Source organism: Arthrobacter alpinus, from assembly GCF_900105965.1.
GTDB classification, from domain to species: domain Bacteria; phylum Actinomycetota; class Actinomycetes; order Actinomycetales; family Micrococcaceae; genus Specibacter; species Specibacter alpinus.
The window spans coordinates 115,344-169,542 of sequence record NZ_FNTV01000002.1 but is presented as its reverse complement, the minus strand read 5'-3'; the positions used below and the strand labels follow the sequence as shown (position 1 = coordinate 169,542).

The 54,199-nt window shown below is 56.9% G+C and carries 62 protein-coding genes and 1 pseudogene (2 of these 63 only partly in view); 23 read left to right on the top strand and 40 right to left on the bottom strand.

Annotated features, from left to right (window positions below; genetic code table 11):
- From BLV41_RS20275 to BLV41_RS20265, 3 genes are all read left to right on the top strand, one after another.
- A protein-coding gene (locus BLV41_RS20275; RefSeq protein ID WP_074713597.1) for a vWA domain-containing protein crosses the window boundary here: on the top strand, positions 1-1,306 show its 3' portion. It extends 917 nt beyond the left edge of the window; only the last 1,306 of its 2,223 coding nucleotides appear in the window; the start codon falls outside the window, past its left edge; it ends in the stop codon at positions 1,304-1,306.
- Between the two features lie 598 nt (positions 1,307-1,904).
- Entirely contained in the window at positions 1,905-2,189 is a 285-nt protein-coding gene (locus tag BLV41_RS21830) for a hypothetical protein (protein ID WP_139244519.1), read from the top strand.
- A 74-nt stretch (positions 2,190-2,263) separates the two neighbouring features.
- Positions 2,264-2,866, top strand: coding sequence for a class F sortase (locus BLV41_RS20265; protein WP_074713595.1), 603 nt, complete (start codon positions 2,264-2,266; stop codon positions 2,864-2,866).
- A 625-nt stretch (positions 2,867-3,491) separates the two neighbouring features.
- Here BLV41_RS20265 and BLV41_RS20260 read toward each other — a convergent pair.
- The 7 genes from BLV41_RS20260 to BLV41_RS20230 form a co-directional block, all read right to left on the bottom strand.
- Complete coding sequence (locus tag BLV41_RS20260) at positions 3,492-3,800, bottom strand: hypothetical protein (RefSeq protein WP_074713594.1); 309 nt, start codon at positions 3,798-3,800, stop codon at positions 3,492-3,494.
- A 35-nt stretch (positions 3,801-3,835) separates the two neighbouring features.
- On the bottom strand, positions 3,836-4,477 hold the full coding sequence (locus BLV41_RS20255) for a hypothetical protein (protein WP_074713593.1): 642 nt from the start codon (positions 4,475-4,477) through the stop codon (positions 3,836-3,838).
- 231 nt (positions 4,478-4,708) lie between these two features.
- Positions 4,709-4,945: a hypothetical protein gene (locus BLV41_RS20250; RefSeq protein WP_074713592.1), complete on the bottom strand. Its 237-nt coding sequence runs from the start codon at positions 4,943-4,945 to the stop codon at positions 4,709-4,711.
- 752 nt (positions 4,946-5,697) lie between these two features.
- A complete protein-coding gene (locus BLV41_RS20245) occupies positions 5,698-7,179 on the bottom strand; it encodes an SGNH/GDSL hydrolase family protein (RefSeq protein ID WP_074713591.1) in 1,482 nt (493 codons plus the stop codon).
- A complete protein-coding gene (locus tag BLV41_RS20240; RefSeq protein WP_074713590.1) occupies positions 7,176-7,469 on the bottom strand; it encodes a glutaredoxin domain-containing protein in 294 nt (97 codons plus the stop codon). Before BLV41_RS20240 ends, BLV41_RS20245 begins: the two co-directional genes overlap by 4 nt.
- Positions 7,457-7,705 carry a hypothetical protein gene (locus tag BLV41_RS20235; protein WP_074713589.1) on the bottom strand — a complete coding sequence of 83 codons (249 nt, stop codon included), beginning with the start codon at positions 7,703-7,705 and terminating at the stop codon, positions 7,457-7,459. Before BLV41_RS20235 ends, BLV41_RS20240 begins: the two co-directional genes overlap by 13 nt.
- A 285-nt stretch (positions 7,706-7,990) precedes the next feature.
- A complete protein-coding gene (locus tag BLV41_RS20230; RefSeq protein WP_074713588.1) occupies positions 7,991-8,470 on the bottom strand; it encodes a hypothetical protein in 480 nt (159 codons plus the stop codon).
- A 227-nt stretch (positions 8,471-8,697) separates the two neighbouring features.
- On the opposite strand from BLV41_RS20230, the gene BLV41_RS20225 reads away from it, so the two are divergent.
- Entirely contained in the window at positions 8,698-9,087 is a 390-nt protein-coding gene (locus tag BLV41_RS20225; protein ID WP_139244518.1) for a hypothetical protein, read from the top strand.
- A gap of 73 nt (positions 9,088-9,160) precedes the next feature.
- Here the strand turns inward: BLV41_RS20225 and BLV41_RS20220 are convergent, their stop codons facing one another.
- The 3 genes from BLV41_RS20220 to BLV41_RS20210 all read right to left on the bottom strand — a co-directional run bounded on the left by BLV41_RS20220 (position 9,161) and on the right by BLV41_RS20210 (position 11,761).
- Positions 9,161-9,844 (bottom strand): hypothetical protein, encoded by a 684-nt coding sequence (locus BLV41_RS20220; RefSeq protein WP_074713586.1) that lies wholly within the window; start codon positions 9,842-9,844, stop codon positions 9,161-9,163.
- A 44-nt stretch (positions 9,845-9,888) separates the two neighbouring features.
- A complete protein-coding gene (locus BLV41_RS20215) occupies positions 9,889-10,173 on the bottom strand; it encodes a hypothetical protein (RefSeq protein ID WP_074713585.1) in 285 nt (94 codons plus the stop codon).
- Positions 10,174-10,453: 280 nt separating this feature from the next.
- Positions 10,454-11,761: a ParB/RepB/Spo0J family partition protein gene (locus BLV41_RS20210; protein WP_074713584.1), complete on the bottom strand. Its 1,308-nt coding sequence runs from the start codon at positions 11,759-11,761 to the stop codon at positions 10,454-10,456.
- A gap of 586 nt (positions 11,762-12,347) precedes the next feature.
- Between BLV41_RS20210 and BLV41_RS21825 the strand changes: the two genes are divergently transcribed.
- Positions 12,348-12,707 (top strand): hypothetical protein, encoded by a 360-nt coding sequence (locus BLV41_RS21825; RefSeq protein ID WP_139244517.1) that lies wholly within the window; start codon positions 12,348-12,350, stop codon positions 12,705-12,707.
- A gap of 279 nt (positions 12,708-12,986) precedes the next feature.
- Here BLV41_RS21825 and BLV41_RS20205 read toward each other — a convergent pair whose 3' ends face one another.
- From BLV41_RS20205 to BLV41_RS20185, 6 genes are all read right to left on the bottom strand, one after another.
- On the bottom strand, positions 12,987-13,316 hold the full coding sequence (locus BLV41_RS20205; RefSeq protein WP_074713583.1) for a hypothetical protein: 330 nt from the start codon (positions 13,314-13,316) through the stop codon (positions 12,987-12,989).
- Positions 13,317-13,552: 236 nt separating this feature from the next.
- Positions 13,553-16,798, bottom strand: coding sequence for a DEAD/DEAH box helicase (locus tag BLV41_RS20200; RefSeq protein WP_083361021.1), 3,246 nt, complete (start codon positions 16,796-16,798; stop codon positions 13,553-13,555).
- A 31-nt stretch (positions 16,799-16,829) separates the two neighbouring features.
- Positions 16,830-17,051, bottom strand: coding sequence for a hypothetical protein (locus BLV41_RS21820; protein ID WP_139244516.1), 222 nt, complete (start codon positions 17,049-17,051; stop codon positions 16,830-16,832).
- A gap of 60 nt (positions 17,052-17,111) precedes the next feature.
- Entirely contained in the window at positions 17,112-17,330 is a 219-nt protein-coding gene (locus BLV41_RS20195) for a hypothetical protein (protein ID WP_074713581.1), read from the bottom strand.
- 49 nt (positions 17,331-17,379) lie between these two features.
- On the bottom strand, positions 17,380-17,640 hold the full coding sequence (locus tag BLV41_RS20190; protein ID WP_074713580.1) for a type II toxin-antitoxin system RelE family toxin: 261 nt from the start codon (positions 17,638-17,640) through the stop codon (positions 17,380-17,382).
- Positions 17,637-17,900, bottom strand: a complete 264-nt coding sequence (locus BLV41_RS20185; protein WP_074713579.1) for a type II toxin-antitoxin system Phd/YefM family antitoxin — start codon at positions 17,898-17,900, stop codon at positions 17,637-17,639. The genes BLV41_RS20190 and BLV41_RS20185 overlap by 4 nt, the downstream gene beginning before the upstream one ends.
- Positions 17,901-18,030: 130 nt before the next feature.
- Here BLV41_RS20185 and BLV41_RS20180 point away from each other — a divergent pair, with 130 nt between their 5' ends.
- A complete protein-coding gene (locus BLV41_RS20180; protein WP_074713578.1) occupies positions 18,031-18,420 on the top strand; it encodes a hypothetical protein in 390 nt (129 codons plus the stop codon).
- A 321-nt stretch (positions 18,421-18,741) separates the two neighbouring features.
- Here BLV41_RS20180 and BLV41_RS20175 read toward each other — a convergent pair whose 3' ends face one another.
- Together BLV41_RS20175 and BLV41_RS21815 are read right to left on the bottom strand one after the other, a co-directional pair.
- Entirely contained in the window at positions 18,742-21,216 is a 2,475-nt protein-coding gene (locus BLV41_RS20175; RefSeq protein ID WP_074713577.1) for a GH25 family lysozyme, read from the bottom strand.
- A gap of 72 nt (positions 21,217-21,288) precedes the next feature.
- Positions 21,289-21,798: a hypothetical protein gene (locus BLV41_RS21815; RefSeq protein WP_139244515.1), complete on the bottom strand. Its 510-nt coding sequence runs from the start codon at positions 21,796-21,798 to the stop codon at positions 21,289-21,291.
- A 306-nt stretch (positions 21,799-22,104) separates the two neighbouring features.
- Here BLV41_RS21815 and BLV41_RS22205 point away from each other — a divergent pair, with 306 nt between their 5' ends.
- From BLV41_RS22205 to BLV41_RS22200, 4 genes are all read left to right on the top strand, one after another.
- Positions 22,105-26,004, top strand: coding sequence for a putative toxin (locus BLV41_RS22205; RefSeq protein WP_074713575.1), 3,900 nt, complete (start codon positions 22,105-22,107; stop codon positions 26,002-26,004).
- 30 nt (positions 26,005-26,034) lie between these two features.
- Positions 26,035-27,207, top strand: a complete 1,173-nt coding sequence (locus BLV41_RS20160; RefSeq protein ID WP_074713574.1) for a hypothetical protein — start codon at positions 26,035-26,037, stop codon at positions 27,205-27,207.
- 110 nt (positions 27,208-27,317) lie between these two features.
- Positions 27,318-27,704: a hypothetical protein gene (locus BLV41_RS20155; RefSeq protein ID WP_074713573.1), complete on the top strand. Its 387-nt coding sequence runs from the start codon at positions 27,318-27,320 to the stop codon at positions 27,702-27,704.
- A 140-nt stretch (positions 27,705-27,844) separates the two neighbouring features.
- The gene (locus BLV41_RS22200; protein ID WP_170835540.1) at positions 27,845-28,006 is read left to right on the top strand and encodes a hypothetical protein; all 162 of its coding nucleotides are present in this window, start codon (positions 27,845-27,847) and stop codon (positions 28,004-28,006) included.
- Positions 28,007-28,240: 234 nt separating this feature from the next.
- Here the strand turns inward: BLV41_RS22200 and BLV41_RS20150 are convergent, their stop codons facing one another.
- The 3 genes from BLV41_RS20150 to BLV41_RS20140 all read right to left on the bottom strand — a co-directional run bounded on the left by BLV41_RS20150 (position 28,241) and on the right by BLV41_RS20140 (position 31,506).
- Positions 28,241-29,833 (bottom strand): glycosyltransferase family 39 protein, encoded by a 1,593-nt coding sequence (locus BLV41_RS20150; protein ID WP_139244514.1) that lies wholly within the window; start codon positions 29,831-29,833, stop codon positions 28,241-28,243.
- A 484-nt stretch (positions 29,834-30,317) separates the two neighbouring features.
- Positions 30,318-30,929 (bottom strand): recombinase family protein, encoded by a 612-nt coding sequence (locus tag BLV41_RS20145; RefSeq protein ID WP_244517052.1) that lies wholly within the window; start codon positions 30,927-30,929, stop codon positions 30,318-30,320.
- Positions 30,904-31,506, bottom strand: coding sequence for a hypothetical protein (locus tag BLV41_RS20140; RefSeq protein WP_074713571.1), 603 nt, complete (start codon positions 31,504-31,506; stop codon positions 30,904-30,906). Before BLV41_RS20140 ends, BLV41_RS20145 begins: the two co-directional genes overlap by 26 nt.
- 178 nt (positions 31,507-31,684) lie before the next feature.
- Between BLV41_RS20140 and BLV41_RS20135 the strand changes: the two genes are divergently transcribed.
- Positions 31,685-32,326, top strand: a complete 642-nt coding sequence (locus BLV41_RS20135; RefSeq protein WP_074713570.1) for a hypothetical protein — start codon at positions 31,685-31,687, stop codon at positions 32,324-32,326.
- Between the two features lie 257 nt (positions 32,327-32,583).
- Here BLV41_RS20135 and BLV41_RS20130 read toward each other — a convergent pair whose 3' ends face one another.
- The 5 genes from BLV41_RS20130 to BLV41_RS22685 form a co-directional block, all read right to left on the bottom strand.
- Positions 32,584-32,862, bottom strand: a complete 279-nt coding sequence (locus BLV41_RS20130) for a hypothetical protein (RefSeq protein WP_074713569.1) — start codon at positions 32,860-32,862, stop codon at positions 32,584-32,586.
- 45 nt (positions 32,863-32,907) lie between these two features.
- Complete coding sequence (locus BLV41_RS20125; RefSeq protein ID WP_074713568.1) at positions 32,908-33,168, bottom strand: ParB family protein; 261 nt, start codon at positions 33,166-33,168, stop codon at positions 32,908-32,910.
- Entirely contained in the window at positions 33,158-33,709 is a 552-nt protein-coding gene (locus BLV41_RS20120) for a hypothetical protein (RefSeq protein WP_244517051.1), read from the bottom strand. The genes BLV41_RS20125 and BLV41_RS20120 overlap by 11 nt, the downstream gene beginning before the upstream one ends.
- Positions 33,710-33,795: 86 nt before the next feature.
- Positions 33,796-34,413 (bottom strand): single-stranded DNA-binding protein, encoded by a 618-nt coding sequence (locus tag BLV41_RS20115; protein WP_083361019.1) that lies wholly within the window; start codon positions 34,411-34,413, stop codon positions 33,796-33,798.
- A gap of 118 nt (positions 34,414-34,531) precedes the next feature.
- A complete protein-coding gene (locus tag BLV41_RS22685; RefSeq protein WP_244517050.1) occupies positions 34,532-34,744 on the bottom strand; it encodes a hypothetical protein in 213 nt (70 codons plus the stop codon).
- Between the two features lie 176 nt (positions 34,745-34,920).
- Between BLV41_RS22685 and BLV41_RS22680 the strand changes: the two genes are divergently transcribed.
- The 3 genes from BLV41_RS22680 (at position 34,921) to BLV41_RS21475 (ending at position 37,539) form a co-directional block, all read left to right on the top strand.
- Positions 34,921-35,559: a tyrosine-type recombinase/integrase gene (locus BLV41_RS22680; RefSeq protein ID WP_342028224.1), complete on the top strand. Its 639-nt coding sequence runs from the start codon at positions 34,921-34,923 to the stop codon at positions 35,557-35,559.
- Complete coding sequence (locus BLV41_RS20105; RefSeq protein WP_342028223.1) at positions 35,477-35,881, top strand: helix-turn-helix domain-containing protein; 405 nt, start codon at positions 35,477-35,479, stop codon at positions 35,879-35,881. Before BLV41_RS22680 ends, BLV41_RS20105 begins: the two co-directional genes overlap by 83 nt.
- A 398-nt stretch (positions 35,882-36,279) precedes the next feature.
- Entirely contained in the window at positions 36,280-37,539 is a 1,260-nt protein-coding gene (locus tag BLV41_RS21475; RefSeq protein ID WP_139244513.1) for a site-specific integrase, read from the top strand.
- A gap of 126 nt (positions 37,540-37,665) precedes the next feature.
- On the opposite strand, the gene BLV41_RS20095 is transcribed toward BLV41_RS21475, so the two are convergent.
- The 11 genes from BLV41_RS20095 to BLV41_RS20045 all read right to left on the bottom strand — a co-directional run bounded on the left by BLV41_RS20095 (position 37,666) and on the right by BLV41_RS20045 (position 45,642).
- Positions 37,666-38,565: a DNA adenine methylase gene (locus BLV41_RS20095; RefSeq protein ID WP_074713565.1), complete on the bottom strand. Its 900-nt coding sequence runs from the start codon at positions 38,563-38,565 to the stop codon at positions 37,666-37,668.
- On the bottom strand, positions 38,562-40,058 hold the full coding sequence (locus BLV41_RS20090; RefSeq protein ID WP_074713564.1) for a hypothetical protein: 1,497 nt from the start codon (positions 40,056-40,058) through the stop codon (positions 38,562-38,564). Before BLV41_RS20090 ends, BLV41_RS20095 begins: the two co-directional genes overlap by 4 nt.
- Positions 40,055-40,252 (bottom strand): helix-turn-helix domain-containing protein, encoded by a 198-nt coding sequence (locus BLV41_RS20085; RefSeq protein WP_074713563.1) that lies wholly within the window; start codon positions 40,250-40,252, stop codon positions 40,055-40,057. Before BLV41_RS20085 ends, BLV41_RS20090 begins: the two co-directional genes overlap by 4 nt.
- A 211-nt stretch (positions 40,253-40,463) precedes the next feature.
- On the bottom strand, positions 40,464-40,760 hold the full coding sequence (locus BLV41_RS20080; protein ID WP_074713854.1) for a ParB family protein: 297 nt from the start codon (positions 40,758-40,760) through the stop codon (positions 40,464-40,466).
- Between the two features lie 39 nt (positions 40,761-40,799).
- Positions 40,800-41,168, bottom strand: coding sequence for a single stranded DNA-binding domain-containing protein (locus BLV41_RS20075; protein ID WP_074713562.1), 369 nt, complete (start codon positions 41,166-41,168; stop codon positions 40,800-40,802).
- A 13-nt stretch (positions 41,169-41,181) separates the two neighbouring features.
- Positions 41,182-41,514, bottom strand: coding sequence for a hypothetical protein (locus BLV41_RS20070; protein ID WP_074713561.1), 333 nt, complete (start codon positions 41,512-41,514; stop codon positions 41,182-41,184).
- A 12-nt stretch (positions 41,515-41,526) separates the two neighbouring features.
- Positions 41,527-41,790, bottom strand: a complete 264-nt coding sequence (locus BLV41_RS20065; RefSeq protein ID WP_074713560.1) for a glutaredoxin family protein — start codon at positions 41,788-41,790, stop codon at positions 41,527-41,529.
- Between the two features lie 497 nt (positions 41,791-42,287).
- A complete protein-coding gene (locus BLV41_RS20060; RefSeq protein WP_139244512.1) occupies positions 42,288-42,956 on the bottom strand; it encodes a hypothetical protein in 669 nt (222 codons plus the stop codon).
- A gap of 617 nt (positions 42,957-43,573) precedes the next feature.
- Positions 43,574-44,569, bottom strand: coding sequence for an arsenic resistance protein (locus tag BLV41_RS20055; protein ID WP_074713558.1), 996 nt, complete (start codon positions 44,567-44,569; stop codon positions 43,574-43,576).
- Positions 44,570-44,779: 210 nt separating this feature from the next.
- A complete protein-coding gene (locus BLV41_RS20050) occupies positions 44,780-45,295 on the bottom strand; it encodes a GNAT family N-acetyltransferase (protein WP_244517048.1) in 516 nt (171 codons plus the stop codon).
- The gene (locus BLV41_RS20045) at positions 45,292-45,642 is read right to left on the bottom strand and encodes an ArsR/SmtB family transcription factor (RefSeq protein ID WP_074713557.1); all 351 of its coding nucleotides are present in this window, start codon (positions 45,640-45,642) and stop codon (positions 45,292-45,294) included. Before BLV41_RS20045 ends, BLV41_RS20050 begins: the two co-directional genes overlap by 4 nt.
- A 145-nt stretch (positions 45,643-45,787) precedes the next feature.
- Between BLV41_RS20045 and arsB the strand changes: the two genes are divergently transcribed.
- The 7 genes from arsB to BLV41_RS20010 all read left to right on the top strand — a co-directional run bounded on the left by arsB (position 45,788) and on the right by BLV41_RS20010 (position 51,626).
- Positions 45,788-46,834: an ACR3 family arsenite efflux transporter gene (arsB, locus tag BLV41_RS20040; RefSeq protein WP_074713852.1), complete on the top strand. Its 1,047-nt coding sequence runs from the start codon at positions 45,788-45,790 to the stop codon at positions 46,832-46,834.
- 40 nt (positions 46,835-46,874) lie between these two features.
- A complete protein-coding gene (locus BLV41_RS20035) occupies positions 46,875-47,297 on the top strand; it encodes an arsenate reductase ArsC (protein ID WP_074713556.1) in 423 nt (140 codons plus the stop codon).
- 14 nt (positions 47,298-47,311) lie between these two features.
- Positions 47,312-48,286, top strand: coding sequence for a thioredoxin-disulfide reductase (gene trxB, locus BLV41_RS20030; protein ID WP_074713555.1), 975 nt, complete (start codon positions 47,312-47,314; stop codon positions 48,284-48,286).
- Positions 48,287-48,473: 187 nt separating this feature from the next.
- Positions 48,474-49,982, top strand: a complete 1,509-nt coding sequence (locus BLV41_RS20025; RefSeq protein WP_074713554.1) for an FAD-dependent oxidoreductase — start codon at positions 48,474-48,476, stop codon at positions 49,980-49,982.
- Between the two features lie 17 nt (positions 49,983-49,999).
- Complete coding sequence (locus BLV41_RS20020) at positions 50,000-50,659, top strand: arsenate reductase ArsC (protein ID WP_074713553.1); 660 nt, start codon at positions 50,000-50,002, stop codon at positions 50,657-50,659.
- A 13-nt stretch (positions 50,660-50,672) separates the two neighbouring features.
- Positions 50,673-51,194 (top strand): universal stress protein, encoded by a 522-nt coding sequence (locus BLV41_RS20015; RefSeq protein WP_074713552.1) that lies wholly within the window; start codon positions 50,673-50,675, stop codon positions 51,192-51,194.
- Between the two features lie 15 nt (positions 51,195-51,209).
- Positions 51,210-51,626 (top strand): arsenate-mycothiol transferase ArsC, encoded by a 417-nt coding sequence (locus BLV41_RS20010; protein WP_074713551.1) that lies wholly within the window; start codon positions 51,210-51,212, stop codon positions 51,624-51,626.
- Positions 51,627-51,637: 11 nt separating this feature from the next.
- Here BLV41_RS20010 and BLV41_RS20005 read toward each other — a convergent pair whose 3' ends face one another.
- Positions 51,638-51,964, bottom strand: coding sequence for an ArsR/SmtB family transcription factor (locus BLV41_RS20005; RefSeq protein ID WP_074713550.1), 327 nt, complete (start codon positions 51,962-51,964; stop codon positions 51,638-51,640).
- A 53-nt stretch (positions 51,965-52,017) separates the two neighbouring features.
- Between BLV41_RS20005 and BLV41_RS20000 the strand changes: the two genes are divergently transcribed.
- Complete coding sequence (locus tag BLV41_RS20000; RefSeq protein WP_074713549.1) at positions 52,018-53,061, top strand: flavin-containing monooxygenase; 1,044 nt, start codon at positions 52,018-52,020, stop codon at positions 53,059-53,061.
- Positions 53,062-53,218: 157 nt separating this feature from the next.
- On the opposite strand, the gene BLV41_RS19995 is transcribed toward BLV41_RS20000, so the two are convergent.
- Positions 53,219-53,710: a hypothetical protein gene (locus BLV41_RS19995; RefSeq protein WP_139244511.1), complete on the bottom strand. Its 492-nt coding sequence runs from the start codon at positions 53,708-53,710 to the stop codon at positions 53,219-53,221.
- Between the two features lie 92 nt (positions 53,711-53,802).
- Here BLV41_RS19995 and BLV41_RS21775 point away from each other — a divergent pair.
- A pseudogene (locus tag BLV41_RS21775) lies at positions 53,803-53,928 on the top strand (arsenate-mycothiol transferase ArsC); the annotation flags it as partial.
- Between the two features lie 89 nt (positions 53,929-54,017).
- On the opposite strand, the gene BLV41_RS19990 reads toward BLV41_RS21775, so the two are convergent.
- Positions 54,018-54,199, bottom strand: partial view of a hypothetical protein gene (locus tag BLV41_RS19990; RefSeq protein WP_074713547.1) — the 3' portion only. 145 nt of this gene lie beyond the right edge of the window; the window shows 182 of its 327 coding nt (coding positions 146-327); its start codon lies beyond the right edge, outside the window; it ends in the stop codon at positions 54,018-54,020.

Genomic DNA, 54,199 nt, shown 5'->3' with positions numbered 1-54,199 from the left:
GTCCCACAGCTACGACGACACCAACAAGGACGGCAAGCCGAACGCTGGCGACACCCTGGTGTACAAGTTCGAGGTCACCAACACCGGCTCCACCCCCTTGAACACCCTGGAGTTGGTCGATGAGAAGCTTTCTTCACTGGGTATCACATGGGCTTACCCGGCAGGATTCTCTGGCACCTTGGCACCGGGTGAGTCAGTGACCGCGACAGCAGCTCCTTACATCATCACCGCAGCCGATGAGTGGGCCGGCGAAATTCACAACGTCGCCACCGTGACCGGCAAGAACCCGTGGAATCCCGACAAGAACCCTCCGAAGCAGACTGATACTGACGATCAGCCGGTCGTTAGCCCGCCTCCGGCCATTGACTTGGTGAAGTCCATCAAGGAAGTCAAGGACGTCAACGAGAACGGGATCACCGATAAGGGTGACACCGTTGTTTACGGCTTCAAGGGAACGAACACCGGCACAGTTCCACTGACAGACGTTGTACTCACTGATGACATGCTCTCCAAGGTTTCACCCACACCAGTGGCAGTGCTCACCCAGGAGGACTTCAAGGGAACTCTCGCCCCCGGCGCGTCAACTACCTGGACTTCAGGGGAATACACGATCACACAGGCTGATGTTGATCTGGGCCTGATCCACAACACCGCCGTTCTCGATGGCATTGGCGTTGATAAGGACAAGACTCCGGTCAAAGACACCGACGAGGCCAAGGTCAACCCTGACCAGAAGCCCGCCATTGATCTGGAGAAGACCGCTCACTTGAACGACACGAACAATGACGGTGACGCCGATGCGGGCGAGACCATCAACTACGACTTCGTCGCCACTAACACCGGCAACGTCACCCTGGCCAGTATCGAGCTGACGGACAAAATGTTGGACGATGCCAAGATCGAGATCAAGGCACCGGAAGATTTCAAAGCCACGTTGGCACCAGGTGAGTCCGTAACGTTCCAGTCCGGTTCCTACACCGTGACGGAAAAGGACGCCTCAGCCGGTGCAGTCGTGAATGAAGCCACCGTCACCGGCAAGCCCCCGGTTGGCCCTGACGGCAAGGAAAAGCCCCCGGTCACGGACACCGACGAAGCAAAGGTACCTTCCGTACCTACTCCCGCGCCCGTTGCTCCGGCAAACGTTGTGCCGGTAGTGCAGGCAGGCTCCGTGGCCACTGAAACCGGTGTGAATCCCGCACTGCTCATCGGTGGTGGCACCTTGGGCGCAGCAGCACTCGCCCTGGGAGGCGTAGCCCTCTACCGTCGCAACAAGTCCTCCGCCGAGGAATTGACCGACACCAAGTAACGCCCAGCACGAACCAAGAAACAAGCACCACCATGCGGGGCATCCGGCCAGTCAGAAGCAAAGGGACAGGCTGGGTGCCCCGCACCCATCCCCTCAAAGGAAAGCAGCAGCCATGAATAACGGGACATCCGCCATCAGTGAGGACTCGTTTGTCTTCGTCAGGTCTGATCCTGCAGGGGTCTTAGATTTGGAACTGGCCTCGATCGACTTTTCGCCAGCCGCCTCCGTGCCATTGAACTTTGGTCCTGAGGAAGGGGTCTGGATCCTCACTTGCCGGCCTACCTTCAACGAGGTCCTGTGCAGCAACGTTTGGTGGTTGTCGCGGGCGAAGACCTGGCTTGAACCCCATACGTGTTTCCTCGCCCCACTAGGAGCGACCTTCAAGGAGGTTCTTGCGAGGGCTCAGGCCAGTACCCGTCACCTGCCCCAGCATCTGCGGTATCAGCCCACACTCAAAACCTTTCAGAATGCCGAACCAAGCCCCCTTTTCAGGCATAAAGGTTGCGTCTCCGCAGTCCGGTCCTCCAGGCGAGACATACCCCGAAGGGCCCTTGAGTTACGTGGCCGTAAATTCACGGTCAGCCAAGGTGAGCAACTGATGTTTCGCCCAGACCACAGCCTGTACTGGGTCACCGATGCAGATCTTCTCCCAATGGACTCTGGCTACCCCGTTGCCGTGTTCATGGCCATAACCGGGGCACCTATCAATGAGCTCTTGTGGATCGTGAAAAACAGCGTCCGCGCCAATCTTTCCACCCCAGCTCCATTGAAACCACACCTGCGGAACTACCCCCTCCCACGCCTTGGACAGATGAGTCAAGGTATCGCCGCACTTATGGGCCGGATCAACAACGCCATGCCGATGTGGATGCAGATCCTGTGAACGCCATCAAGCCTCAAAGCCGGTCTAAAGTGACCAGGCGTGGAACACGCGCGTTTATCGTACTGGCTGCTCTGATGGGATTAGTTGGAATCGGGATCGTGGCCATGGGCCTTCTGGGGGCAGGCAGCACCCCCAGCTATGTCCCGGCACCGGCTATTGAGAAGCCTTTTTCCCCTACCGAACCTGACACGTTCACAGGCCCAACAGCATTACCTGCCCAAGACAAGCCGATGGGTTCGATGGAACTCTCCGTTCCCTCAGTTGGCCTTCGGATCTCCATCGTGGACGGGGGACTAGATGCGCAAGGGCGCATGATTCTCCCTGAACCTGATCAGTCAGCTTTCTACACGGGTGCTGCCCCGATTGGATCGTCAACAGGTTCCACCGTTGTTGCAGGACACGTCAATCATGAGGATGCCTCCCCGGCTCCTATGGGTCAGCTCACCAAAATTGAGAAGGGGGCACCTATCTTCATTACCGACTCTTCAGGGAAGGTTCACCGCTACAAGGCTGTTGAAGCCACCCTGTACGGGAAGCATGCACTACCTTCAAGCTTCTTTCGCACGGACGGAGATCCGCAGCTGGTTTTGTTGACGTGCGGCGGAGCTATTGGGCCCCTCGATGGTGTCGTGAATTTCCTGGATAACGCTGCGGTCGTCGCTGTCCCTTGGCCGTAAAGCACTGATCGGCCGATCGCCGGCGTCTTGCTGTGGGTCGATGATGCCCGCGAACGTATTGTCACCCGGCTTTGCGGGTTCCATAATTAGGGAGTGTTGACTCTGTGGGCCAAAACCGGAAATGAACGGGCCGCTTTTGGGTAGGAGCCACACCCGCCAACACAGTAACGGTAGCCATCGACCGGTAGGTGCCCTCGATGGCTACCGTATGAAAGCGTCGTTTGGCGTCGCCCCAGACCTAGGATCTGACCCGGATATCGCTGAGTACGGACATCCAGGCATACTCGTGCTTGCTGTTGCCCGCCGAGGCCAATCTCTGCGGGAGAACCGGGCCAGCAGACACGTTCGACAGAAAGGGTCGCACCAGATGGTGCGACCCTTTCATGCATGCCCTAGCAAGGTAGTGGACCCCATCTAGGGGTGGCTTGTGAAAAAGTGAAATATCCGACGTTAGCGCGATTGTCCGCCAGAAGTGTGCAGCCGTTGACCTGCAATCTGTCCAGTTTGTAGCTCTGTGGCCGACTTCCGCAGGCATTGTGTATCGCAAAGTTCGGTTGCCGTTACATTGGTTAACTCAAGAACCCGCAGAGTGAGTGCTCTGCGGGTTCTTGCTACCTGGCCTTCTCTACACACTGTTAGGAAGCGGCTCGTCCTTACCATTGACCATAGTTTGCCAATAATCAAGCTCGATGACATTGCTGGGGAGCGCCAGCTGCAAACAGGTTCTTAGTCGAGTTGCTTCCTTGAAGTGCCGGTTCAACAATTCCAAAGATGGCCAACCCGTGGATGGATCGTAGGCGTTGTCAAAGTCTGCCTGCCACGAGCTGAGAGCAGCCGTCAGCTCCTCTGACAGATCCCAACCGTGTGATTCAGTACCAGCGACGTCTGTATCGCTCCACAGCGGGAAGCCGGCACCCATGGAATAGTCAGCCATCAGCCGAACTCTTGTGGATGGTGTATTCATGTTCTCTACCTGCAATTTCCACCGGGGTACGACGTAATGACGATCTTGTTATTTGACGAGATGATGATCGTCGGCGAAAGCGTCGCCTTGTCTCCGTTGTTGTGATTAATCATGTTAATCGGGGTCGTGTAGCAAACTTTTTCGAACCCTGCCCCGTAGATTGCTGACGGTGAACTTAAGGCTGCTTGCGTGACGTAGGCCATGAAGTCATCCCACGAGGATCCGCCACCGAAACGATTGATCAGATCTTGCCAATTATTCTTATGTTGGGCGCTGATGTGATTGTATCCACTTGTCGTGGCCTTGCCACACTGTAAGGCAACATTGCCTTGATACTTCGAGGACCAAGTAGTGATGACATGGAAGGGGTCGTTGGGATTGTTACACGATAGCCAATCGAAGGGGTTGAGCAGCCTGGGCTGGATAGTACCCGGCTTCGGGACGAAGCCGATCCCTGAAACATACTTGCTGCCGTCTGGAAATTGGGCTTCCCAGTCGGGTGACGTCGGCGCGGTTGTGCTTGTGGTGGCTTGATTTGATGGCTCGGACGGTGCGGCGTTAGCAGCGATACCGCCACTCATTGTGAGCCCCATGGATACTGCGGCGATAGCAGCAAATGACAGTAGGTGCTTTCGAATTTTTTTCATTGCTTCCCCAGGTTGCTTGCTTTGAAACTCGAGTTCGACGAGATGGTTTCGAGCCTATGACAAGCAGAAGATCCTTCCTCGCGACTGGGATGGATCGGCGTGTTGGGCGCCTGGCCGAACACGCACAACGCTTCATCGTGGTGACCGCCGTCAGTGCGGCAGAATCAAGCCACTACGGCGCTCGACAAAACCAGAGCGTCGGATATTTCACTTCTTCACAAGCAGCCCCATCTATGGGCCAGTTTGTTCGTTATTCCTTGATTTTCGCGTCGCAGAAACTTTCATAACCCAGTAGACAATTCCCATGCCAAGTAAGGCCAACAGGACGTTGATGACGGTGTTGGTGATCAGTCCATAGGCGGTATTGAGCACCCCGAAAATGACTAATACCACCACAATCACAAGGGCCAAATAGTTATCGATGAACCAATTACGTGATGACCTGGGGCCGTGAATAGTGTTGCTCATCTGCAGTCTCCATCTTGGTAGATGTGCGGGTATGCGGGAACGTTATGAAGCGCGAAACACTTTCCCTCCCTTCTTGCTTGTTGTGCCGTGGTTACCCACTATGCACCTGCAATCGCGCACGCAACAATCAAGGGTGGACCACCCAAAGCGCAAGAGAACAACACTAGCCCTGAAAAATGCGACTCACCCCGTTAGCTAGCCCAAAGGCAGATAGTTGGTCCGAAAGGGCAATGAACTGCTCTCGCCTTGACTTTTGGCAGCCACAACATGACCAGTCCAAACCCCCGGACCACATGGACGCTGACACGAAGTCTCGTCGATACCTTTTCTATGCCCCAACCCCCTCCTCGTATAGATCAACAGCAAGTACCTGCTGAGCTGCGTAGGTTGAACTTTGTCTAGACATTGAAAAACTCCCCGGAAGAGTGGAGCTGAATTATTCAGTCCAAATTTCGGGGAGTAGTTCATTTTTTGTGGGGCGGTTTCCTCATGTTCCACCCAGGTGTTGGGTTCTAGCTACGGCTGAAGAGGTTTCGAATGCGGGTTAGGAATTTAATGTCTTCCTTTGGGTCCTCTTCCGGCCAACAGTTGGGGCACGGTTCCGGGAAGGATTCAGCAATATCCCAGTCCCAACCCTCGATGCATTGAGTATTGGTGCAGTCCGGTGATTTTCCTGGTCCTCGATCATTCCAAGGACTTACGGGCTTTTCAGTCATGATGGTTCTTCACTGTTTGAATTGTGGATGGAGACATTAGAAGTGCTTGCTCAGTTCGGTCAAGTACGATTTTGCGAGAAGGTTGTGGCCTGCCTGTGTGAGGTGTACGCCGTCTTGGTACAGGCCGTCTGCCCCGGCTTTTGTTGCCATCCCTGCCAGTGAAATCGTCTCGATCCCTTGTGCCGTGGCTGTTTGGACAATGATCTGGTCGACTGCCCTGCGTTGTGTGTGAGAGGCATCCGTACGGGACATGACCCCGTTAACCACAATCTTTGACTGCGGGTACTTCGCTCGCAATTCTTTCCACATCAGCGTGGCTTGCTTGGCGACGTCAGGCAGCGGGACGTTGAGCCGGGCATCATTGCCGCCCAGGTTCACAATGACCAGGCCCGGCGTTCCTCCTGGTAGCAGAACGTGGTTGCTGTCGATAGCGAACGGTCCGGAACCTCCAGCTACCGGGTTGGAGGCGACGTATCCCATGCCCCCGTAAGCTAGCTGGATTTGATCGGTCATACCCAAGGCCCGCGCGGCCTGTTCTGTATAGGAATCTCCATCGAGCTGGGAGTCTCCAATCATCACCACAGAATTCGGCCCTGCCACCTGCGCGGAGTAGAGCCGGTTGGTTGTTTGATTCCAGACTGTTTCGGTCTTCTGGAACTTGGTGTGAATACCATCAGCTCCGGCCCAGTTGTCGGTGGTCGGCCACCCGAATTGGCTGGGATTTCCCGCCCAGATTCGGTAGGTATTTTCATCGACCACCTTGGCACCAATGTTGGGGCCCCAAAGGATGCGGCCGTTGGCAAAGGCTTGGCCCCATCCGTCATTGATCCGATACTTTTCCCCTGTCGGATAGCCAAGGATTCCGTCAGGGCCACCGAGTTCGTTGTACCGGGCTGCTATGTCTCCCGGAAGCATGGCATGAGCGCCAGTTCTTTCTGACCAGATAATTGTTCCGCCCTGGTAGCGCTGATAAACACCACCCGTCTTATAGCCCACCGTCTCATTGGTCAGGGGATAGCCTAGGGCGCCTTTCTCGAAGCCCAGGTTGCCCCACGTTGAGCGAATACCACCGTAGGAGATCTGAGCACCGGTCGCGGCCGTCCAATAAATAGCTCCTCTTTCAAAGAACTGGTAGACACCGTTCTGGGTACTGGACCTGGGGCTCTGCAGGGAATGTCCTAGATAGCCTGTTCGTCCTCCTACCTGGGCCCATGCTGCGTCGATGGCACCGGTTGTGTATTGAGCTCCGGTCTTTTGTGACCAAACAATGGAGCCATTGGCGAAACCTTGCTGGCAGGACAACAGCCCATTGGGATAGGGGCACGTTTTGTTGGTCTTGGGCTGGCCAAGAGCGGACCGGGCCTCCAGATTGGAGTAGTAAAAGCTCCCGGTATACCCATCAACCACTGGGACTTGGGTGGAGCTAGCTGCTTGGGCCGTGTCCGTGGCAACGACCGCGGCGCCTGCTAGGAGTGAGAACGCGAGCATTGCTGATGCGGCAACGTTAAGGGTTTTCATTGGATTCCTTCGATACCGATGGCGGTGCCGGCACCGCTAGCCAGCCCTAATTCTGAGTTCTTGCGGTCTGCCAATAATTCGATTTTGTCGGGTCGAAAGCCTGTCCAGTGATCGGTGTCTGTGATGATGACGGGTGCTTGCTGGTAGCCCATGGTCAAAAGCATTTTCAAGGCTCTGGGGTTTTTGCTGAGATCGACCGTTGCGTACTCGATGCCTGCCTTCTCGAGCGCTCTTGTGGATGCATTGCATTGCACGCATCCAGGAATTGTGTAGAGGGTTACCGCGTCCATGAGTTCTCCTCGGAAAGTTCGTTGGTCGGCAAAGCATGAGGCGGGACAGGTGGATCTTCGTCGGTGCTGGCTAGCAAGAGCGCAGTTCCGATGGCGGTTGCCGTGTCTTGGCTGAGGTTGATGGTTTGCCCGCGAAGCGTGAGACTCACGACGGGCAAATTCAAAAGGGACTTGATGCAGCGAGACTCAACAATGGCGTGGTCGTTGCTGTAGGGAAGTCGGATCGCGGATCTCATAAGAACCTGATTTCTATTGCTGTCATGTGGTCTCCATGGACAGTTCCTGTTGGGCGTGGCGGGTGGCTTCATTTGGCCGGCCCGCACCCCACCTTGGCAGCTGCTCTCGAAGGGTTCCCTGTGTCAAGGGAGCGAAGGAAGTCGTGGAATAAATCTCGATGGAGCGAAGCGGGTGAGAGGTTTTATGCCGCGAAAGCTTCCAGGAGCACCCTTTACAGAGGGCAGAGAGCAGCTATCAAGGAACCCAAGGTGAGCCGATAATCTCCGCTCCCACAGATCAGAGCTCTAGAAGGGGTTTTCCGATGCTGTCGGAACAGCAACATCATCGATGGCTGTGGTCACCAACTCTTCAAGGTCCTCAACTTCACAGTCGTGGTTGTCCATCCACCACCCTGAGCCGGTAATCCGGCGCGCAGGAACCATAATGCGGTCTTCAAATTCCTCTTCCGTCATCACCTGATCCGTGTCAACAAGCAGCTCATGGGCCTTGAAGATCAACTTGTGACGGAATATCGGCGCCCACATCAGCTGCTTCTCGCTTCCATCCAGCTTTGGAAGCTCATTCTGGTTCTCGAAGTGCTCGGCGTCAGCGATGCCAGCCTTCTGATCCTCTCGGCTCTTGGACTTGGCGAAACATGTTGTGCAGGGCTGCTTGGCAAGCCAGGAAGCAAACCCTGCCCGCTGTCCGGCCGGCTTCTTGGACAAGTCCCGCTCGGCAATGTGCCGGCATGAGTGCTGAATCGAATAGATGGTCTTTACAGCCATGAGAAATACTCCTTGTTCGTTGGTACGTGTCAGTTGTTAGTTCGCTCGAGTGCCTCTTTTGGGCGTGTCAGGTGTTGCGTTTGCAACACCTGACGACCTCAAGCCGTGCTGGCATCGGTTCTTTGAAGTTCAGAACCACACCTTCACCGTTAGGCCGATAACTTACCTTATGTAAAGTAAACATACTTTAGCGCGTTAAAGAAATGCAAGAGAGCTATACTGGCTTCATGGTGCGAATGTTGACGGATGATCAAGAGAACCTGGCGGCATACACATGGATGCTGTCGCAGCATCGGCTTGCCCTGGCAAAGCAACTGGCTGATGTGGAGGAGTTTGAGCGTGAAGCGATACGCTCGGCCGAGCAATACGGTGTCAAGCAAAAGACCTTGGCCGCGTTGACGGGGCGAAGCCCCGGCCGAATCTCTCAAATAATCAGTGAATCTGGCCCCAAGACAGGAAAAGCACTGACGGAAAGTCGTGAGACTTGGCGCAAGGCACTGGATGAACCCCAGGAGCACCTAGCGCTGCATGAAAAGAAATTCACAACAGCCGAAACGATTGCCACCTGGAACACCAATTTCAACCTCGTCCACGGCGAGGACAACAACATCTTTTAGTCCCAATCCTCCGACACCCTCTGGATAGTGCAGTGAGCGGTCGTAGGAGATTCGTACCGTCTCGGAGGAAGTGTCATTCATGGGGTGCATCCTCGGACGTAGCGGACGCCTCGGGCCACTGGGTCATCCAAGCCCACTCCAACGTCTTCGGTTGCCGGGGGTCGATGAAGGCCGGAACTCCACCCAGCTCCCTTTCAATGATGGACTCCAGCTCAGTGTCCCCGGCCAGGGGTGTGATGAAGAGACCGCCCAGGCTTACGGCGAAGCCGCCGCCTAGGTATGCCGAGGGCTCACATGTGACCCAAAGGTCTACCTCGGCAGATCGTTCCTGTGCAGCTCGCAATGCCTTCTCTATTTGTTGAACGGTTGGAGCTGGATCAAAATCCACGACCAGAAACAATTCCTCGGAATGTTCCTTCGCCAGGGCAAACCAGTCAATGGCAGTTGAGGTGGCCGCGAAACAAGACGGGCCCGGGGTATCAGAGTCACGGCGAGCATGTTCTTGAACTGCTTCAAAGAGCCATTCGGGCAAGGACCGCGGCTGGCACATGATGGAGGTACCGGCCACGTTCCGGAATGACTTGTAAGAGTCATAGGCGGTGGCCCAGGCGTATTCGGTACCAATCCTTTTGGCGTAGTCGTATCCATGGTGGTCTGTGACCAGCCAGGCAACATGCCTGTCTAGTGCGGTGGATCCTCGGCCGAAATCAAAGATGGCAGTCGTGGTGTCTTCTTGAACGAGCTCATTGGAGTTCATTGTGAATCCCTTTCTATGTGCGGGACGTGCTGGAGGCGCTTGGGTTACTCCCATGCAATAGGACCTCCTCGATAGGTTCCTACCGTGGTGTTCGCCCGGGCTTCGATTGCCTGGCCCATGGCGATAGTGTTCTTGGTTGTTTTGCGGATGTGTTCTTCACAGTCCTGAAGGGTCATGATTCGTCGAGCAGTTAGGTCCGCCAGGTCATCGGTGCTGACCCGCTCATCAATGCGCCCTTGTGCCAGTCCGGCTTCATAGCCGGTCATCCAGATTCGCCAAGCCAAGGGGTTCTTGGTGATGAATTCGGCAATTTCTTCCTCGGTTTTCATCGTGCCTTCTCCCCCATGTCCTGGCGTTGTGAATTGTTGTTCGGCGGTGAGAGACGGAACGCTCCCCTGCAGTGCCGTTCGTGGCGGTATTCGTTGCCGTCTCCCACCGCCGTGTGTCACCGCTCCCCTGATTGACAGGAGCCGGTGGTGCGGTACTGCGTGCAAATGTCGGAGTACCGCGGGTTTCCCTCAGCAAAAGGAAATCTTGTGTGCGCGAGGATGCTTCCCCGCGGGGTGGGGTGTGAACCGGCCTTTCGGTCCACACCCCAAGACGGACTTTTTAGGCGTCGAGGATGATCTGCTCAACAGCGCTGGCGGTGTATCCCCAAGTCACGAGCTGCTCGAGGTAGTCCTTGTGGATTTGGTAGGGACTACGCCACGAGTCCTTGAGGACTTTCTTCTCGTATCCCCCACAGATCAAGGCGATGAGAGCGAACTCGGCGCGTGCTGTGGTCTCGTCCACGTGAGACCGGAGCGGGTGGTGCTGGCCCTCAGTTTTGGCGCCGATCATGGCCGCTGCCACGTGACTCTCGTAGCCTTGAGTGGTTTCAGGATGGTGGGTGATGGCGTGAACCACGAAATATGCCCATGCCTTCGGGGCTGTTTTGCGGCTGAGCAAGGTCTTCACCCATTCCTGGCGAACCACGGTGGCTGACTCCATGGATTTGTTGTTGGCAATAAGTGTCTTGCGTGCCTCTTTCTGCTCATCAGTCATGGGGCCTGACTGGGCCGGTTCCTGACCATAGCGTTTGTACTTGGGCACGAATCCCAGAGCTTCCCAACCAGTAATGACGGGTCGGACAGAAACTTCGCCCCGGTAGTTGGTCTGGATCACAAAGGCATTGGCATCTTCATCGGTGGCCGGTTCCCCAGCAGCAGTGGTGAGAGCATCGACATAGATGGCGGCCGAATCGGCGTAGTTCCCTGCTTCATCCACCACTGATTTACCAGCTTCGGCAAGTTCCGCCAGCGTGGCTTCCAAAGCGGCTGCAGCGGCTTTCTTGTCACGAATGCTCTGGGCCACATGATCGAGGTAGTGCGGCTCGTCGGCGATCACGCTGTTCAATTCCTCAATGGAATCGGCGTCGCCGTCGAACTCTGCAAGTACCAACGCCTGCTCAAGAGTCATCCCTTCGTGCAGGGCCTTGGTACCGGCGGCCGTTGCACTGGCCTTCAGGGTGTCCTCGACAACTGCTTTGTCTCGCCCCGTACCTTTGGCCATCTGGGCTGCGCTAATCCCCATCAAAGACAGCTGCTTGTAAGCGTCCGCCTCATCCGCCCCGCTCAACTCAGTGCGCTGGATGTTCTCCACCATCTGGGTCATGATCCGTTCTGCCTCTTCAGGGGAATCCTTCACCACCACAGGGATCGAGATCAGCCCGGCCTCGACAGCACCCAAGGTGCGGCGTTGGCCCATCAGGACCCGAACTACACCGTCGGCATTGCGGTGGGCAAGCACTGGCTCCATGACGCCGTGCTCCTTCAAGCTGGCAATGAATCCTGCCGTGAGCTCTGCGTCTTTCCGAACGTTGATGTCGAGGGTCAACGTTGCCGGGTCCAGGAATTCCAGCTGCTGTGTGTTTGTCATAGTAATCATTCGTCCTTTGCTGAGGATTGGGTGATCGGGAAGCGGTACAGGACCGGCCAGCTCCTCCCCTCCCCCATTGTTTTTTGGTTGCTGGCGAAACGAAGGATCGTCCCGCCAGGGGCAAGACCCCTCCCCGCAAGGGCCAGACGGGGTAAAGGTTGTCCCGAAATAAGCGAGGAACGAGCGCGGGACCACCTTTACCCAGGTGCAGATCCCGACAACGGAGGGATGAGGGAAAGGCTTGAACCAGGTGGGTAAAATCCATCGGTCAGCAACCAAAAAAGAGAGAAAAAAAGGGGGTTGTCATGGTCGAGCTTGCGAGTCCATGACAACCCCCTACAAAGAGCCGGCCGCGCAGCGGACGCCCACTGGCCTGGTGCGAGCTCGCGAGTACCAGGCCGCCCTGAAACACAAGGGAAGCTCACCGCGGATTTGCACCGCCGTGAGGGCATGAAAAAAGCCCTGCCGGGGTCATAGCGGGACACCCGGCAGGGCTTCTGCCCTCAGCCTACGGTGTGCAGGACACGATGGTTGTTTCGACATTCCTAGCGGGCCTGTTTCGGGGTGTTCTGTAGGCTCTTTAGTCATGGAAATTGAGAAAACCGATCGAGAGTCAGTTCTTACAGATGCCCGTGCCGAGATAGGCCGACAGCTAGAATCCCGCGGATACTCGTTCGTCGATGATGCGGATCTGACGGTTTCGAGTAACCAATGGCGGCTTGCTGCTCGTGAAAATGCAGCAGAGCTGGACCGACCTATGAAAACAACCATCGTGCGTGATCGTATCTTCGCTGTGCTGATGGACTGGCCTCGGCCAGGGGAACCATGCGCCTATCCGCCAGAGACCCCCGAGGTCCAGAACGGGGAAGAGTTCCTACGCGCGCTGGGCAGGATTAAGGGAGAAACTTATCGTCGAGCGTGGCTTCCTGAAGGGCTACTGGGCTAGAACAACCTGGGGGCGTCGGGGTCTTTCCCGTTCATCCATGGGCCTAGGATGTCCGGGTCCTTGCCGTGTTTTGGGTCCGTGTCCCGCAGGGCTCGGGATCTGGCGACGAAGAGTTCCCGCCCTGCGACTCGCCACCGCCAGGTGGGGCCGTGTATCAGTTGCCGTGTATGCGCCACGGTATCGGTTTCTTCTTATTACGAGACACCTCACCTTGTGGGATACACCTTCCTGCGTAGCAAAGGACGGGCAGTGTGGCCCTTCTTTGCTCCCTGAAATCGGCTATTCAAAGGTGAGCTCGGAGTGGTCTTTTGGGACGGCTTCCTTGCCAGTGTCCGGCTGGTGCTGTCTAAGAAGCTTGCCTTCACAGCTGTAGCTAAGGCCGGTGCCGTCTTCGAGGATCACGAACACTGCGTTGTCCCGTGAGTAGAACTGGGTGCTTAGGGTTTGGCCCCGGAACTTGTCTGTCAGAGCTGCGTTCAGCCGTTCCGTATCACTGGTCCGGGGGAACCCTGTGGGCCTTCCTCCCACGGACTTCCAGGCAAAGTCCGCGAACATCAAGATTTCGTCCGCGTGCCGATCGTCGCTGAGTGATATATCGTCACCGTCCAACTAACAGAATCGCTAAAGGTCCTCTACCGAGATTTCATCAGGAAATTTGCTGAACCCCGCGGCCAGTTCTTCAATTAGAAATCGACTGTCATGGCACACCTTCAGCCGACAACGTGCTCCTTAGCTTGATTATCCGTACTGGTCCTCCTCAGCGGCCAATGATCCGCGGTCCCGCCGGTAGCCCATCCGTGCTCTGTGAGTTATGTTTGGTGCGCGCAGCGACTATCCGGTCAGGACTATGTAGCGACGGCGGCAATAGGGGGGCTTTGGGGTGTTGTTGATTCGAATATTTCGCTGAGATTCGTTTCTGAAGCGTGAATATCGAGCTCGGGTGCGAGTGCCTTGAAGTACTGCAAGCTAGACCAATTCCGGTGGTCTCCTATGATGTATAGGCGTCGTTTGGCTCGGCTCACGGCAACGTTGAACAAGTTCGGGGAACTGATAGCCCAGTTGCGAGCTCCTCCGGATTGTCCACCCAAGATGACAATGACAATGTCAGCTTCTTTACCTTGTGCTTTGTGAATGGTTCCGGCATGGGTTTTCGCACTTATCCCTGCTTCACGGACGACCATCGACATTCTCGTCTCAGTGTCTTTGAAGGGTGAGATCACCAAGATTTTGGACATGTCATAGCCGGACTCTTTGAGTGTTTGGAGCAGCTCTTTGAGTTTCGTGATTTCTTGGGGTGAGGCGTGTCCGTTCCAATGGGGTGTTTGCACGTCAAACCAAGCTGAGGGTGGGGCTTGAAGCTCGGGTTTGGCGATGGGATAGTCCCTGGGGGTGGCTCCTTCTCCATGGATCATGAGCCCGCCGTACACCTGGGAATTCACTGCATCAAACATTGGGTTGTCGCAGCGTCGATGAACCCGCAGGGGAGCTCCGATCCAGATTTCGTCTGACCCGGGTGGCTGGATTAGAGTGCCGTATTTGGTGCTACGGTCAGCAAGAACTTGGGCCGGGTTAGCTGCTGGCAACCACTCTTCGTCTGTTCCAGTGATTTCCAACAACTGGTTCTGGTATTTCTCAGGCAGAGTGATCACGGGGGTGAGCTGGAGGGGGTCTCCGACAAGTACGGTGCGGTGTGTGCGCGCGATACCGCAGTATGCGTGCTGTGGGGCGGCTTGTCCTGCCTCATCGATAAAGAGCCACCCCAATTGCTCGTTCTGAAGAGAGGCGAACATACGAGGGGTGGAGGCGAATGTTGTGGTAGCCGTCGGTACCAGCATAAACAGTGCTTCCCATGCCCAACGTACGTGCTCCGGCTGTGCCTCGGGCGTCGTTGCGTTCTTGAGAACATCTTGGAAGGACATGAGATTCTGACGCATCTTTATGCTCTGATCCAGAACGAAGGCCTTGTGCAATTTTAGGGCTTCCAAGAAGAGCAAGGAGCGGGCTTCGTTGTACTCGCAATCGAGCCAAGGTGAGGTTTTGTCTCGTTCTCTATTGTCAGGGTCGAACCACTGAGCAGACGGGTAAGAATCACTATGACGATACGAAGTCTTGGTACTCTCGAGCCGCTTTTGCTGTCGTTGGAGGCCCTCTAGAGTCTGTTTGGATTGTTGATGATGATGGCGAATGGTGCTCAGAGTGCGTTGTGCGTCATCTAAAATGTGCTCCATTCCAGCGATCGAGCTCTGGTGGGTGGTGATCTCCTCAGTAAGGTTGACTTGTCGTTCACGCCAGGGCCCCAAGGTCTTGCCGAACGTGAAGATTTGCTCCAACAGGCCGGGTTTGGCCGCGATATGCGTTTTCAGATCAATTCGTCGAGCGCTTTCGTATTGTCGAATCCGCGCTAGTTCCGTGCGCTGTTCTTCAATGAAATGTTGGTGAACCTTGCACTGTTCATCGAAGGTCTTCAGTTCCGCCCCTACGTTGCTGACTTCCCGGCGAAGGATTGGTAGCTCAAGGAAAGCATCATGGAGCTTTTGGCGTTCGTCCCGAAGCCTGTGGACTCTTGACTGTGCTGTGAGGAACGCTTGGCGGGCATCGCTCCAGCTCACCTTTTCGGCCGTGGGGACGTCTTTCAGTAGGTCGTAGAGACCCTGAACTTTCGGAAGCCCTTCCTTCTCGTTGGCGTCCTCGCTATACAAAGCAGTAGAGAGAAAGAACCCTTTGTTTTTGGCATTGCCTAGCTTTGCTGAGATCAACCCCCAGGCTCCATCCTGTGGCTTCTTCCAGCGCCCCTGGCTGTCCTTCTCGCTCAATAGGAGAGTTGCGATGTCTGAGAAGTATGGAAGGTCTTTTTGGAACTGGGGTGCAATCACGTTGTCGTTCTTGGCGGGGATCTCTAGGCTGATGTTCTCGACCGCGCCATTGTTGGAGGAGGCGATGACAATCTCGTAGCCTCGTAAGCTGTCATGGAGGCGGTGGACCGTGCGCGGGAAATTGCCGGAGGTTTTAAGCGTACCTTTTTCAACGAACGCGTCCGAGGGATTGGTGAAGGTGGAAAGCGCTGCGGCTCGTTGTGTCACTAGGGCCGCGATCAGATCCCGCAACATCGTCGTCTTACCCGTTCCGGGCGGGCCATTGACAGAGAAGATGCCGCTGACCTCGTTCAAGTCCGCCAGCACCCTATTAACTGCGAACTGTTGCGACAGGGCTAAAGGGTAGTCTGTGTTGCTGGGCCACCGACCGTCCGGGACCAGATCGGGGGCAACAGAGTCGTAGACTGCTCGTAGATTCTTCTGGATATCGACCTTATCGGTTGGAGTATCTAGGCCAAGATATTGTCGGATACTGCCGCGATTGCGGGGCTGCAACGACAGCCGGTAGAGGTCGGCCGAGTACGGGCTATTGAGGAAGTCAGAACCAGTTTCTGGTTCTACCCGCTTCAAGGAGACCTGCTCGCTCTTGATTCGGAAGCCAGCAACAGGTTTGCTTTCAAGAGTCAGAACAGCCGTGGTATCTGTTGCATCCAAAGCGTGGGAAAGAATAGCCGTCAAATCTCTTTCGGCCACCGGATGTGTGCGAAAACCCTCGGACGAATCAGCCCCGACACGGATGCCTCGAGCAACGATCAGATCATCCAGATTCGTGCGCCATTTCGTTTCAGCCACAGCGAAATCAGTGAACACGTCGGCAAGTTGTCGGCGTTTTACATATTGTCCAGCGGCCCACACACACTGGGACAACACCGCAGTGTCTGGGATAAGTGTTCCGTCTTCACTAACTGTGACTGTGATGACAGAGCTGCGCGAGGGCTTTGCGTTGAACTCCTCGACTGTCGGTGGTTGCAACACATCCCACGCGGATTCAAGATCGAATACACCCACATAGACGGTGTGCTGCCAGGCGAAACCTGCCCGGCTGGCCGGCCATCTGGAGTTTTCTTCCCAGGGAAGGGGCTGATGTCCTGAATAATCGGCCACGTAAGGGATTTCTCCACGCGATTTTGAAAGTGCCGGAACATTTTGGGGGGAAAAGGCCTCCACAGCCATCCAGAAATTCAGTGGATCACTCGGCTGATTCAAATTGCGTGTCATGAACAGACCCTAGCCAGTCGTAACGTCTCGATCAAAACGTGCCGGCTATCAATTGCCCCGTGCCTCGACGGACACACGTCGGGATATTGCACACATGCCTCAACACCTCACCCTCAGCCAAGGGAACACCGGTGGCCAACTCGTACGCGTAGCGGTGCGGACGCACGGAAGTATCACGCCCGCCCTGGCGCAGGAAATAGCGACCATAGCCATCGTCACCGACGGCCGCCGTCCAGAGCCAGTGAGAGTCCATATCTCAGCCTTGAGGACCTTGGACCAAAACCGGCCTGTCGGCACAGTGGGGTCGCCCACCTCAGCCTTCATAAGGATGGCCCTCACTGATGCGATCCAGCTCTGCAGGGTCCATTCCAGAAGCAATGAGTATTACGCGCCCAGCTGCGGCAGCATCCGCGCCCCGAAGTGGCATGCCGCTCCCAAGGACTGCGGACATGTCACTTTCAGCCCAATCGGCCAGTGCCTGGTAGCGGTCTTCCTCCTCGGCGCCCAGGGGCGAGGACTCATTCTTGACCATTGCTACTTATCCCTTCAACAACCCCTAACGGACACCTCGTCCTTTCCTCCTACTGGTAGACATGTCGGCGATGGGCGACTCGCACGACGGTGACCACAAGCACCTCGTCTTGGACGTCATACAACACGCGGTAGTCACCGATGCGGATACGCCAGGCGTTGTCTTCGCCTACGAGCTTCTTACAGCCGGCCGGGCGCGGATCCCCTTCAAGGCCGGAAATACCGGCCAGAATGCGGCGCCGGATCCCGGCATCAAGTTTGCGCAGTTCCTTGGCGGCAGCAGTGGTGAGCTCAACGCGGTAGGAACTCACGCTTCAAGCTCGGCACGCAGCTCATCCAGGCTGACACGCCCCCCGCTGTCCTCGGCTTTGGCAACGCGGTACTCGCTAACGTCGCGCATCATTTCCAACTGCTCCAGTAGCTCGAAGTCCTCAGGCCCAATCAACACGGCAGCAGGCTTGCCGTTCTTGGTGATCTGGACACGCTCATGCCCGTAGCCGGCACGCCCCACGGCATCGGCCAGTCCATCGCGTAGCGCCCGAACCGTAATGGATGAAGTGATCGTATTCATGTCTCAAGTCTACCAATTGTGTACACAATGTCAATAGTTAAATAAGTGTACAAAACGTCGATAGTTGATATTATGCCGTGTTAATTTACTTTACTTACCTAAAGAAAAGATAGTCAGATATTCTCATATCATGGCAGGAATATTGACTGAAGCCCAAGAGAACCTAGCCGCATACGCTTGGACGCTGGCGCAGCACAGGGAAGCCCTGGCGAATCAACTGGCTGATGTAGAGCAGTACGAGCGCGAAGCTATTCGGGCGGCCGAGCCGTACGGTGTGAAGCAAAAAACCTTGGCCGCCTTGACAGGGAGAAGCCCGGGACGAGTTTCTCAAATCATCAAAGATCAATCCTCAACGCAGAGTACGACCCTTGCCGAAACACGCGAGAAGTGGCGTCAGGCTTTGGATGAGCCTCAGGATCATCTTGCCAAGCACGAAAAAGGGTTTTCGACCGCAGTTACGATTTCAACATGGAACACGAACTTCATGATCGTTCATGGTGAGGACAGTGGGGTCTTCTGAACCCCTCAAGGCCTCGCATTTCGCCCCACCGACCAACGGGCGCACTGATCCTGCTGCCCTTTGAATCACTATGCGGAGGGGAGGCAACGATGCCTACCTCGCAAAAGCGTAAAGGTGCCTCACAGAAGATTCCTGCAGGCTAGGGCCAGACAACAGATAGTTCTGCGGAAACCGTAGGATACTTGCCGGCCAAGTTGAGACTGTTATGCCAAATAGTTGCACCCCGGCCTACCTGACCGGGGTGCAACTTTTCGATTCCCATGGATTGGAAATCACGTGGCGAGATATTCCCTGTTGTCACGCCGCTTGAAAGGATCGGACCTATTTGTTATTGATATAGCTGTTGAGTCTGTACATGAACGCTGCCATAGCATCCCTGTCGATGCTATTGAGCGGCCGGAACGTCTTATCTGGCCAACCAGTGGAGATACCGGTCGAAGCAAGCCAAGTGATTTCCTTGTAGTACATGTTATTCGTGGCTACATCAGGAAATGGCGAGGTTGCTGGGGGCGTGAACGCCGGGCTCCCCGCAAGCCGATACATGAACGCTGCCATAGAGTCTCGGTTCACCGGAGAAAGCGGTCGGAAAGTTCCGTCTGGCCAACCCGTAGTTACTCCAAACGAATTGAGCCAAGTGATTTGCTTGTAGTACATGTTATTCGTGGCTACGTCAGGAAATGGCGAGGTTGCTGGAGGCGTGAACGCCGGGCTCCCCGCAAGCCGGTACATAAACGCTGCCATCGCGTCCCGATTCACTGGTGACGCCGGTCGGAAAGTTCCATCTGGCCAACCGGTAGTTACTCCAACGTTCGCCAGCCAAGAGATCTCTTTGTAGTAAAGCCTGCCGGCAGGTACGTCTGGGAAGGTCAACTCCGGGATAGCCGGAATCGTTCCGGCCGTGGAAACGTAGGTCTTGAGTTCGTCGACCGAGCCGTTGAAAACGCTGGGGAACCCAGTGCCTGCTGGGTTGGTGATGGTGGCACTATCGGCATATTGCCAGGTTTTGTAGGCAGCCCAACCCGCGGGCAATGATCCCGGAACATCTTCATGGGAAACCAGGTTCAGAGGACTGTCCTTGAATGCTTGGCTGTTTGCTGTGCATTGATTCCACCAGCTCGTGGTGGTGAAGATGGCAGGAAGCCTTCCCACTCTCAGTACCATGATGTTGGAAAAATCTGTGATCCACGAAACCATCTGCGCCGGTGTCAGCCCATAGCATGAATCTGTTTGGGTTCCCGGGTTCGCGGCAAGGTCAATGCCTGGTGGCATGGTTGACCCTTTTAGGTTCCATACCCCGCCGTTGGTTACGAAGTAGTGTGCTTGCTCGGCACCAGTTGATACATCTGGACTTGCTAGATGATAAGCACCAGTTAGTAGACCTGCAGCCTTGGAAGCGCTTTGCTGAGTGGCAAAGTGAGAGTTGGTAAAGCTGTTACCTTCTGTGGCTTTGATATAGGAGTATGTGATCCCATCAGTTTTTTGCGCGGCCCAGTTCATCTCGCTTTGCCATTCACTGACTTCTAGACCTCGCGGTCCGGCAGCAGAAGGATTCTGAGCTGAGCCAGCCCCGGGTGATTGGCTGATTGGAGTTCCCTGAATGCCCGTCCCGGAGTAGGTTCCGACATTCGTAAGCTTCCATTCGACGTTTACCGTGTATTGCGGCGCGCTATGGAAGGCGGGCGTGCTGGCTGCTGGCGTTCTGAAGCCGGTGAAGGATTGGTTCCCACCGTTTTTCAAGATGGTTTGGCCATTAGTTCCAGGCACAAGCTCCCACGACTGGAGGGGCGCGGCGATGTTGCAGCTAGCTTGATGTATTAGTTGGGCTCTTTGAGGAGAGGCCGTACCTGAAAGACATTCTTGAGAGGCACTATTGCGCAAGAGGAATGTGTTGGGTGAAATTTCGAAGAGTTGCCATTGCTGATCCAAGCCCTGTTTACAGGACACCGTTTGCCCAGTGTTCGCCTGTAGTGTCAAGCAGTTGGCTGAAGGTGCTGTTGTTTTGATTTGTACGACCGAGTGGTTACCTATACCAGGAATGCGGCGACCCTCGACAATGACTGAGTTGATCCAGCCGCTAATGTCATCAACTCGGGACGCGATGGCCCCGGTGTTCTGGGTTTCAACGTAGAGACAGCCTCCCTGCCAACTTCGGCTATTGACAGCTGCGAGTTCCGGGCCGGTGGGTGTGGCCCTTACTCCTGGCGCACCGCTATCTCCCGCGCAGAGCCCGGCTCCTTGAACGGTGGGGGTGACTTCGAGTGCTGTCGAATCGATGGTGGCGATACTAAAATCGGCGGTGTGTGACTGCGTCGGAAGCCATTCAGTACTTGTGCGTCCGTATCCGGTGAAGCTAATTTTTTCCCCTGCCGAGGGGAGAACGGACGAGACTTTTAGGGGCACAATGTTGTTGACGGGATTGGCCAGTTTGGCGAGCACGAAATCGCGCCGGTTGGGGCCATCAGGGGGCTGGATGTACGTGATGGCAATGCCAGGCTTGTCTCGATTTGCTGCATCAGATCCGAAGAGAGCTTTGGAAGCCCTCGCGGGCTTACCTGCCACTAGAGATGCAAACTTCGACGGATCCTCGGTGAAACAACTCGCTGCAGTTGCAATCCATTGACGGTCAATGAGACTTCCGGTGCAGGTGCCAAAACCAGTTTCTATTTTGACTGTGAACTGATTCGTTCCTGCAAGTGTAGCTGGGCTGTTACTGACAGCGTTCGCAGGGCTTTGAACCGCAGATCCAAGGCCGATAGCTAGGGTCAGCGTTAAAACGATTGGAACGAATTTTTTCATAAGTGAAGTTCTTCCATCGGTGAAATGATTTGGGCGAGACGATGACAGCTGAATATTTGACGGCATGTCAGGTCAGTTCACTTTGAGCTGGACGACGACTGATTCGCCGTCGGCGACTCCGACGGGCTTGACGGAGTTTTTCGGGACAGTCATCTTTGCTTCTTTCCCGTCGAGAGTTGAAGTGACGTCGACGGGCTTCTGTCCGGTTTGGACGCCGAAGGATCCCGTGATTTCCATGTTCAGCCATGCAGGTGAACCTGTTGCCTGGAAACAGACGACGTTTCCGGTTGCATCTATTGATTCGACTCGAATTAGGGAGCCATCAGGGGTGCACTCGACGTAGATCATATTTCCGTTGCCGTCTTTTAGTTTGATCCCTAGTTCCTCACCTAAACGGTCCGCTTCGGGATGAACGTAGTTTTCTACAGTGAATACTGGCCCATCCTGTGTGTTTTGCGCCAAGGATTTCGATTCCGATTTTTGCGTTGGAAAAGCCGCCGCTCCAGGCCCTGCGACTATGGCAATGACGCATAGAGACGCTGTCGTGGCAGCAACAATTGCTGCCGTACGTTTAATTTTCATGGTTCCCCCTATTAGTGCCGAAGAATCGGCATGGCGTGGCTAGATTTCGTGACGTTTTCGAGCCCATTTCTCTCCCACTGAGCCCAATGAATGCTGTTTGTTGGCCGTGGCGGAATCTGAGTATTCTCGGCAAAGCGTAGAATAACATTTTTCTTGCGTGTCGTTATCTGCATCACGCTTTGGCATGTAAAACTATGTTGGGCATGCAGAAACTCATGGCTCCGACAATCCATAGACTTGAATTTTGTCTGGGCTCAGAATTGGTATTTTTGAAGCCGTCATCAACCACACGATCTTGGGGAATCAATGGTATTCAGTATTCGGCGCGCCTTGCGTGCTTACTTGGTGGCGACGTCTGTCGTTGCTCTGCTGGTTGTTGCACTCGTTGCGGGTATGCTTTCCGGAGCTGAGCCATCCGCCGCTGTTTCTGGACCGTCTTCGAGCGATGCATCTCTGCCGCTGAGTCCGGCTGTCGACGCTGCCGGTGTTGTCAGGCTTTGGAAGTCCGGTGGCGAGACAACTCGTGAGGCTGCTAAGGCCGCATTGCAGGGTGGGCCGGAACAGATTCAGGCGTTCATCGCTGGTGGGCAGCATGACAGCCTGAACCAGGACTACCGGCTCATGACGCTGAAGCTGACTTTGTTCGGTGGAAAAACTGTCCGAACCAAAGCCCAAGAAGCCCTCGACACAAATACGGACACCTCCCTTCGCGAATTCGTCGCTACCGGTTGGAAGCAAGCATGGCTTACCGATGACCGGCTAGAAACTTATCAATTTCTCAACACCGGAACACCACAGGTCAAAAAGGCTGCACAGAAAGCCCTTAACGCGGGGACAGAAGCAGCCGTCCAGGACTTTATCCTGACCGGTCAAGAAGTCGCCAGTACCACCGACAACCGCATGAGCGCCTACCAGCTCCAAGCCTCCGGATCTCCAAGTGTTCAAACCGCTGCAGCAGCAGCACTCAATTCCAGTACCCCGAACGCGGTACAAGATTTCTTACGGTACGGTCAGTTCGTCGCAGCGTCCCACGACATCGAAACGGCCACTATTAGCCAGCTGGCCGCGCAAGCAAAGTCCGCTAGTGATCTATCCACGACACAAATGGCTCTGGCTCAAAAGTCCGCGGATCAAGCTGTTGACGCCGCTCGCATGGCTAAACAAGCAACAGCTCGCGCTGCCCAAGAAGCTGCAGCGGCCAAGGCCTCTGCAGCGAAGGCAGGCGCGGCCGCGAGCAGGGCCGCTTCCCTGGCGGATCAGGCAGCTCTAGCCGCTGATATCGCTGTCAATGCGGCCCAGGCTGCTCACGAAGCCATGTTGGCTGCAGCCAACGCTGCGGCCAACGCTGCGGCGGCTACCGCGCGGGCAAATAACGCCGCTGCCGCAGCCCAAAATTCTGCTGCCGCGGCCGCAAGTGACGCATCGCAGGCCGCTGCCGCCAAAGCTGCGGCCGTTCAGGCTCGTGACGCCGCAACCAACGCCAAGAAGGCCGTGGATGCTGTTGCCGCAGCCATAACTGCCGTCGAACAATCACTTATTGCCGCGAACTCCGCCTCTAGTGCCGGGGGCCACTCGCAGGCAGCCGCGGCTTCAGCGATGGCCGCCAGCAATGAAGCTGGTGTATCTGCCGAACAGGCAGCCCATGCCAGGGCCGCCGCAGGCCGAGCTGCCGCGGCCGCTGATCGTGCCGAACAAGCCACCCAACGAGTCATCGCCTTGGCCAACGAGACTAAGACCGTCGCTGAGGAAGCCCGAAAAGCTGCCAGTGAAGCAATAACCCATGCAAACAATGCCGCAGCGGCAGCAGATGACGCAGCTGCACACGCTGGCGTCGCCGCAACCGCTGCAGCAAAGTCCCAGCAAGCAGCCACGGCCGCAAAGTCAGCGGCCGATGCCGCGTCAGCCGCAGTCGCGCAAGCCAAGACTGTCGAAGCTACTGCTCGAAAAGTTGACGCAGCCAGACTGACCGCCGAGAAGGACTTTGGGATCAAGCGTGCCCAGGCCGCTGCTGACATCGAAGCGACCCGACTGCACGAAGAAAAAATGAGGGCCCAAGCGGCCACCACGGCAGCAGCCCAAACGGACTCCCTGGTAACCAAGTTGACGACGCCGGGTGCAGATCTTGATCAACTCATTCCCGAAGCTCGGATAGCCCTCGTAGGTTTGATGCAAGTAGGCGGTCCTTGGGTTCAAGCCGGCGCCCAGAACGCAATTACCGGTACGAACGAGCAAATCAAGGAGTACTTCACCGAAGGCCGCAGCGTTGCGGTCGAACAAGACGAATGGGACGAAGCACTCACCTACGTGGCCAGCGACAATGCAGACATCAGCTACGCGGCTGAAGAAGCTATGGAAACCAGCCCCGAAGACATCACCGAGTTCCTAACAACGGGTCACCAGGCCATTGAAAACCCGATCCAGCGTCAGGCCGCCTACAAGATTATGGTCGAGGGTGGAACCGAGGCTAAGAAAGCTGCCGAGGTGTCGCTGGCCAGTACCGACCAGGCCGCGGTCAGTATTTTCCTCGATGAAGGCTACGACGCCGCCCAGCGCCTTGATGACCGCATAACCGCCTACCAACTTCTTGCCACGGGCAGTCCTGAAGTCAAAGTTGCCGCCGAAGTAGCCCTGAACGGGCCACGTGATGATGTCCGCCGCTTCGTGCAATCAGGCAGGTACGACGCCGAAGACCGTGACTATCAAACCGCCGCCCACGTTTCAGCCGTGACCTCTATGATCGCTGGAGCTGCGAAAAACGCAGCAACAGCGCAAGCCAATGCGGCCACCGCAGCCCAAGCAGCGGCCAAGGCAAGGAACGCCGCAACCGAAGCCCAAAAGTACGCACAACAAGCCACAGGCTTCGCAAACACTGCAGCATCAGCAGGCACTGAAGCGAAGAACCACGCAGATGCAGCAACCGCCTCAGCGAACCAAGCCGCCCAATCTGCAGCGACCGCACAGCAAGCCGCAACCCAAGCCCGCAGCGACGCTAACCTCGCTCAAAACCACGCAGCCAATGCCGCCCAATCTGCAGCAATGGCAGCATCAGCAGCAGCCATTGCCAACACTGCCGCAGCCCAAGCATCCGCATCAGCAGCGCAAGCCGGCCTGGACGCCGCCGAGGCTGCAGAAGCTGCAACGGTTGCAACGCAAGCTGCCACAACACTCCAACAGGAGGAAGACCGGGCGGCCAGACTCACAAAAAAACTGATGAATCTATCCGGGATCGTTTCCAGCGAAGAACTGGATGCGGCAAATCTCGCTGGCGGGGCCGCTGCCACTCAAGAGCTCAAAGACGCTCGATCGGTCCTCGGCCAAGGGAGCATCCTCGACTTCATCATCAAAGAAGGCGGCCAACTCCTCCTAGACTTCTTCGGCGTCACCGACGTTATCAATTGCTTCACCAAAGGCGACATCGCCGCCTGCGCCATGGCCCTCATCAGTGCACTGCCCATCGGGAAAATCTTCAAAGCAGGCAAAGTCCTCGGCATGATCGGCAAGCTCGTCCCCAAAGCCCTAGAATTCGTCGCCAAAAACAAATGGGCCCGGACCGTCGTTGAGAAGTACTCAGCAACTGCTACATCATGCGTAGTCGGTGTCGCGGCGAAACTCGCCAGCTTCAATAATTCCCAAAGCCCAACACGAGCCGTGATAACAGCAGGTTACTCTGGGTCAAAGACCTTGAAGGTCAACCCGGCAAACGCACTGAGGGCCGCTGCAGGAGACAAGACTTGTCCACTTCAACCCAAGAACCCTGCGAGCTACGTCGACTCGCTGGGGAAGGCCCTCAAAGACTCCGCCGGTAAGAGAATCTACACTGTGGGCTACCTTGGACGGTGGGCAGAACAAGTCGTCGGTCTGTCGACTGCTGGGAAGCCATACCTACAAATCCCAAACAAGAATGGGATTGGATTTCATTTCCGCGTCCCTGATGGTGTCGACGCGAATAACCTAATCGACGTAAAAAATGTCAAGAAGCTATACCTGACGCGCCAACTTGAAGATTTCTTAGCGTACGCCCAAAGCAATAAAATCGACGGGAACCCAGGGAAACTCATACTTTACGTTGGTGCTCACACCGAGATCTTGGGTAAAATTCAAGAAAAAATCGACAAGGGCGTCATCGTAATTCGACGTCTCCCCGCGGATCTTGCCAATCCCGGAGATTGGGCAACCCCTGTCTTTCGGCCCGGGGTTTTCCCTTAGCCTCCTGAGAACTCTGGAAAGGATCAACACATGTCGTACGACATTTCCGTCTACACCCCGTCCCCGCTGACTCTTGATGACCTGCTGGCGTTGGTGCGCGGCACTGCCGGGCTCGACGTTGAAGGGGAACTTTCGCGTGACGCCGAATCGTTGATGGTGGTCCGTGGCGCTAAACGTGGCTATAGCTTCACAATTGATGGCCCGTTCGAGGTTGAAGCTGAGGATTTGCCGGCGGAGGTCACGGCCTCGGTACTGGGCGCTAAAGCGGTGTACCAAGTAATGGTGGAGGGTAGCGATGAGGTGTCAGTTCCCCACGCCGTGAAGTTCGCGCGGAAGCTCGCTAAAACCAGTGGCGGGGCCGTGTTCGATGAGCAGAGCGAGGACGTGTGGCCGAAATCGAAGGGCAACCGGATCGCCGCACCCTCTGGCTCAATGATTACTGACCGTGTTGACGTGATCTTCTACTTCCTCAATCAGGACAGCCCGAATGATCTACCGCAAATTTTCCTCCGCCTTGCTCGGAAGTATTTGCCCGAAGCCCTACCCCGACGATTCGGCGAATATGAACCATTGCGAGGCAATCTGGCTCGTGATGGCGACCAAGCATTCATCGACGCCGCCGACAACACCGGGTCGTCCGGCCTGTCTCTCGTCGGCAATTATCCAGTCTGTGGGGGATACTACGACAAAGATTCGGAGATGCCTGTTGGAAGACTTTCGCTCTATCTTGACAAGACCGTCTTTAGCGATCGGCAGTGGCGTGATGCGCTCCAGGCCTTCTTTATAGCATTCGCAACTGAGTCACGAAGCTTCTTCGCCAGCGCCGAAGTGCTACGTGAATTTGTATTGAGCCAACGCGGCTTTGGGAGCACGTCCGCAAGCGAACGAAGATTATTAGGTGCCATCGGAGGCACGTGGAAAGGACTGCACCCTTACCCTCACTGGTGGACGTGGTTTAGCCCCGACTACGTCCAGCTTGTCTCACCGCACCTCACCGGCCATAGGGAAATGCACGATGACAACCTTTTCCACTCGTGGTCAGAAGAACCCCTGAACCGAGACCAACTCACGGCTTTACTACCCGACCCGACCCAGCCCTGGATCCCCAGCGATCTCCAATCCATCCCGAATTCGGATGGACTACTTGACCAAGCCGCCAAAATTGTCCCTGCACGCCTAGCACCCAATCCATCACGTCACTGACTCCACACACAAGCCGGATCGCCACGAACTCATCTACCCTGCCCCGCGTCACTCATCAATAGAAGCCTTATCTCATCTCCTTCGATCTGTCCGTCTACGCCGAGGCCCTTTTGGGCTTTGACGAGTTGCTGGCGCTGGTGCGGAGCAGATCCGGGCTCGACATCGATGTCGAACACACCCGCGATTCTGACTCGTTGATGGTGGTTCGCGGTGCGCGCCGCGGGTACTGTTTCACGATTGACGGCCCCTTTGAGGTGGAGCTCGAGGACGTCCCGGAGCAGGTGACGGCATCGGTGATCGGTGCCCAGGCCGTGTACCAGGTGTTGGTGGAGGGCAGTGAGGAAACCTCGATTCCGCACGCCGTGAAGTTTGCCCGGAAACTGGCCACGTTCACCGCCGGTGTGATGCGGGATGAGCAGAGTGGGGATGTCTGGCCCAAGGCGAAAGGCAGCCGTGTCCCCCGGCCCCGCGAAGAGGCCGGGCGACGGAGTTGGTGACCGTCAACTTCTACACACTGATGAGTGAACTTCCGGCGGACTTGCCCGGCAGTTACCTTGCCTTGGCCAGAAAGTACCTGCCCTAGGCGCTCCCGGGGGCACGAACAATTCCCAACGCCCCCGAGCGGGAGTGGAAGCCCATGCTCGAGGACTACTTCGCACGGATGACCGCCAAAGCCGCCGGATCCATCATCGATGCGATGCCCGCCGAGGACCTGCTGGCCCGGCCCCGGGCCAAGATCATCGACCCGACCATGGTCGCCCAGGAGCAGGCCGAGCTCCACTACAACTACACCCAATAGGTGGGTGGACTCCCCCTCTTGATGGCCTATGACGGGGAAGAAACCATCAACTAACTCAGGGACGACCATGTCCAACCCGCCGGCGAGGACCGCGCCTGGGATGCTGCCCGGGCCAATCTGCTGGCTGAAGGATCCGGGACACCGCAGCCTGCCACCGATGAGGAAGGTGGCTCGTTCCTGGGCATCATGTCCGAATCAGAGCCCTCCGCTTAGTGACTGGTTGTGCAGAACTTGTCATCGGCTCCAGAGCAGCACGATGTGGGTGGGGCCGGCGAATCGACTGACTTCCCGGAACCCGAGTTGCGTTAGTTCTGCAGCATAATCAGCGTTCGCGTTGTTGTCCCGCTGGGGTGTTGTGACCAGCCAAATCCTGGGTGTCTGTTCGACGACTTGGTGTATTTGGTTGAAGGAGAGTTGGGGCGACCACGGAGTGGTGAGCCGGGCCGGCCCGGTTACTTCGGCCATATCCAGTGTTTTACTAAAAGCTTGAGGATAGCCGGAAATCGCGTTGCGCCCTGATTCAATGGGGTCTCCAGGGCTGGAGTCAAAGAGAATCCCGTCCCCTTCCCTGGCATTGTGGTCCACGGTCTCGGCGATGAAGGAATAGTCATCGATAACGAACTTCGCATTTGGTTGGCGTTGGGCAATATAGATCGGGACGATCAGGCCTACCAACAAGACAACCGCCGTTGCTTGCACCCACGTACGCCGGAGGGAGAAGAGCGCACACGCTAGCAAGATGGCGAACGCAGGGACGGTGGCGATCAGGTACTTTGGCGTGTAGACCGGTGAGACAGCCAGTGAATAGGCCAGCACCAGCGTCGTTGGTAACACCACGCTCGGCAAAGAAAAGATAAGTAGTCGGCGGTATTGCTTCCAGCCGCGTACGACGACGACTGCAATGAGCAGCCACGCAACAACAGCCAGGACCGTGGCGACAACGCGCACCCATTCCTGGTCAGGGGTCGTGAAACGAACCACGGTCTTGTACGGAAAATACTGCTCAACAACGGCTTGGTACATCATCCGCAAGGGCGAGGAATTGATCCAGCTGATCTGCGCACCAGCTTGATTCTTGGCCAGCAACAGCAGCGGAATGGTGGCCGCAAACACCCCTGCACTGGCAAACGAGAGCCATATTCGTGACTTCTTGGTGCGGGCGAGAAACATGCCGGAGAGCCACAGTGTGCCAACAACTAGAACGGCGTACATGTGCAGGTAGACGGCGAATGTACCCACCAGGAAGTAGAAGACGGCTGTCAGTGCGCGGGCACGATCAGACAGAACTACTGTGAGCCAGCCTAGAACCGCCGCCATGGCGGCGCACAAGGCATAGGACCGTGCTTCGATGCCCATGGTGGTCATCCGGGGCAGGATGGCGAAGAGCAGGCCGGCGACGATCCCGAAACTGGTCCGATAAAGGCGTGTCCCGGTTGCGGTGACGGCGGCGGCGCCCACGCCCACCGCGACGGCGCTCAGAAATCGCAGTGTCAACGGATTCGTTCCGACCACCGATAGCCATTCATGCATCAGCCAGTAATACAGTCCGAAGACTGCATCTATCTGCCCGACTATGGTGAATAGTTCGGATGTCGTGTGATTTGCCACGTAGGCAGTAGCGGCCTCATCGCGCCACAGTGACGGTACCCAACTGGCAGCGAAGGACACCAAGAAGCCAACAAAACCTACGTAAATAGGCGCCAGTTGAACCGATCTCAGACGGGAGAAGTGTGGCTTTCGCTGCAGGGTGTCAGGCGTGGCGATGACGTCAAATCCTCTGTACGTGAACGGGGGTGACCGGCGAGCCGTGGCCACGATTCGATCCATGCCTCTGCTGGACCTAGCGGAGCCGTACAAATTCTCTCACAAGAGGTCGCGACCTTAGAATGAAGCAAATCTACGCAGGAATCGGAAACAACATAGAGCGTATCGATTGGGTTGCCAATCGTACGCGTTCACGATGTGGTGATGGCGTCCATCGCAAATGCCATCGCGGTTAGCCTGCTTATCAATCCAGGCTTTGCTTCACACTGTAATGTCGAAGGACTCTCCCCCGGTTCTCCTTCAGGTCCGCCCAAGAGCGTAGTACCAACCGACCAGCTTTCTTCTGCTGGTCGCCAGGATTCTAGGTCATCGATCCAGAGGTTTGCCAACGAATGAATTTCAGTCTTCATCAGGCCTTCCCCCTCACGTCTCTACAAATCTGGCCCCTAGGCCGCGGTTTCCGGCATACCAGTGACCCGTTTTCTCGCTCGTTGGAGATTTCTCCAACGCTAACTGGACAAGCAAATTATTTAGCCGCTGAACCCGCCTACTTGGCAGAAGGGCGCTGGTCCTTCCTCGCCCCGGACAGGTGCCGTACAACGGTGGCTTCGCTGACGTCAATCGTGTTCGCAATGTCCCTGATAGTCCGGCCCTTGGCTCGCATATCCTGTGCTGTGGCGGACTTATCAGGTGTCATCTTCGTGGGCCTCCCTCCAACCCTCCCCCGGGCCTTGGCGGCCTTCAGGCCATCCATGGTCCGTTCGCGGAGTCTGTTGCGTTCGTACTCCGCAATGGCGGAGAAGAAATGAAACATCAACAGCCCCTGGGAGTTGGTGGTGTCCAACCACGTCTCTGTCAAGGATTGGAGGCCTACGTTCCGCTCGGCAAGAGTCTTGACTATCGCAGCCAGGTCAGCCGAGTTTCGCCCCAGCCTCGACAAGTCTTTCACGACCAGCACGTTTCCAGGTTGAAGGTGGTCCAGGCAGTCCTGCCACTGCGGACGGATCGCCGTCGCACCTGAGGCGTAGTCCGTCCAAATCCGGTAGGTGCCGGCCGCGTTGAGAGCGTCGTGTTGTAGATCAACGTTCTGCTCCGTAGTACTCACCCTGGCGTACCCAATCAACGTCGCCATCTCAGTCTCCGTTTCCAATGCGCTCATGTTTGCCAGCAAACACAGCCATCACTTTGTTCCATTTCTGACGCGCACCTGATTTAGTCTTTCCTCTGATGTGAGCAGATCGTCTCTTCCGCGAGACATTGAGTGACTTTGCGTCTTGACGATGCTGAGAAACCCTAAAGCTCACGAATACGGCCGCGAAAAGCACGGCCATCGGAACCCCAACAACCATGGCTTGGATCCATGGGTTGTCAAGGTCCGAGGCCTCTAATTTGAACATCATGATTCCCGCACTAATAGGAACGTACGCAAAAAAGATGAATGATGCCCAGTAGGTAGTAAGTATGGGTTTGGTAGAGGAAACGTAAATCTGGGTGGAACGTAAGGCCTGATCAAGCAGTTCGAGACGAAGGCTCGCTTTGGCTCTCAGATCTCCCGGGCTTTCATCGGCAAGTTTGGTTTCCTCCCACGCTTTGAGCAAGCTCAAAGCCTCCGAAGCGCGGCGATGGGCTATCGCTTCCCGATTTGTAGCTTTTCGAGCTGCAAGAAAGACTGTTACCACAACTCCGAGCAGTCCTGCTATACCGGCGAGGATTCTACCCAGCTGATCCAATTCCATTTATTCCCCCTGAAATCTTGTCAAAAACCATACCTACACGGTTTTGACTGACTTTGATTACACAATCGACTTATTAGTTTACGCAGTCAAGTTATGCATCATCGTAGCGTGATCGATTTCCTAGTGGTGCAAAAAGGGTCGTTTTCGACGATGTTCGGTGATGCTCCATGATTAGTGGATGAGAAACTGGACAACAAGCGAATGGCTAGCATTTCTGGCCATCATCGCTGCAATTATCATTGGTGTCGCTGCGATCTTGGCCACGCGGACTTGGGGTAACCGGCGGGGCAAAGTGTTGGTCGCCTACAGCTCGACGCGACTGCTTGCAGTCAAACCCGCAGCAGACGAGCTCAAAGTGACCTTCAATGACGCTCCAGTCAATAATCCCCATTTGTTGAGTCTTGTGCTGAAGAACATCGGTTCCCGCGACATAACACGGGAACAGTTCGATGGACGATCCTTGTCCATCGAACTTAATTGCCCCCTATACGGGGTCGTGCAGATCGAAAGTAGCGACGGGGGTCCAACCTACGTTGACCCAGATGAGGACGATCATGGCATGGGATTCATTCTCATTGAGCCATCACACATCCCCAAGGGCACATCGTGGGGAATCGATTGCATCGTCTCGGGCCCTGCCAACCCGAAAGTAGGTGGCCGACTCATTGAGGCCGACATCGTCATGGGAGAGACTGCCAGCAGTTCTGTCATTAAGGCCCTCGCTCTTACAGTCAGCGAAGTGGGAGAAGTGGCGGTGGCGGCAGCGGTGCCATTTTCAGGACGTCTAATCGCTGATTTCTTCAGTTCGTGGAAGAAATAGGAATACAACCGGCCTCAGCAGCACCACACACTCAAACAAACATTAAGATGCATTCACGAGGGGCTATTGGGGCGAGACCCTTACCGCCCCGCCTTCTGGAGAATCTCAACCACGATCGCTATGCGGGCCACTTCGCGGCGGTAGTCCTGGCGTTCAGCCTCCGGGGTGTCCTGTTCCCAAACTTCTGGTCAACTTCTCATCCCTGGTCGTAGGCTTTCAGCGCGCGGGCAGCCTCGTCCACGCTAAACCAGTCTGGTTCAGCCATTTCCGGCACTACTCGCGGCAATGAGTCCGCCCATTTGGCGTAGCGTCCACTTATTCAAGGCCCTGTGGTGGTCCCACTCCTCCACCCATGACATTCTGATGGCCAGCTCGTCGCGCACACTCTGCAAGTTCGACAGCTGTCCACCCTCACGGAACTGTTCCGTAATGGCGGCGCGCCGTTGTGTCCGCTGTTTGGTTGTCAACAGCTCGGGATCGATGATCCCGCCGCGTTCGTCTTTGACGTCTACGTGTGGCCTCCGGCTTGCATCCATGGTCTTGTCTTCAATGTGTTGGTGCGGTGATTTCGGTGCTTGGCCCTACTGAGCAGTAGTTTGTGTTTCTTCCTGGGTGCGTCGCCCGGGGCGCAACACACCGGCGGGGATCCCCGGCCATGCTTTACCGGCGTTGTGTTTGCGCTGTAGTCTGCGGAGCTCCTTACGTATTGAAGCCTCCAACAAGTCATTCACGGAGGCATAGCCTTCCAGAGCGCCGGCGGCTTGTAGTGCCGCCCGCACCTGGTCCGCCACTTCCACCGGCAGGGTGATGCTGAAGCTTGGTGGTGTTCGCTTAGCTCTCATCGGGCCATGGGTACAGGGAATCTAGGCGCTGAATCGAAGTCGGCTCGCCGGCTTCATTGACGAGAAGGTCTGAGTGTTCGTGGCTGCCGGCAGCCTGGGCCACAGCTGCCAGGACGAGATTGAGAATCTTGCGGTCAAGGCCAGGGAGGTAGTCTCCGAGGTTTATCTCAACGCCAACGTCTGACAGGGATGCGGCGAGCATCAGGAGTCGGCGTTCCCCTCCGGATGTTCCCCCCAGGTTTTCGGGGATCGCCTCGAAGTTGACCCACACATTCCCGGAATCCATATCCTTATCGATCCAGGGGTTCCCCGGCTTGGCGAACCGCCCGTCAAAGGATCTAATCAACAGTTCGGTTGCTGCTTCTAAGGCGTGCAGCCCTTTGGCCCAGGCGCGGAGTTCATCGTTGAGACTCAAGGTTTCGTCCTCTTTGCTAAGTGGAAAATTGGGAATGGTGAGAAATCTGGAGTTGTCCTCGCTGAGATCATCCCCAAAATCTGAGATGCGGTGGAGTATCAGCGGGGGCTCTTGTTCGTTACTCATGGCTTTAGTCCTAGTCGTTTCACATATCCGTGTCTGGGATGTACCTCGGGGCCAGCATATCCACTGGCCTCGACACTGCGGAGGGTTTAGAACGGCGGCTCAGACTGATCCGGGCCGCTCCCCCACCCTCCATTAATCGGCTCTGAAGGAATTGCCCAGGGGTCGTTGGTGGTGGCTGGCGATGATGGCGCATACCCTCCCCCGCTTTGGTTATCGGGTCCGCCGGCTTGGTAACCCTGCCCGCCGAAGGCAGGGGCAGCCGCAGCTGCAGCTGCCGGGTTTCCCTGGTTGCTGGAGCGTTGGGTGCGGTTGATTTTGGCGTTGGCGTAGCGCAGCGAGGGGCCGATTTCATCGACTTCAAGCTCCATGACGGTGCGCTTTTCACCTTCCTTGGTGTCATATGTCCGTGACTTCAACCGGCCAGAGACGATCACGCGGGTTCCCTTGGTCAGGGACTCGGCCACGTTCTCGGCGGCTTCACGCCAGATGGAAGCACGGAGGAAGAGTGTTTCCCCGTCTTTCCACTCGTTGGACTGGCGGTCGAAGGTGCGTGGTGTTGAAGCAATGGTGAAGTTGGCTACCGCGGATCCGCTTATCGCAACTGCCGTGGGTTCGGTATGCAGAACCTCCCCTATACGCTGACTACATCCAGTCGCCCTAGCGATCTCGAGCACTACCGCTTGGTAATGAATTTTCTTCAGCATTCCTGACTAATATACTATTTATTTGACAATATTTCGTTACGACCGAAGTGGGGACCACATGGTTAAGTTAGCGGTCGTTCGCCCTGCCATAACCAGGCACTCTATGTCCCCTCAAGAACTAGATGATTTTGAGCAGGAACTCTTGGACCAGTTCGCACTGGCAGCGGCGGCTTCCGGCATCAGCGACGAGTACATCTCGCAGGCGCGGTCCGTGATCTTCAGCTTCCTTCGTCATCTCGGAAACTACCTTTGGACTGCCCAACCCGGCGACGTCGACAGATTCCTGAACCAAGAGCGGAAGTCCAAAGGGCTTGCCAAGAGTACTGTGCATGGAAAAGCTGGGACCATTGCGCGGTTCTTCGAGTTCCTAATTAGCCGGTACCAAGGTGAGATCCATCAACTCACCGGACACGTGGTGACCCAACCTGTTGACGAGTTCAACCGCCCAGCCAAGGCAGATTACGGTGGCATGATCAGGGTTCCCCCTCCAGCCTCGAAGTCGAAGCATTGTTCTCCGGTTGGCGTGAGGCCTTGCCCGAATCGCGCAAGTATCTACCCGCAGCAAGGGACTACCTTGCTGCTTCGCTGTGGCGGCGGGTCGGCCTGAGGATCAGCGAAACGGTAATGCTCGATATCCGCGACTGGCGCCCTGACTTGGGCGAGCAAGGAAAACTACATGTCCGCTTCGGCAAGGGCAGCATGGGCCGAGGACCCAAGACAAGGATGGTGCCAGCTATCAACGGCGTAGATGGGTTACTGAACTGGTGGCTAAGCGACGTGCGCCATCAATTCGGGGACGACTGGGATGACCCGGATGCGCCTTTACTTCCGAGCGAACGGCGGGACCCCGAACTCGGTCGGAGCCGCAGGGCAGGAGATGATGCGTTAAGGTCCGGTTTCGCTAGGTCAGTGAGCCTGTGGCTTCCGGACTGGTCCGGGCGGCTAACCCCCCACGGGATGCGTCACTTCTGCGCCTCATCGATGTACGAACGTGGAATGGATCTGAAGGCTATCCAAGACCTTCTCGGACATGAATGGCTGTCTACGACCACCCGCTATATCCATGTCCATGACAATCATGTCGAAAACGCATGGGCAGTGGCGAACGAACGTGTCGCTCTGCGATGGGGAAACGGAAAGAGGTGAACGAATGCGTTGGAACCTGCGCATGAAAGCTGCCGAACTCGGAGTCTGGAAATCGACGGAAATGAGACGGCGGTTGGCCGAGGCCGGGCTTGAGATTAGCGCGGGGAAGATGTCGGCCCTTTGGACCGGCACTCCCACGTCGATCCGGTTGGATGATCTCGACATTATCTGCCACGTCCTGGACTGTGAACCGAATGAGCTGCTGATCAGGGAACCTGAGGCGGTGGCCGCACGCCGGCCCGCTAAGGAAAAGATCTCAATTGTTGGGGGGCAGATCATCACTCCGCGGTTGGGACGCATCCGTTCCCTTCCGCCGGCGTGAGCACTCCGCGGACATGTACTCAGTGTGGTGCACGTCCGGTAGCGACAGCGCGAGACGTGCATTGCCACCAATGCATGCCCGGCGGACCATTCGCGCCACCACCCTGTCGTAAATGCGGATCCACCGAACGATATTACTCTGGTGGGTTATGCCAGCGATGTCATCGCTTCGCACCTCAACTGGTGGACAGCTGCTTGGATTGCCTCGGCTGGGGAGTCACTCGCCACACAAGCTGGCTCTGCGCGGGATGCAGAGGATGGCGCCGAAGATTCAAAACCGTCCGCCCGTGCCTCTCCTGCCAGGAAACGAAAGCCCTAAACCCTGATGGGTTCTGCCGGCTGTGTTGGCGCACTGCAGTTGGTGCACGCCCCCACGGAACAGGACCCAGCATCATTGAAATGAATCAACACGGTCAACAGCTGTCCATCGTCGGCCTGATTTGGCGACAACGCCGGCTCAATCCCATCCAGGCTAAACCCGCATCCGCTCGTCGCAGGTATCCATTACGGCACGAGCAGCTAACTCTGGTACACGTGCCCCGCGACCTCACACGCTTGCGGATTCGTCTGAGTCCACCCGACCCGGGCTTCGCATGGCTGCTGGATCACGTCGCTCGAGACCATGCACTCAAGCATGGGTGGAGCAAGACACGTCTCAGCGTTACCTGCCAAGGTCTTGGTATTCTCGCGCGTATTCAGGACACTCCCGGCTCAAGGATCAAGGCCAGTGAAGTCAATCAACTCGATCCGATCGTGTTCAGCCGTCAGCCGATACTGGACGTTCTCGATGCGGCCGGGCTACTTGAGGATGACCGTGAACCCTCGATCATCGACTGGTTCGACCGAAAGATAGCCGACCTCCCAGAATCCATCAACAACGAGATGCGAGTCTGGTTTGAAATAATGCTCTACGGAACCTCATCAGCACCGCGGTCGCGTCCGAAGGCACATGTCACCATCAAGGTACGGGTCCGATCCGCGCTGCCCGCTGTACATGCGTGGGCCGCCGAAGGTCGAACTTCCCTGCGAGAAATCAACCGCGACGATGTCGATCGAATGATTCCCTCGCAAGGAAGCGATCGTGCTCTGGCTGGAACCTCGTTGCGGTCGCTGTTCCGCACCCTCAAGTCAAAGCGACTTGTCTTTACCAACCCCACGACCCACATCAAAACCGGCCGCCCCGAGTCCCGCATTCCTCTGCCGATCAACGAAAACGCTATGCGCGCAGCACTTGAGTCCAATAACCCAGCCCGCACCGCATTGGCCAACCTCATCGGTTACCACGCCCTGCGCAGCGAACATGTCCGTGCCTTGCTACTTACGGATATTCAAGACGGCCGGATACACCTGCCGGGACGAACAGTTTTGCTGGCTCGCCCCGTTCGCGAAAGCCTGTCCGCTTGGCTGGACCACCGTGCCATCCAATGGCCCGAAACGAGTAATCCATACTTGTTCGTCACCAAACAGAGCGCCGTTCGAGCAACCCCGGTCAGCAACGTCTGGGTCATCCATACCCTGGGTATGTCCCCCCAGGCACTCCGTGAGGACCGCATCCTGCACGAAGCCAACGCAACTCAAGATATACGCAGACTCTGTGATCTCTTTGGGCTGAGTGTGAAAGGCGCCGAGCGATACACAAACACCCTCAACCCGACATAGAGAAGGAAACTGGACCCGAGGACGGCGCAAAAGACCGATGTTCAGCTGGCTTGCGGGATAGGGGGAACGCGGTGGACGCACCACTATGGGCCACTGTTAGATGGATGGCCCAAGAGCCTACGACCCCTAGGCAGCGAGCAAGAGTTGGTTGCCTTCCTTGATTTCATCGGGAATCGTCAGACTGTCTGAAAAGACCATCAGCTCTTGGGCCTTGGTGACTCTGTGGGCCGAGTAATTCAACGAAAACAACATACGCCTGCGGTCCTGGTACAACCGGTGAACGTGCGCTACATCGTCGTAGGTGAGTACCCATTTCGCCGCACTTGCCTGGTTAAGATGGGAAGCAAGGAGTTCGTGCCCGTCCATATTGAACGCGTTCATATAGAGCGAACCAGCCTTCTCAAAGTACGGCGGATCAGCATAAATGAGTGATTCCGGGTCGAGCGCATGTCGGTCAATGACTCCTAGGCCGTCCTCATTGGTGATTTCTATGCGCCCAGCATGCAGTGCAATAAGTCTTATGCGTTCTACAAGGGTCTCCCGATTGAATCTGGCATCTATCTTGTAGTTTCCTCTTTGATCTTTACCTCCAATTGGACCTCCGTTCAGAATGCCGGATCGATTTGTTCGGTTCAGATAGAACGTCGCAAATCCGAGAGTCAGATAGTCATCTCTAGATGAGTTGAGATACCGTTCCCTTTGTTTTTCCCACTCATCAACGGTCAGAGCGACCGTGCTGACAAGCTGTGTGAATTCTTTCGGCCGCTCGACAACGGCTTTCCAGAAAGCAAAAATCGCCGGATCGAGGTCGTTGATGGCGATACGGGAAACCTGACCCGAAACCAGAAGCCCTAAGGCTGCTCCGGCCCCTCCTGCGTAGGGCTCCACGAACGTGCTAGAAGTCAGATCGTTTGTTCGGATGATATTCCGCAGCCTGGAGTACAGCATGCCCTTGCCGCCGGGATACCGGAGCGGGGATACCGTGACCCTCTTAGGTGTTTTGGTAGTGGCTGATGGTGTTGTCATGGTTTCAGAACTGCCTTAAGGATGCTTTCGATAGAAGACCATGCAGCGCGAACATCGTCGGCCGACGTCACTACATGGTGGTTGTGGTTGGTGGCATCCAAATGCTCTTTGGATCCGACAAACGTCTTTCCTCCACGGATTCTCTGGATCGGCTGCACGAATGCTTTGGGGCCGTTTTCCTTAAAATGAGCCTCGAGCCATAGGAGGCTGTGGCTGAGCTGGACAAACCCTTGCTCGTTGCCCGTGCGCCTTATATCTTCACCTACAATTTCGGCATAAGCCTTGATGGTCTTCTCCAGGAAGGTGCGAAGAAGGTCCATTGTTGCATTGGGAAAAGTTCCAACGTGGAGCTTGGATAGTTCGCGAAGGATGTCACCGACTACCGGAGGGAAGTCGGGAGACACACTCAGAACATCCGTGTTGAGGTAATTGCGTTCGCGAAGGGGTGGGTTTGGCTTCGTTTTACTTGATCCCTGACTGTCGGAATCACCTTTGCCCTTGCCGCTCGAGGGTGCCGTTTTGTCACTGGTGCCAGCCCTTGTATTGGTCGGCTCTGACGGTCGAGATGTTGACGCACTCGATTCATTCCCGTCAGCGCCTAAGTTATCGTGCTCGGCAGCAGAATATGAAGTGAGTAGGTCACGGAGATCGTCCATGTACTCCGTGTAGCTTGCGCTGTTAGTTCTGTTCAGCACTCGTGTGTTGATAACCCCAGAACTCATGTCAAGGATTATTTTGGTGGCGATCAGTTTGAAGGCCCCACGATTGGCAGTTAAAGAAACGGACGCCGTGTCATCGTCGACTGAGATGCCGACTAGTTCGAGAAAATTCTCATTTTCGTACAATCGCGCCAGTGTAGACACCGGGAAGCGGCGCTTCCTGGTGTAATCAGCTACGGCAGCATCGTCATAGTCAACTTCGCGGAACAGTCCGAGAATTCGGCTTCGAGTGATGAATTTTCGAACGTCAACTGTCGGGTATTGAGAAATCAGCTCTTCCGCAGTTTTTCCTGCATCCAGCTGTGCTTGGAAGAAGGCTGCTTGTCGAGTAGGGCTCCAAGCAACCCGCTGATTGCCAGTATGCAGCGCAGCAATTAGCTGGTCCGCATCATCTTGCGAAGGAGCTTTCTTGACCGTGATGTGACTTAGCGATGCATGGTCGAAATCGTTGCCGATCAACTTCCGGATCTTTGATTGGTGATCGGGAACGAGGAGAGGGTTCTGTATCGCTTTGAGTGCTGCAACTCGGCGGTTGCCTTCAACTACGACGAATTTCTTGTCCCGCTCGACAACGATAGGTACCTCATGTGTTAGAAAACCAACTTTAGTGATGCCTTCGACAAGACTCAATGCCTTTTCGTTTGCAAACAAGTCTTGGATGAGGTCTGCCTGAGGGACGCCTTCTGCGATGTCGAGGCGGACGTTCTTAGGATCGAGCAACAGTTCGTCCGCGACACCTAGTGTCAGAACTTCCCACGTTGACATGTCAATCATTCAGGTCCCCCGGCTGTCTTGAAATTTGTCCCCCGCACGTGCGCAAGGACGTCAACGCGGAGAAATCGCCACGCTCGCCCCACCTTTTCGCCCGGCATCGCACCTTCTCGAACAAGTGCTAGCAGAGTCTTGGTACTTATTCGGAGTAGAGCTGCCGCTTCTTGGGTTGTCAGCACTTCGCTATCTTCCGTCATATTCTCTTAAACTCCACTCGTAGGCTTCAGAGATACGATATCAATGACAAACGAAAACCTGCGCTGTACACGCAGTAAACAGTGAAGCTTCTTCTGTACTTCTGGCCAAGCAATCGATAGTCATGGAGCACCTAATCACCGAAATTCAACGTTTCGGAGGGCCTGGTCGCCTTCAGATCCGGAACCATCGATACCCCTACGTTCTGGCGGACTAAGTTTGCTGGCGATCTTCATGTACTGCGGACTCTTCCCTCGTACGCCGGCCTGGGCGTAGTTGCCCTGCAGGCACACCAGGCCATTTCCTGCCGTTGTTGTACTTGCGCTGCACCCGCCTCAATTCCCGCCGGACGGCTGCCTCTATGAAGTCATTGGCCGAAGCATAGCCTTCCTGAATACCCGCACCCCTTACGACGGCACGGATCTGCTCAGCGTCATCACGGGTGAACTTGGCGCTGATGGAATTGTCATCGCGTTTAGCCCGCGGTTTGAGAATCTTCCGATGGGACATGCGCGGAGCTCTGGGGGCCTCGCTGAGTACGTCCATTCCTCAACTCGTCATACTGAAGGCTGGTACAAATTTCATCGACATCCAAGTCGAGGGCCATCCGACTCCTGCCTTCCCCCGTTCATCGGGACCGGGCTTCAACCAGCCCAAAACTATGGAGCAGAACCTCTTACAGGAAGGTTCATCGACCCTCTCAGCCATCTCCCGCCAGGCAGTGGTGAGGAAAAGGATCGCTTCACTGCCCTTCCGCGCATTCGAGGCAAGAACGAAGTCCCGAAGCGTCGAGTCTATGGTGAAGTTCCCCGCAAGAGCACCTTCAGTTTTCACGAACTCACGGGAAACCGGGGTAAACCGAAGTTCGGGGTCGCTGGTGAGATTGCCAATGACTGTAATGGTGGTTTCGCCGGCCATGGTCTTGCTCCTTTTACTTGGTGGTGAGTACTGCGTGAACGTTAGCGGTGGCCGCGTCGACCTTTTCTGCAGTGGACGGTTCCTCGGGGTTCAACTTGTCGATGGACTTCCCCAGGGCAATCAATGCGGCCTGAACTTCGGGGGTAGCTTGGCTGAAATGTTCCACCTCGGGGAATGTGGTCATGACCTCGTGGGCTGTCCAGTCGCTGACGCCCGGGAGTCCAAAGTCGCGGCCCAGGGCGAGAATGTTCCCGTGGTAGGAGGCCTCATGATCCACGTCGCCGTCCTCGTCGTAGAGGGGGAGGTAGTAGTCAACGTCTTCAAGGCGGGTGATCCTGGTTGTCATGGCGTCCACTCCCTACGCGGCCAGCTCTAGTGCAATGGCCTTCTGAATCTTGGGTGGGTTCAGCCCTGACCAGTGATCGATGCTGCCAGCAATTTCTACCAGCACCACGGGGGCTTGCGCGTAGCCGAGGTCTTCCGAGATGTACTCCAGCGCTGCATCGTTGCTCGTGATGTCAACGAATATATAACTGATCCCTGCAGCGTCCAGCAAATCCTTCGTCTTGTCGCACTGAAAGCAACCGGACTTGTAAGGCTTTGAGTAGATGGTGATCGTCATGGGAATCAGCTCCTGCGTTTCGTATATTCACTGGTTATGTTCGGCTGTTGCTATACCCCTATTCTATCGTTTATTCATATGAATATACAAGGGTTTTGATCAATAAATACGCGGAACTTGAGGAATATTCTGAACGATTTTGGGTGTCGCTTCTGACGTGCGCGACGCTAGGTGGGGGTGGTGCAAGAACGGATAGAACCTCGCTGGGATTCCCCTCAGGCGCTTGAAAACTCATACCTCTCTCAAGGTTTCTTTGCCAGGTCAACGCTCCCCGCTCCCTACAGGTGTCGTCATCGGACCGCTTTTGTCTTTTGTTTATCAGAAGTTTTGCCATGACAGGTATTTACATCAGCTGAACACTCAGGTTTTCCGCCATTGCCTTGGCGAGGTGGGGCCTAGTGGTGTCCCGCAATTGCAAGGAGCGACTTCAATGCCGCCCTGTCCTCCGGAGCGAGCATCTAGGGTCAACTATTTTGGGAAACGGCTACGGCTAATTGTCACTTCTCACACCTCTGGTCATATAGGGACCAGCCTCGCTTTAGGATCTGAAATGAGGCCTCGAAAGGCTGTGAAACTTCTTCCAAAGTCCCCCAGACGATGCCTTCGCTAAGGATCTGTCCTGCTCTAGCCGACCGGAAGGTCGTGCGTTGCGCCATAGCCCACGTCAATGCGTGAGCGTCCCCGCTCAATTTTCGCCACAACAGATTCACCCCAAGCTCACGCTCTTTGCTCATCCCATAGACCAGCTTAGAAGCGTAAGGAATGACATCGTCCGTGATGTTCATTGAGATTTCGGCACCGGCTTGCCTCGTCTCACCCAGTCGAGTTGTCAACCATTCAACGTGGGCTTCGATCTCCTGCCGTTCGCCGTCCGTAAGATCCGGATGCTTGAGAGTTTCCTTGTGGAACTGTCGTGCTCTCTTGTAAGACTCAGCCACTGCAGCCAGCCCGCGTCCACGCCGCACACTACCCTCGTCAGGACCAAGAATGTAGACAGCCTGCGACGCAGCAAGAAGGGCGCTCCGCAACGTAGTGAAGTGCGCAATAGGGTAAAGCTGCCCAGCCAAGATTGCTGTCCAAGCCAAACGAAGATGCTCACCGGCTGAAATTAGGCTTATGCGCGCCATCTCGCTGATGGGATGCTCATCGAATCCGGCGTCATCCAACTGAAGCTCGCTCCCTCTTTCTGGTACTTCCGAACGTTGCGCCCTAACTCTCCACCCTTCTAAGTCAGCTTCTCTTGACTCCATATGAGCGAAGGGGGCTTTGTCGGATTCTCGCATCAAGTTGCATGCCCATCGGTAGGTTCGCGATACCCCTGATTCATTTTGTGAACATCGAAATAATTTGGGTGGGATCTAGCCGGGTTTGCCGCATCGCAATCCGCAGTTGATCCTCAGAATACAGCGATCCTTCCCTGAAGCAGCGAGAGCTCTCGTAACCTATGGCTTGACACGCAACCCAGCTAGCGCGGCAGTCCACGTGATGGGGTTCAACACCCGGCCAACGATCTCTTACCGCCGGATACTATTCCGTTGTTCGTTACGGGCCTACAAGCGAAGCCATAGGCCAATACTCGCTGTGGGGCAAGGTTGGATTATCGCTGAAACTTGGTAAGGCTTCCGGAGTTTCAGGTTCCGGTACAGAATGGGTGCATGTGTGGACGATACGTAATTGCACGAGGAGCAGGCATTATTGCAATAGCCTCAGTTGCGCGTGATACGTGATGCTGGTTTGAAGATGGCATCACGGGGCACAGCGGTCCTGTCACGGGAATATGGCGCTAGGCCGGCTGTTGAGGGTTTTCATTGCGGATGAGCACTGGAAGGTACCGGACGTAGAGGATCATGCCGATGAGTTCGACTAGGGTCTGGGAAACCACGACCAGGGCAGCCAGGGAGAGAGGTTCGGGCAGTGCCAGGGCCAGCGGGAGCACCACGAGTGAATTGCGGGTCGCGCCACTGAAAATCACGGCAAGGGTAGCGGGTGCGTCGAGTCGGGCCGACTTCGCCGCGAGCATGCCCAGTGGCACCATCACGACGAGGAATGCGGCGTAGAGCGGGACCACTGCCAGCAGAGACCCAAGTTCCTTCCCGACTCCGGTGATTTGGGAGCCTACGACCACGGCCAATGTCCCCATCATGAGCGGCACCATGAGGGCCTGCATGATCGTCATCATGGTCCGGCCCGCCGAATGTGTGCGCGCCAGTGCCTGTGTGAGTGCCGCCGCGCCCAGCGGAATGATGATCAAGACAACCAAGGCTTCAATGAAGGGTGTCGGGTCGATTGCCGAGACAACTTCGGGGCCAACGAACAACAGCAGATACAGGGGCAACAAAAGCATCTGGAGCAGCATCAACACCGGGGCGGCGGCCAGGAGTCGATCGCTGGACCCGCCAGCCAGACCGGTGAATACAATTACGTAGTCAATGCAAGGAGTCAACAACACAAGCAGTACCCCTAGCAACAGGGCTTGGTCGCCGGCAATGAAACGGGTCAATCCAAACACCACCACAGGAACAATCACAAAATTCAGCGCCATCACAGTGCCCATGAACCGCAGATCCTTGGCGGCCTTGCCAATGGATGCAAAAGGAATCCCCAAAAACGTCGCGTATAGCAACAATCCAAGGATCGGATTGATTGAGTGTTCCAGCGCCCCTGCCGAGCCCGGGGCTAAGAGTCCAATGGCCCCGCCTGTCAGGATGGCGATCAGGTACAAGCCAATCTGATGGTGTTCCATCCGGGTAACAAGATTCTGGGGTTTCACCCAGTCCATGCTAGGCGAGAGGGCTGGTCTTATTGGAATCGGAGTCATGCTCGCGCAAAGGCGAAAATGGCGCCTAGAGTCCTGTCCTCCTGGTTCAGGAAATGGGCCAAAAAATCGTGCGGAGTAGACATCATTGCAATGGCTGTCACAGGGTTGGTGCTCAGACCCCGGGTTGACCGCGTTCATCGTTCAGAGGTGGGGATGCGGTCCCGTGCAGGATTAGAGGCGAAGTTCGTAGAGGAAGGTGTCTCGCCACTGCCCGGCTGCTGGCCCGAAGGTCATTTGTGCGATGCGTTCGCGTCGGCCGATTTCCCTGAATCCTGTTTTGGTGTGGAGGGCCCTGCTGGCCGTGTTTTCAGCGAAGATCCCGGATTGTATTGTCCAATAGCCATTGGTTTGGGCGCGTGAGATCAGGTCTTGGAGTAGCTGGGTGGCGATGCCCCTGCCTGCCTGGGCCTGGTCTATGTACACGGAGTGCTCAATGACGCCGCGGTAGGCCGCCCTGGTTGAGGTGGGCGATGCTGCAGCCCAGCCAACAACATCGCCGTTGGTATCCTCGGCGACGATGCGGAGCTCCGGGATCCTTGTGGACAGAAAGTCAGCTTTCGCCGGCACCTGTTCTTCAAAGGTGGCATTTCCGGTGGCGATTCCTTGGGCATAGATGCCCTGGACAGCATCCCAGTCACTCTCGGCCATGAGGCGGATCTGCACGCCTTGAACCCCGTGCTCAGTCACAGTCCGGTGATGAGAGTCGCGGCCTTTTCGAGGGCGCCCGGGACCAGTGAGTAGTAGGCCCAGGTGCCGCGCTTTTCGCGCTCCAACAGTCCGGCATCAACCAAGATCTTCAAATGGTGGGAGACGGTGGGCTGACCCAAATCCAGGGGCTCGGTGAGGTCACACACGCAAGCCTCGCCGCCGTCGCCGGCTTTGACGATGGAGAGCAGGCGCAGCCGGTTCGGGTCCGAGAGTGCCTTGAGCACCCGGGCAGAGCTCTGGGCGTCAGCCGCGTTGAGCACGGGCTGGCTACTGGGTTCGCAGCAGACTTGCTCAGTAGTTGTCTCCATCGTTAATGCAGTGTTCATGTATCCATTATGCCCTTAGATTGACAATTGTCGATGTAGCGCTTGATACTTTTAATATCGACAATCATCAATCTTCGCTGGACTGCCTAGGAGCCTTGTGAGTATCAAGACCGTCACACCCGCCTCATCTGGAGAGGCTGCCGTCATGGGTAAGCTCTCCACCTTGGACCGGTTCCTGCCGGTGTGGATCATCGCCGCCATGCTCATTGGCTTGCTGTTGGGCAAGTTCGTTCCGGGGTTGAACACCGCCCTGGACGCAGTAAAGGTTGGGTCTGTTTCGCTGCCCATCGCCATTGGGCTGCTGGTCATGATGTATCCGGTCCTGGCAAAAGTCCGTTACAACGAGACCGGCCGTGTCCTGGCGGACCGCAAGCTGATGATCACCTCGCTGGTCCTGAACTGGGTGGCCGCTCCGGCCTTCATGTTCGCCTTGGCCTGGATCTTTGTTCCCGACCTGCCCGAGTACCGCACGGGCCTGATCATCGTGGGCTTGGCGCGATGCATCGCCATGGTCATGATCTGGAACGACCTGGCCTGCGGTGACCGCGAGGCCGCCACCGTGCTGGTGCTGATCAACTCTGTGTTCCAGGTCTTCGCCTTCGGCGCCCTGGGCTGGTTCTACCTCCAGGTCCTCCCGGGCTGGCTGGGACTTCCCACCACCAGCGCCGATTTCTCCTTCTGGGCCATCACCGCCTCCGTACTGATCTTCCTCGGCATCCCGTTGTTGGCGGGGTTCCTGACCCGATTCATTGGCGAAAAGGCGAAGGGCCGTGACTGGTACGAGGGCAAGTTCCTTCCCAAGCTGGGCCCCTGGGCCCTGTACGGGCTGTTGTTCACGATCGTGCTGTTGTTCGCCCTCCAGGGGGATGCCATTACGTCCAATCCGATGGATGTGGCCCGGATTGCCCTGCCGCTGTTGGTGTACTTCCTGGTGGTCTTCGCCGCTGGCATGGTCATTGGGCGGCTCCTGAACCTGGGCTATGCCAAAACCACCACCCTGGCCTTTACTGCCTCGGGCAACAATTTTGAGCTTGCCATTGCCGTCGCGATTGGCACCTTCGGTGTCACCAGCGGCCAGGCCTTGGCTGGCGTGGTGGGCCCCCTCATTGAAGTGCCCGTCCTGGTCGCCCTGGTCTATGTGGCCCTGTGGGCGCGGAAACGATTCTTCACCACTCAGCCCCTGTCAGTTTGATCCTAAATTTCCCGTCTTTTTCCTTGAGGAGCATGAACTCATGAGCACCACCGAAACCGCCAAGAAGCCCTCCGTCCTGTTCGTCTGCGTACACAACGCCGGCCGTTCCCAGATGGCAGCCGCCTATTTGACCACTCTCTCTAACGGGGCCATTGAGGTCCGCTCCGCCGGCTCCGCACCGGCAGCCTCGATCAACCCGGCCGCTGTGGCCGCCATGGCGGAGGAGGGCATCGACATGTCCACCGAGATCCCCAAGGTCCTCACCACCGAGGCCGTGAAGGAATCCGACGTCGTGATCACCATGGGCTGCGGGGACACCTGCCCGTTCTTCCCTGGAAAGCGTTACGAGGACTGGGAACTTGAAGACCCGGCCGGGCAGGGCGTGGACGCCGTCCGCCCGATCAGGGACGACATCAAGGCCCGCATCCAGGCACTCATCACCGAACTTCTCCCCACCAGCTAGAACAGGTTCCCGTCATGACTGAACAACTCATCATCATTGGCTCCGGCCCCGCCGGCTACACGGCCGCGATCTACGCAGCCCGGGCAGGGCTGGCGCCGCTGGTCATCGCCGGAGCCGTCACCGCCGGCGGTGCCCTGATGAACACCACCGAGGTCGAGAACTTCCCCGGCTTCCCCGCCGGTATTCAGGGCCCGGAGCTCATGGACGGCCTGCAGGAGCAGGCCGAACGCTTCGGCGCCCGCATCATCTTCGATGACGTCACCGCCACCACCCTGACGGGTCACTTGAAAACGGTGACCACCGCGGCCGGGGAGAGCTTTGAAGCCCCGGCCATCATCCTGGCCACCGGCTCCGCCTACAAGGAGCTGGGTCTGCCGGAGGAGAAGAAATTCTCCGGCCACGGGGTGTCCTGGTGCGCCACCTGCGACGGGTTCTTCTTCCGTGAGCAGGACATCATCGTCGTCGGAGGCGGGGATTCCGCCATGGAGGAAGCGACGTTCCTGACCCGCTTCGCCAAGTCCGTGACAGTGATCGTGCGCCGCGAGGAACTGCGAGCCTCCAAGATCATGGCCCAACGTGCCAAGGACAACCCGAAGATCCATTTCGCCTACAACACGGCCATCACGACCATTCACGGCGACAGCAAAGTCACTGGTGTCACCGTGGAGGATACCGTCACCGGTGAGACTCGGGAACTATCCGCCACTGGCATTTTCGTTGCGATCGGTCACTTGCCGCGCACCGAGTTGGTTGCCGGACAGGTTGATCTGGACGAGGAAGGCTACATCCGCGTCGATGCGCCTACCACCGTTACCAACCTCTCCGGCGTCTTTGCCTGTGGGGATGCCGTTGACCACCGTTACCGCCAAGCCATCACTGCCGCAGGGACAGGCTGCTCAGCGGCTTTGGATGCCGAACGCTACCTGGCCGCATTGGAAGACGCCGACAGCATTGCCACCGCGTTGGTGGAAGAACCAACTCACGCCTAAAAGCATTCCTTGGAGGGAGGTGAAAGCCATGAACGATGACTGCTGCACCGGGCAAACCGGAACCGAGCAGGGCTGCGGCACCGGCTGCTGCTAACCACCCTCCACCGCCCTGCCAAGCCACGCCTGGCAGGGCACCCACAAACCACATACGCAACCAATAGTGAACATTCCAAGGAGAACCACGAACATGACGACCCCACGCAATGACCTGCCCGTTGCCATCATTGGTGCCGGCCCGATCGGCTTGGCCACGGCCGCGAACCTGATCGAACGCGGCCTCACGCCCTTGATCTTCGAGGCCGGCGACAGCGTCGGGGCAGCCATCCGCAAGTGGGGCCACATCCGTCTTTTCTCCTCGTGGGAGCACAACATCGACCCCGCCTCACGCCGCCTACTCGAGCCGGCTGGCTGGACCGAACCGCGCCTGACGGCCCTGCCCTACGGTGCCGAGCTCGTGGACGAATACCTCAAGCCCTTGGCCGCGACCCCCGCCATCGTGAACGCGTTGCACCTGTCCTCCACCGTGACAGCTGTGAGCCGGGTCGGCATGGACAAGACCCACTCCCGCGACCGCGACGGCCAGCCTTTCCTGGTCCGTGTCACCAACGCCGACGGAACCGTGACCGACCACCATGTACGGGCCGTGATCGATGCCTCCGGTACCTGGTCCCAGCCCAACCCCCTGGGCCAGGCCGGCCTGCCCGCACCCGGGGAGAACGAGGCCATCGCCGACGGCCTCATCACCGGGCCCTTGGCCGATGTCACCGGGGCGGACCGTGACCGCTTCACCGGCAAGCACGTGCTGGTCATCGGTGCCGGCCACTCCGCAGCCAACACCCTCATCAGTCTGGGCCAACTGGCCAAGAACGAACCCGGAACCCGGATCACCTGGGCCGTGCGCGGCGCCGACGCATCCCGCCTCTACGGCGGCGGGGACCTCGATGGCCTGCCAGCACGGGGACAGCTCGGCACCCGCCTGCGCACCCTGGTGGAGGACGGCGTCATCGAGCTGCACACCTCCTTCACCACCACCTCCTTCGCCACCACTAATCAGGGTCTGGCGGTCACCGGTTCCACCCCGAATGGGGATGTGACCTTGGACGTGGACCTGTTGATCCCTGCCACCGGGTTCCGCCCCGACCTGGACATCCTGCGCGAAATCCGGCTGGAACTGGACCCGATCGTGGAAGCACCGAGGGACCTTGGCCCCATGATTGATCCGGAATTCCACTCCTGCGGGACCGTCCCGGCCCACGGTGCCAAGGTCCTGGCCCATCCCGACAAGGACTTCTACATTGCCGGGATGAAGTCCTACGGCCGCGCACCCACCTTCCTGCTCGCCACCGGCTACGAGCAGGTCCGCTCCATCGTCGCCGCCCTCGCCGGAGACCAAGTGGCCGCCGATCAGGTCCACCTGGAACTGCCGGAAACCGGCGTCTGCTCGACCGATCTTGGTGGTAGCTGCGATCTCCCAGCAGTGACCGGCGCAGAACAAATCGAGGCAGCTGATTCGTGCTGTGGCACACCCGAGCTGGTGATGCTTGACCAGCCGGCCTCGGGCGGTTGCAGCACCCCATCCGAAACCGCACCGGACACGGCGGAGGCAGCATCATCATGCTGCGCCGCCCCGGAACCTGTACTTTTCGGAATCCCCACAGGACTGGCCCATGGCCGCTCCGCCACTCTCACCGACTAAAGGAAAATGAGACAGCCATGACCGAGCACCGCAAGAGCGTACTGACAGGCCTCACGGACGACACCGCCGTCCTGGGGCGCATCAGCGAAGACCTGACCCAGAAATTCATCGGCATCTTCGCCGCTGAAACCGTCGAACGCTACGTCTTCGAGTCCTACACGGCCCTGGCCCGGACCTCGCGGATCCACACGTACCTGGCAGCCACCACCTCCAGGTTCGCGGCCGACCGGCTCAGGGCCCTGGCCCAGTCCAAGGGCGCCATCGCCCACGACGTGCCCGAAGTCCTGTTCGTGTGTGTGCACAATGCCGGGCGCTCCCAAATGGCAGCCGCCTTGTTGAACAAGCACGCCCAGGGTGCGGTGCATGTCCGCTCCGCCGGATCCGCACCGGCCGCCGATCTGGAGCCCTCGGTCGTGGCGGCCATGGCCGAGGCCGGCATCGACCTATCCGAGGAGTTCCCCAAGCCCCTGACAGATGATGTGGTGCGGGCAGCTGACGTCGTGATCACCATGGGATGTGGGGATTCGTGCCCGATCTACCCCGGCAAGCAGTATCTTGATTGGAAGATCGAAGATCCGGCAACCAAGGACCTGGCAGGGGCGAGGGAAATCCGGGACGAGATCGACCTGCTGGTTCAAGAACTTCTCACCGAACTCACCACCAGCGAGGAACACTAGAAAAGAGGCCGCGATGAGCGAGCAAGCAGCCCGGGCAGGATTTAGCGGTTCACCGGTCATTGTCGGGGTCATCCCCGACCAGGACCCGAGGGTGTGGGCCCGCGCCCTGGAACTGGCTCACAGCCAATCCGCGCCGCTCATCGCCGCCTTCGTGGATCCCGCCAGCTACCTGATCGAATGGACACCAGGGAACAGGGTCCTGCCGATCTCTCTGGAGCCCGTCATTGAGCCAGAGGATGAAACCTCCATCTCCGCAGCCGAAATCAAGGATTCCCTCGCCACCGCAGCGGCAGGCCATGATGTGGACTGGACGTTGCGGATCATTGGCGGGGACCCTGCCCTGGCCTTGGGGCGCCTGGCGGCAGCGGTCGGCGCCTCGACCATTGTCATCGGGGCCCGGCGCCCGGGATTCATGGCCAAAGTCGATGAACTCGTCTCCGGATCCCTCATCCACCGCCTCCTCACCACCCAGACCGTCCCGGTCCTGGGCGTCCCTTCCCCCGAAGTGCAACGCCACTTCCACTCCCACGGCTGAAAGTAGAACCACCCTATGACCAACAAACCAGGCGTCCTGTTCGTATGCGTGAAGAACGGCGGCAAATCCCAGATGGCCGGCGGACTCATGCGCCACCTCGCAGGCGACACCGTCACCGTCTACACCGCCGGCACCAAACCCGGCCCCTCGTTGAACGCCCAGTCCGTGGAATCCTTGGCCGAACTCGGCATCGACATCTCCGGTGAGCACACCAAGCCCATCACCACCAACATGCTCGCCAACGTGGATCTCATCATCACCCTCGGCAGCGAAGCAGTCGTGGACCCTGTTCCCGGGATCGAGATCCGCAACTGGGACACCGACGAACCCTCCACACGCGGTATCGAAGGCATGGAACGGATGCGCGTAGTCCGCGACGACATCAATGCTCGTGTTCAGTCCTTGAGGACAGAACTCATGTTAAATTCCTGAAGGAATACTAACTAGCGCGAGCCATCGGACTCTCCCAGCGGGGGACAGCAGGTATTGAGGTAACTCGAGAGAACCTTCAATTGCTCGCGGATTGCATCGGGGTCGGGTCGATACATCACGGTCTTGCCATAACGGTCCGCACGCAACAGCCCCCCGGCCCGCAGGGCTGCTAGTTGCTCAGACGTTGTTGACTGGCCCAGCCCTGAAAGCTGAGAGGCTTCCCCAACACTCAAGGCTCGTCCCGTAGCAAACAGAGCTAGTGTTTTCTGCCTAGATTCACTGGAAAGTGCCTTCAGGAATAGCTGGATTTGCGGAGGAAATATTGTCTCTTCAGGCATGAACCCAGCATAGCTTATTTCGTCACTTCGCAATACGACGATATGATGTGATGATGAACCATCACCAGATCATCATCGTCGGAGGCGGGCAGGCCGGGTTGGCCGCGGCCAGAGCTGCCATAGATAACCGGATGCGACCCATCCTTGTTGATGCATCAGGACATGCTGGCGGAGCCTGGAGGAGATACTACGATTCCCTGAAGCTCTTCTCTCCAGCGCGGTTCTCTTCCCTTCCTGGCATGCCGTTTCCTGGCGCGCAGGAGCGGTACCCGCACCGCGATGAAGTTGTTGAGTACTTGGCTGCCTATAGCCGCACCCTCGAAGCTGAGATACTTCGGAACACGAAAGTCAGCCGGGTGGAGAGAGCAGGCGGTTTCACGGTACACACAGCCGCCGGTGAGGCACTGTATACAGATCGACTAGTGGTCGCCACGGGCAGCTACGGCTCGCCGATCATTCCCGAACTGCCCGGTCTTGCATCGTTCAAGGGCCGCATTCTGCACTCTAAGGACTATAAGTCAGTCAAAGGTTTTGAAGGCCTACGCGTGGTTGTGGTCGGCGGAGGGAACTCTGCCATTCAGATTGCTGTGGAGTTGTCTCACGTTGCCCGCGTAAGCGTTGCCTCTCGACGAAAGATTCAATGGCAGAGACAGCGCCTTTTAGGACAAGACTTGCATTGGTGGCTCCACCACTCAGGCCTGGACCGTAGCCAGTGGATCCATCGGCTGCGCGGGGCCGGCGTCCCTGTCGTCGATGATGGGAGCTACCGTTCCGCCCTCCAAAACAGGCATCCTGAAGCGACCCCCATGTTTACACGGGTTGTCGAAGAAGGTGTCATGTGGGCATCTGGGGAAACTGAAAGAGTTGATGTTCTACTCTTTGCCACAGGTTTCCGGCCAGACGTGTCGATGCTGCGCACCATTGGAGGAGCACTATCACCCACGGGTGAACCCCTGCACACAAAAGGAGTTTCCACGACTGTTCCCGGCCTTGGGTTCGTAGGACTTGAGCATCAAAGAGGCTTCGCTTCCGCAACACTTCGCGGAGTTGGCGGAGACGCGAGGCATGTCATGAACCGGATCAAGAACGCCGGCTAACAAGAAACCGCCACAAGGCGAGCAAAGGAACCGCTGGCGATTTCCCTATCAGCGGGTCTTTCTTGACAAGGTCAAACCAGAAACAGCGAATGTGTCAACGGGGTCTCCAAACGACAAGGTTTTGCCCTTGCACCGGACACTACACCAAGCGCAGTATCTACGGCTGTTCCGGGATGTCCCCAAGGCTGGTCACCATGATTGTCTTATCCGACGTACCCCGCACCCTGAGACGCAGGTCGAAATGATGCGTGATGCTCTTCAAGAACTCATACGGGTCCACATCATGGAGCAGAAAGTCAGTGGTGGGAATATGACCATATTCCTCCATCAAACGATCGAGTACGTTGCCGCCCCCTGGCGGTACCGCGTCAAGATCAACGGCAACAATATGAAGTCCATGACTATGCTCTCCGCCCCCAATGTCTAACCCGACAACCAGCCACTTATCCTCATCGATCCCTGCCGCGGCGAAGGCGCTCTCACCCGTCATTTTGTGATCAAGCTGAGCAGTGCCAGCATAGTCAGGAAAAGTCACCTCGGCTTCGTGCCAAATATAGGGCTCCAAAACTATCTCCTCAATCTCCATGATGCAGAAACGTCCGTCCCGATCAGAATAGCGTCCATTGTCCTGAGCCAACGGAAGACTCATCCAGTTAACACTTCGTGGTTTCCCTGGGCGTAGATCCTCAGAAGACTTGGCAACTTCTAGGGCCTTAAAAGAGTGCTCCCCTCCCAATGCACTGGCACACCGACGAAGCATCCGAACGCGGCATCGAAGGCATGGAACGCACGCGCCTAGTCCGCGACGACATCAACAACCGCGTCACCGCCCCGGCAACAGAATTAAACCCGGGCGCCCAGAGTTAGAGGCCGACCGGCTTTATCCAAAATTATTGATAAAGCCGGATAGTTCTGGATGTTTTCAGAGCCTCGCCTCAGGGCGCTGCAGGGCCGACTTAGTCCCTCAAACTCTGGCTAGTGAGGGAGGCACGTACGGCCTCGCGCAAAGACTCCAGCGTCGGCTGACCCGAAAGTCCCTGATCCGTGTGGTACACCCGGCAGGTAACTCCGGGGTCCGCTTCCGTGGGGAACAAATCATTTCCACCAACGGTAAACGAAGGTGAGCCATGAAAATCGA

What these genes read in the sequence shown, in the direction of transcription:
- BLV41_RS21830 (WP_139244519.1), top strand. Translation starts at nt 1,905, where the DNA reads ATGTTTCGCCCAGACCACAGCCTGTACTGGGTCACCGATGCAGATCTT.
- BLV41_RS20265 (WP_074713595.1), top strand. Translation starts at nt 2,264, where the DNA reads ATGGGATTAGTTGGAATCGGGATCGTGGCCATGGGCCTTCTGGGGGCA.
- BLV41_RS20260 (WP_074713594.1), bottom strand. Translation starts at nt 3,800, where the DNA reads ATGGCTGACTATTCCATGGGTGCCGGCTTCCCGCTGTGGAGCGATACA.
- BLV41_RS20255 (WP_074713593.1), bottom strand. Translation starts at nt 4,477, where the DNA reads ATGAAAAAAATTCGAAAGCACCTACTGTCATTTGCTGCTATCGCCGCA.
- BLV41_RS20250 (WP_074713592.1), bottom strand. Translation starts at nt 4,945, where the DNA reads ATGAGCAACACTATTCACGGCCCCAGGTCATCACGTAATTGGTTCATC.
- BLV41_RS20245 (WP_074713591.1), bottom strand. Translation starts at nt 7,179, where the DNA reads ATGAAAACCCTTAACGTTGCCGCATCAGCAATGCTCGCGTTCTCACTC.
- BLV41_RS20240 (WP_074713590.1), bottom strand. Translation starts at nt 7,469, where the DNA reads ATGGACGCGGTAACCCTCTACACAATTCCTGGATGCGTGCAATGCAAT.
- BLV41_RS20235 (WP_074713589.1), bottom strand. Translation starts at nt 7,705, where the DNA reads ATGAGATCCGCGATCCGACTTCCCTACAGCAACGACCACGCCATTGTT.
- BLV41_RS20230 (WP_074713588.1), bottom strand. Translation starts at nt 8,470, where the DNA reads ATGGCTGTAAAGACCATCTATTCGATTCAGCACTCATGCCGGCACATT.
- BLV41_RS20225 (WP_139244518.1), top strand. Translation starts at nt 8,698, where the DNA reads ATGGTGCGAATGTTGACGGATGATCAAGAGAACCTGGCGGCATACACA.
- BLV41_RS20220 (WP_074713586.1), bottom strand. Translation starts at nt 9,844, where the DNA reads ATGAACTCCAATGAGCTCGTTCAAGAAGACACCACGACTGCCATCTTT.
- BLV41_RS20215 (WP_074713585.1), bottom strand. Translation starts at nt 10,173, where the DNA reads ATGAAAACCGAGGAAGAAATTGCCGAATTCATCACCAAGAACCCCTTG.
- BLV41_RS20210 (WP_074713584.1), bottom strand. Translation starts at nt 11,761, where the DNA reads ATGACAAACACACAGCAGCTGGAATTCCTGGACCCGGCAACGTTGACC.
- BLV41_RS21825 (WP_139244517.1), top strand. Translation starts at nt 12,348, where the DNA reads ATGGAAATTGAGAAAACCGATCGAGAGTCAGTTCTTACAGATGCCCGT.
- BLV41_RS20200 (WP_083361021.1), bottom strand. Translation starts at nt 16,798, where the DNA reads ATGACACGCAATTTGAATCAGCCGAGTGATCCACTGAATTTCTGGATG.
- BLV41_RS21820 (WP_139244516.1), bottom strand. Translation starts at nt 17,051, where the DNA reads ATGGACTCTCACTGGCTCTGGACGGCGGCCGTCGGTGACGATGGCTAT.
- BLV41_RS20195 (WP_074713581.1), bottom strand. Translation starts at nt 17,330, where the DNA reads ATGGTCAAGAATGAGTCCTCGCCCCTGGGCGCCGAGGAGGAAGACCGC.
- BLV41_RS20185 (WP_074713579.1), bottom strand. Translation starts at nt 17,900, where the DNA reads ATGAATACGATCACTTCATCCATTACGGTTCGGGCGCTACGCGATGGA.
- BLV41_RS20180 (WP_074713578.1), top strand. Translation starts at nt 18,031, where the DNA reads ATGGCAGGAATATTGACTGAAGCCCAAGAGAACCTAGCCGCATACGCT.
- BLV41_RS20175 (WP_074713577.1), bottom strand. Translation starts at nt 21,216, where the DNA reads ATGAAAAAATTCGTTCCAATCGTTTTAACGCTGACCCTAGCTATCGGC.
- BLV41_RS21815 (WP_139244515.1), bottom strand. Translation starts at nt 21,798, where the DNA reads ATGAAAATTAAACGTACGGCAGCAATTGTTGCTGCCACGACAGCGTCT.
- BLV41_RS22205 (WP_074713575.1), top strand. Translation starts at nt 22,105, where the DNA reads ATGGTATTCAGTATTCGGCGCGCCTTGCGTGCTTACTTGGTGGCGACG.
- BLV41_RS20160 (WP_074713574.1), top strand. Translation starts at nt 26,035, where the DNA reads ATGTCGTACGACATTTCCGTCTACACCCCGTCCCCGCTGACTCTTGAT.
- BLV41_RS22200 (WP_170835540.1), top strand. Translation starts at nt 27,845, where the DNA reads ATGCTCGAGGACTACTTCGCACGGATGACCGCCAAAGCCGCCGGATCC.
- BLV41_RS20150 (WP_139244514.1), bottom strand. Translation starts at nt 29,833, where the DNA reads ATGGATCGAATCGTGGCCACGGCTCGCCGGTCACCCCCGTTCACGTAC.
- BLV41_RS20145 (WP_244517052.1), bottom strand. Translation starts at nt 30,929, where the DNA reads ATGAGCGCATTGGAAACGGAGACTGAGATGGCGACGTTGATTGGGTAC.
- BLV41_RS20140 (WP_074713571.1), bottom strand. Translation starts at nt 31,506, where the DNA reads ATGGAATTGGATCAGCTGGGTAGAATCCTCGCCGGTATAGCAGGACTG.
- BLV41_RS20135 (WP_074713570.1), top strand. Translation starts at nt 31,685, where the DNA reads ATGAGAAACTGGACAACAAGCGAATGGCTAGCATTTCTGGCCATCATC.
- BLV41_RS20130 (WP_074713569.1), bottom strand. Translation starts at nt 32,862, where the DNA reads ATGGATGCAAGCCGGAGGCCACACGTAGACGTCAAAGACGAACGCGGC.
- BLV41_RS20125 (WP_074713568.1), bottom strand. Translation starts at nt 33,168, where the DNA reads ATGAGAGCTAAGCGAACACCACCAAGCTTCAGCATCACCCTGCCGGTG.
- BLV41_RS20120 (WP_244517051.1), bottom strand. Translation starts at nt 33,709, where the DNA reads ATGAGTAACGAACAAGAGCCCCCGCTGATACTCCACCGCATCTCAGAT.
- BLV41_RS20115 (WP_083361019.1), bottom strand. Translation starts at nt 34,413, where the DNA reads ATGCTGAAGAAAATTCATTACCAAGCGGTAGTGCTCGAGATCGCTAGG.
- BLV41_RS22685 (WP_244517050.1), bottom strand. Translation starts at nt 34,744, where the DNA reads ATGCACAGTACTCTTGGCAAGCCCTTTGGACTTCCGCTCTTGGTTCAG.
- BLV41_RS20105 (WP_342028223.1), top strand. Translation starts at nt 35,477, where the DNA reads ATGTCCATGACAATCATGTCGAAAACGCATGGGCAGTGGCGAACGAAC.
- BLV41_RS21475 (WP_139244513.1), top strand. Translation starts at nt 36,280, where the DNA reads ATGAATCAACACGGTCAACAGCTGTCCATCGTCGGCCTGATTTGGCGA.
- BLV41_RS20095 (WP_074713565.1), bottom strand. Translation starts at nt 38,565, where the DNA reads ATGACAACACCATCAGCCACTACCAAAACACCTAAGAGGGTCACGGTA.
- BLV41_RS20090 (WP_074713564.1), bottom strand. Translation starts at nt 40,058, where the DNA reads ATGATTGACATGTCAACGTGGGAAGTTCTGACACTAGGTGTCGCGGAC.
- BLV41_RS20085 (WP_074713563.1), bottom strand. Translation starts at nt 40,252, where the DNA reads ATGACGGAAGATAGCGAAGTGCTGACAACCCAAGAAGCGGCAGCTCTA.
- BLV41_RS20080 (WP_074713854.1), bottom strand. Translation starts at nt 40,760, where the DNA reads ATGTCCCATCGGAAGATTCTCAAACCGCGGGCTAAACGCGATGACAAT.
- BLV41_RS20075 (WP_074713562.1), bottom strand. Translation starts at nt 41,168, where the DNA reads ATGGCCGGCGAAACCACCATTACAGTCATTGGCAATCTCACCAGCGAC.
- BLV41_RS20070 (WP_074713561.1), bottom strand. Translation starts at nt 41,514, where the DNA reads ATGACAACCAGGATCACCCGCCTTGAAGACGTTGACTACTACCTCCCC.
- BLV41_RS20065 (WP_074713560.1), bottom strand. Translation starts at nt 41,790, where the DNA reads ATGACGATCACCATCTACTCAAAGCCTTACAAGTCCGGTTGCTTTCAG.
- BLV41_RS20055 (WP_074713558.1), bottom strand. Translation starts at nt 44,569, where the DNA reads ATGGACTGGGTGAAACCCCAGAATCTTGTTACCCGGATGGAACACCAT.
- BLV41_RS20045 (WP_074713557.1), bottom strand. Translation starts at nt 45,642, where the DNA reads ATGAACACTGCATTAACGATGGAGACAACTACTGAGCAAGTCTGCTGC.
- arsB (WP_074713852.1), top strand. Translation starts at nt 45,788, where the DNA reads ATGGGTAAGCTCTCCACCTTGGACCGGTTCCTGCCGGTGTGGATCATC.
- BLV41_RS20035 (WP_074713556.1), top strand. Translation starts at nt 46,875, where the DNA reads ATGAGCACCACCGAAACCGCCAAGAAGCCCTCCGTCCTGTTCGTCTGC.
- trxB (WP_074713555.1), top strand. Translation starts at nt 47,312, where the DNA reads ATGACTGAACAACTCATCATCATTGGCTCCGGCCCCGCCGGCTACACG.
- BLV41_RS20025 (WP_074713554.1), top strand. Translation starts at nt 48,474, where the DNA reads ATGACGACCCCACGCAATGACCTGCCCGTTGCCATCATTGGTGCCGGC.
- BLV41_RS20020 (WP_074713553.1), top strand. Translation starts at nt 50,000, where the DNA reads ATGACCGAGCACCGCAAGAGCGTACTGACAGGCCTCACGGACGACACC.
- BLV41_RS20015 (WP_074713552.1), top strand. Translation starts at nt 50,673, where the DNA reads ATGAGCGAGCAAGCAGCCCGGGCAGGATTTAGCGGTTCACCGGTCATT.
- BLV41_RS20010 (WP_074713551.1), top strand. Translation starts at nt 51,210, where the DNA reads ATGACCAACAAACCAGGCGTCCTGTTCGTATGCGTGAAGAACGGCGGC.
- BLV41_RS20005 (WP_074713550.1), bottom strand. Translation starts at nt 51,964, where the DNA reads ATGCCTGAAGAGACAATATTTCCTCCGCAAATCCAGCTATTCCTGAAG.
- BLV41_RS20000 (WP_074713549.1), top strand. Translation starts at nt 52,018, where the DNA reads ATGAACCATCACCAGATCATCATCGTCGGAGGCGGGCAGGCCGGGTTG.
- BLV41_RS19995 (WP_139244511.1), bottom strand. Translation starts at nt 53,710, where the DNA reads ATGAGTCTTCCGTTGGCTCAGGACAATGGACGCTATTCTGATCGGGAC.